At 71.5% G+C, this 53,320-nt stretch carries 58 protein-coding genes and 2 tRNA genes (1 of these 60 only partly in view); 37 read left to right on the top strand and 23 right to left on the bottom strand.

Annotated elements, in window-relative coordinates:
* Positions 1-79: 79 nt before the first annotated feature.
* The gene (locus DEIGR_RS00845; protein WP_058974454.1) at positions 80-493 is read right to left on the bottom strand and encodes a hypothetical protein; all 414 of its coding nucleotides are present in this window, start codon (positions 491-493) and stop codon (positions 80-82) included.
* Between the two features lie 137 nt (positions 494-630).
* Here DEIGR_RS00845 and DEIGR_RS00840 point away from each other — a divergent pair, with 137 nt between their 5' ends.
* A complete protein-coding gene (locus DEIGR_RS00840; protein WP_058974451.1) occupies positions 631-1,191 on the top strand; it encodes a hypothetical protein in 561 nt (186 codons plus the stop codon).
* Positions 1,192-1,211: 20 nt separating this feature from the next.
* Here the strand turns inward: DEIGR_RS00840 and DEIGR_RS00835 are convergent, their stop codons facing one another.
* From DEIGR_RS00835 to DEIGR_RS00820, 4 genes are all read right to left on the bottom strand, one after another.
* Positions 1,212-3,374: a putative bifunctional diguanylate cyclase/phosphodiesterase gene (locus DEIGR_RS00835; protein WP_058974449.1), complete on the bottom strand. Its 2,163-nt coding sequence runs from the start codon at positions 3,372-3,374 to the stop codon at positions 1,212-1,214.
* Positions 3,375-3,434: 60 nt separating this feature from the next.
* Positions 3,435-3,872 (bottom strand): DoxX family protein, encoded by a 438-nt coding sequence (locus tag DEIGR_RS00830; protein WP_058974447.1) that lies wholly within the window; start codon positions 3,870-3,872, stop codon positions 3,435-3,437.
* 288 nt (positions 3,873-4,160) lie between these two features.
* On the bottom strand, positions 4,161-4,517 hold the full coding sequence (locus DEIGR_RS00825; protein ID WP_046843667.1) for an HU family DNA-binding protein: 357 nt from the start codon (positions 4,515-4,517) through the stop codon (positions 4,161-4,163).
* A 210-nt stretch (positions 4,518-4,727) separates the two neighbouring features.
* Positions 4,728-5,474 (bottom strand): HesA/MoeB/ThiF family protein, encoded by a 747-nt coding sequence (locus DEIGR_RS00820; RefSeq protein WP_058974445.1) that lies wholly within the window; start codon positions 5,472-5,474, stop codon positions 4,728-4,730.
* A 47-nt stretch (positions 5,475-5,521) separates the two neighbouring features.
* On the opposite strand from DEIGR_RS00820, the gene DEIGR_RS00815 reads away from it, so the two are divergent.
* The 17 genes from DEIGR_RS00815 to queC all read left to right on the top strand — a co-directional run bounded on the left by DEIGR_RS00815 (position 5,522) and on the right by queC (position 19,578).
* Positions 5,522-6,121, top strand: a complete 600-nt coding sequence (locus tag DEIGR_RS00815; RefSeq protein ID WP_058974443.1) for a glycerol-3-phosphate acyltransferase — start codon at positions 5,522-5,524, stop codon at positions 6,119-6,121.
* A complete protein-coding gene (locus tag DEIGR_RS00810) occupies positions 6,118-8,220 on the top strand; it encodes a hypothetical protein (protein ID WP_058974441.1) in 2,103 nt (700 codons plus the stop codon). The genes DEIGR_RS00815 and DEIGR_RS00810 overlap by 4 nt, the downstream gene beginning before the upstream one ends.
* A gap of 174 nt (positions 8,221-8,394) precedes the next feature.
* The gene (locus tag DEIGR_RS00805) at positions 8,395-8,961 is read left to right on the top strand and encodes a UbiX family flavin prenyltransferase (protein WP_058974439.1); all 567 of its coding nucleotides are present in this window, start codon (positions 8,395-8,397) and stop codon (positions 8,959-8,961) included.
* Entirely contained in the window at positions 8,958-9,656 is a 699-nt protein-coding gene (ispD, locus tag DEIGR_RS00800) for a 2-C-methyl-D-erythritol 4-phosphate cytidylyltransferase (protein ID WP_058974438.1), read from the top strand. The genes DEIGR_RS00805 and ispD overlap by 4 nt, the downstream gene beginning before the upstream one ends.
* On the top strand, positions 9,653-10,498 hold the full coding sequence (locus DEIGR_RS00795) for a 4-(cytidine 5'-diphospho)-2-C-methyl-D-erythritol kinase (protein ID WP_058974436.1): 846 nt from the start codon (positions 9,653-9,655) through the stop codon (positions 10,496-10,498). The genes ispD and DEIGR_RS00795 overlap by 4 nt, the downstream gene beginning before the upstream one ends.
* A gap of 161 nt (positions 10,499-10,659) precedes the next feature.
* Entirely contained in the window at positions 10,660-11,037 is a 378-nt protein-coding gene (locus DEIGR_RS00790; protein WP_058974434.1) for a hypothetical protein, read from the top strand.
* A gap of 107 nt (positions 11,038-11,144) precedes the next feature.
* Entirely contained in the window at positions 11,145-13,571 is a 2,427-nt protein-coding gene (locus DEIGR_RS00785; protein WP_083523877.1) for a penicillin acylase family protein, read from the top strand.
* A gap of 12 nt (positions 13,572-13,583) precedes the next feature.
* Positions 13,584-14,183 (top strand): hypothetical protein, encoded by a 600-nt coding sequence (locus DEIGR_RS00780; RefSeq protein WP_058974432.1) that lies wholly within the window; start codon positions 13,584-13,586, stop codon positions 14,181-14,183.
* A 4-nt stretch (positions 14,184-14,187) separates the two neighbouring features.
* A complete protein-coding gene (locus tag DEIGR_RS00775; protein ID WP_058974429.1) occupies positions 14,188-14,949 on the top strand; it encodes a metallophosphoesterase in 762 nt (253 codons plus the stop codon).
* Between the two features lie 84 nt (positions 14,950-15,033).
* A tRNA-Asp gene (locus DEIGR_RS00770) sits at positions 15,034-15,109 on the top strand.
* A 5-nt stretch (positions 15,110-15,114) separates the two neighbouring features.
* Positions 15,115-15,190 (top strand) — tRNA-Phe (locus DEIGR_RS00765).
* Positions 15,191-15,364: 174 nt separating this feature from the next.
* Positions 15,365-16,447, top strand: coding sequence for a hypothetical protein (locus DEIGR_RS20150; RefSeq protein ID WP_153013575.1), 1,083 nt, complete (start codon positions 15,365-15,367; stop codon positions 16,445-16,447).
* Between the two features lie 135 nt (positions 16,448-16,582).
* On the top strand, positions 16,583-17,014 hold the full coding sequence (locus DEIGR_RS00760) for a DUF6508 domain-containing protein (RefSeq protein ID WP_058978461.1): 432 nt from the start codon (positions 16,583-16,585) through the stop codon (positions 17,012-17,014).
* A 183-nt stretch (positions 17,015-17,197) separates the two neighbouring features.
* Positions 17,198-17,665, top strand: coding sequence for a preQ(1) synthase (gene queF / locus DEIGR_RS00755; protein ID WP_058974427.1), 468 nt, complete (start codon positions 17,198-17,200; stop codon positions 17,663-17,665).
* Between the two features lie 4 nt (positions 17,666-17,669).
* Entirely contained in the window at positions 17,670-18,080 is a 411-nt protein-coding gene (locus tag DEIGR_RS00750; protein ID WP_058974426.1) for a 6-pyruvoyl trahydropterin synthase family protein, read from the top strand.
* 4 nt (positions 18,081-18,084) lie between these two features.
* Positions 18,085-18,777, top strand: a complete 693-nt coding sequence (locus DEIGR_RS00745; RefSeq protein WP_058974425.1) for a 7-carboxy-7-deazaguanine synthase QueE — start codon at positions 18,085-18,087, stop codon at positions 18,775-18,777.
* Between the two features lie 108 nt (positions 18,778-18,885).
* On the top strand, positions 18,886-19,578 hold the full coding sequence (gene queC / locus DEIGR_RS00740; protein WP_083523876.1) for a 7-cyano-7-deazaguanine synthase QueC: 693 nt from the start codon (positions 18,886-18,888) through the stop codon (positions 19,576-19,578).
* Positions 19,579-19,644: 66 nt separating this feature from the next.
* Here queC and tkt read toward each other — a convergent pair whose 3' ends face one another.
* Entirely contained in the window at positions 19,645-21,612 is a 1,968-nt protein-coding gene (gene tkt / locus DEIGR_RS00735) for a transketolase (RefSeq protein WP_058974421.1), read from the bottom strand.
* A 362-nt stretch (positions 21,613-21,974) separates the two neighbouring features.
* Between tkt and DEIGR_RS00730 the strand changes: the two genes are divergently transcribed.
* Positions 21,975-22,901 carry a GNAT family N-acetyltransferase gene (locus DEIGR_RS00730; RefSeq protein WP_058978460.1) on the top strand — a complete coding sequence of 309 codons (927 nt, stop codon included), beginning with the start codon at positions 21,975-21,977 and terminating at the stop codon, positions 22,899-22,901.
* Positions 22,902-22,923: 22 nt separating this feature from the next.
* Here DEIGR_RS00730 and DEIGR_RS00725 read toward each other — a convergent pair whose 3' ends face one another.
* Together DEIGR_RS00725 and DEIGR_RS00720 are read right to left on the bottom strand one after the other, a co-directional pair.
* The gene (locus DEIGR_RS00725; RefSeq protein ID WP_236704614.1) at positions 22,924-24,096 is read right to left on the bottom strand and encodes a YbfB/YjiJ family MFS transporter; all 1,173 of its coding nucleotides are present in this window, start codon (positions 24,094-24,096) and stop codon (positions 22,924-22,926) included.
* A gap of 146 nt (positions 24,097-24,242) precedes the next feature.
* The gene (locus tag DEIGR_RS00720) at positions 24,243-25,667 is read right to left on the bottom strand and encodes a tetratricopeptide repeat protein (RefSeq protein WP_058974419.1); all 1,425 of its coding nucleotides are present in this window, start codon (positions 25,665-25,667) and stop codon (positions 24,243-24,245) included.
* Between the two features lie 94 nt (positions 25,668-25,761).
* Here DEIGR_RS00720 and DEIGR_RS00715 point away from each other — a divergent pair, with 94 nt between their 5' ends.
* Positions 25,762-26,268 carry an ATP-dependent metallopeptidase FtsH/Yme1/Tma family protein gene (locus tag DEIGR_RS00715; RefSeq protein WP_153013574.1) on the top strand — a complete coding sequence of 169 codons (507 nt, stop codon included), beginning with the start codon at positions 25,762-25,764 and terminating at the stop codon, positions 26,266-26,268.
* A gap of 120 nt (positions 26,269-26,388) precedes the next feature.
* A complete protein-coding gene (gene ftsH, locus DEIGR_RS00710; protein ID WP_058974416.1) occupies positions 26,389-28,254 on the top strand; it encodes an ATP-dependent zinc metalloprotease FtsH in 1,866 nt (621 codons plus the stop codon).
* A 292-nt stretch (positions 28,255-28,546) separates the two neighbouring features.
* Here the strand turns inward: ftsH and DEIGR_RS00705 are convergent, their stop codons facing one another.
* From DEIGR_RS00705 to DEIGR_RS00695, 3 genes are read right to left on the bottom strand one after another with little or no spacing between them, the layout of a single operon-like run.
* Positions 28,547-29,236, bottom strand: coding sequence for an SHOCT-like domain-containing protein (locus DEIGR_RS00705; protein WP_058974414.1), 690 nt, complete (start codon positions 29,234-29,236; stop codon positions 28,547-28,549).
* On the bottom strand, positions 29,233-29,424 hold the full coding sequence (locus DEIGR_RS00700; RefSeq protein ID WP_058974411.1) for a hypothetical protein: 192 nt from the start codon (positions 29,422-29,424) through the stop codon (positions 29,233-29,235). Before DEIGR_RS00700 ends, DEIGR_RS00705 begins: the two co-directional genes overlap by 4 nt.
* Positions 29,421-30,296 (bottom strand): DUF4097 family beta strand repeat-containing protein, encoded by an 876-nt coding sequence (locus DEIGR_RS00695; protein ID WP_058974410.1) that lies wholly within the window; start codon positions 30,294-30,296, stop codon positions 29,421-29,423. The genes DEIGR_RS00700 and DEIGR_RS00695 overlap by 4 nt, the downstream gene beginning before the upstream one ends.
* Before the next feature lie 248 nt (positions 30,297-30,544).
* Between DEIGR_RS00695 and DEIGR_RS00690 the strand changes: the two genes are divergently transcribed.
* From DEIGR_RS00690 to DEIGR_RS00675, 4 genes are all read left to right on the top strand, one after another.
* Complete coding sequence (locus DEIGR_RS00690) at positions 30,545-31,933, top strand: RNB domain-containing ribonuclease (RefSeq protein WP_058974408.1); 1,389 nt, start codon at positions 30,545-30,547, stop codon at positions 31,931-31,933.
* A 164-nt stretch (positions 31,934-32,097) separates the two neighbouring features.
* A complete protein-coding gene (locus tag DEIGR_RS00685) occupies positions 32,098-32,367 on the top strand; it encodes a hypothetical protein (protein WP_058974407.1) in 270 nt (89 codons plus the stop codon).
* 248 nt (positions 32,368-32,615) lie between these two features.
* Positions 32,616-32,969, top strand: coding sequence for a hypothetical protein (locus DEIGR_RS00680; RefSeq protein WP_058974405.1), 354 nt, complete (start codon positions 32,616-32,618; stop codon positions 32,967-32,969).
* A 137-nt stretch (positions 32,970-33,106) separates the two neighbouring features.
* Positions 33,107-34,882: a WD40 repeat domain-containing protein gene (locus tag DEIGR_RS00675; RefSeq protein WP_058974403.1), complete on the top strand. Its 1,776-nt coding sequence runs from the start codon at positions 33,107-33,109 to the stop codon at positions 34,880-34,882.
* Between the two features lie 164 nt (positions 34,883-35,046).
* Here the strand turns inward: DEIGR_RS00675 and DEIGR_RS00670 are convergent, their stop codons facing one another.
* The 6 genes from DEIGR_RS00670 to DEIGR_RS00645 form a co-directional block, all read right to left on the bottom strand.
* Positions 35,047-35,559: a hypothetical protein gene (locus DEIGR_RS00670; RefSeq protein ID WP_083523875.1), complete on the bottom strand. Its 513-nt coding sequence runs from the start codon at positions 35,557-35,559 to the stop codon at positions 35,047-35,049.
* Positions 35,556-36,728 (bottom strand): DUF1501 domain-containing protein, encoded by a 1,173-nt coding sequence (locus tag DEIGR_RS00665; RefSeq protein WP_058974401.1) that lies wholly within the window; start codon positions 36,726-36,728, stop codon positions 35,556-35,558. The genes DEIGR_RS00670 and DEIGR_RS00665 overlap by 4 nt, the downstream gene beginning before the upstream one ends.
* Positions 36,729-36,758: 30 nt before the next feature.
* Entirely contained in the window at positions 36,759-38,024 is a 1,266-nt protein-coding gene (locus tag DEIGR_RS00660) for a DUF1800 domain-containing protein (RefSeq protein WP_058974399.1), read from the bottom strand.
* 43 nt (positions 38,025-38,067) lie between these two features.
* Entirely contained in the window at positions 38,068-38,835 is a 768-nt protein-coding gene (locus DEIGR_RS00655) for a sigma-E factor regulatory protein RseB domain-containing protein (protein ID WP_058974397.1), read from the bottom strand.
* Positions 38,836-38,966: 131 nt separating this feature from the next.
* The gene (locus DEIGR_RS00650) at positions 38,967-39,257 is read right to left on the bottom strand and encodes a hypothetical protein (protein ID WP_058974394.1); all 291 of its coding nucleotides are present in this window, start codon (positions 39,255-39,257) and stop codon (positions 38,967-38,969) included.
* Positions 39,254-39,802: an RNA polymerase sigma factor gene (locus DEIGR_RS00645; protein WP_058978457.1), complete on the bottom strand. Its 549-nt coding sequence runs from the start codon at positions 39,800-39,802 to the stop codon at positions 39,254-39,256. The genes DEIGR_RS00650 and DEIGR_RS00645 overlap by 4 nt, the downstream gene beginning before the upstream one ends.
* Positions 39,803-39,873: 71 nt before the next feature.
* Between DEIGR_RS00645 and DEIGR_RS00640 the strand changes: the two genes are divergently transcribed.
* From DEIGR_RS00640 to cobT, 4 genes are all read left to right on the top strand, one after another.
* A complete protein-coding gene (locus DEIGR_RS00640; RefSeq protein WP_058974392.1) occupies positions 39,874-40,536 on the top strand; it encodes a metal-dependent transcriptional regulator in 663 nt (220 codons plus the stop codon).
* Positions 40,537-40,636: 100 nt separating this feature from the next.
* Positions 40,637-41,353, top strand: a complete 717-nt coding sequence (locus DEIGR_RS00635) for an adenosylcobinamide-GDP ribazoletransferase (RefSeq protein WP_058978456.1) — start codon at positions 40,637-40,639, stop codon at positions 41,351-41,353.
* 29 nt (positions 41,354-41,382) lie between these two features.
* Positions 41,383-41,928, top strand: coding sequence for a histidine phosphatase family protein (locus tag DEIGR_RS00630; RefSeq protein WP_236704613.1), 546 nt, complete (start codon positions 41,383-41,385; stop codon positions 41,926-41,928).
* A 19-nt stretch (positions 41,929-41,947) separates the two neighbouring features.
* The gene (cobT, locus tag DEIGR_RS00625) at positions 41,948-43,015 is read left to right on the top strand and encodes a nicotinate-nucleotide--dimethylbenzimidazole phosphoribosyltransferase (RefSeq protein ID WP_058974388.1); all 1,068 of its coding nucleotides are present in this window, start codon (positions 41,948-41,950) and stop codon (positions 43,013-43,015) included.
* Between the two features lie 22 nt (positions 43,016-43,037).
* Here the strand turns inward: cobT and DEIGR_RS00620 are convergent, their stop codons facing one another.
* The 3 genes from DEIGR_RS00620 to DEIGR_RS00610 are packed head-to-tail and all read right to left on the bottom strand — an operon-like array spanning position 43,038 to position 44,903.
* The gene (locus tag DEIGR_RS00620) at positions 43,038-43,235 is read right to left on the bottom strand and encodes a hypothetical protein (protein WP_058974387.1); all 198 of its coding nucleotides are present in this window, start codon (positions 43,233-43,235) and stop codon (positions 43,038-43,040) included.
* A 25-nt stretch (positions 43,236-43,260) separates the two neighbouring features.
* A complete protein-coding gene (locus DEIGR_RS00615) occupies positions 43,261-43,638 on the bottom strand; it encodes a hypothetical protein (protein WP_058974385.1) in 378 nt (125 codons plus the stop codon).
* Positions 43,635-44,903, bottom strand: coding sequence for a phosphotransferase (locus DEIGR_RS00610; RefSeq protein ID WP_058974384.1), 1,269 nt, complete (start codon positions 44,901-44,903; stop codon positions 43,635-43,637). Before DEIGR_RS00610 ends, DEIGR_RS00615 begins: the two co-directional genes overlap by 4 nt.
* Before the next feature lie 84 nt (positions 44,904-44,987).
* On the opposite strand from DEIGR_RS00610, the gene DEIGR_RS00605 reads away from it, so the two are divergent.
* Genes DEIGR_RS00605 through DEIGR_RS00595 form a run of 3 tightly spaced genes read left to right on the top strand, consistent with a single transcriptional unit; the run spans position 44,988 to position 46,383 of the window.
* Positions 44,988-45,509 carry a hypothetical protein gene (locus DEIGR_RS00605; RefSeq protein WP_058974382.1) on the top strand — a complete coding sequence of 174 codons (522 nt, stop codon included), beginning with the start codon at positions 44,988-44,990 and terminating at the stop codon, positions 45,507-45,509.
* A gap of 5 nt (positions 45,510-45,514) precedes the next feature.
* Entirely contained in the window at positions 45,515-45,760 is a 246-nt protein-coding gene (locus DEIGR_RS00600; RefSeq protein ID WP_058974379.1) for a hypothetical protein, read from the top strand.
* Between the two features lie 2 nt (positions 45,761-45,762).
* Positions 45,763-46,383 (top strand): phosphoribosylanthranilate isomerase, encoded by a 621-nt coding sequence (locus DEIGR_RS00595; RefSeq protein WP_058978455.1) that lies wholly within the window; start codon positions 45,763-45,765, stop codon positions 46,381-46,383.
* Between the two features lie 262 nt (positions 46,384-46,645).
* On the opposite strand, the gene DEIGR_RS00590 is transcribed toward DEIGR_RS00595, so the two are convergent.
* The gene (locus tag DEIGR_RS00590; protein WP_058974377.1) at positions 46,646-47,530 is read right to left on the bottom strand and encodes a hypothetical protein; all 885 of its coding nucleotides are present in this window, start codon (positions 47,528-47,530) and stop codon (positions 46,646-46,648) included.
* A gap of 165 nt (positions 47,531-47,695) precedes the next feature.
* Here DEIGR_RS00590 and DEIGR_RS00585 point away from each other — a divergent pair, with 165 nt between their 5' ends.
* From DEIGR_RS00585 to DEIGR_RS21590, 3 genes are all read left to right on the top strand, one after another.
* A complete protein-coding gene (locus tag DEIGR_RS00585; RefSeq protein WP_058974375.1) occupies positions 47,696-48,571 on the top strand; it encodes a nucleotidyltransferase domain-containing protein in 876 nt (291 codons plus the stop codon).
* 88 nt (positions 48,572-48,659) lie between these two features.
* A complete protein-coding gene (locus tag DEIGR_RS21595; protein ID WP_407638299.1) occupies positions 48,660-49,076 on the top strand; it encodes a nucleotidyltransferase domain-containing protein in 417 nt (138 codons plus the stop codon).
* 42 nt (positions 49,077-49,118) lie between these two features.
* Positions 49,119-49,304, top strand: a complete 186-nt coding sequence (locus DEIGR_RS21590; protein ID WP_407638298.1) for a hypothetical protein — start codon at positions 49,119-49,121, stop codon at positions 49,302-49,304.
* Positions 49,305-49,440: 136 nt separating this feature from the next.
* On the opposite strand, the gene DEIGR_RS00575 is transcribed toward DEIGR_RS21590, so the two are convergent.
* A complete protein-coding gene (locus DEIGR_RS00575; protein WP_058974373.1) occupies positions 49,441-51,015 on the bottom strand; it encodes a glycoside hydrolase family 26 protein in 1,575 nt (524 codons plus the stop codon).
* 116 nt (positions 51,016-51,131) lie between these two features.
* Here DEIGR_RS00575 and DEIGR_RS00570 point away from each other — a divergent pair, with 116 nt between their 5' ends.
* Complete coding sequence (locus tag DEIGR_RS00570; protein WP_058974371.1) at positions 51,132-52,379, top strand: metallophosphoesterase; 1,248 nt, start codon at positions 51,132-51,134, stop codon at positions 52,377-52,379.
* Here the strand turns inward: DEIGR_RS00570 and DEIGR_RS00565 are convergent.
* A complete protein-coding gene (locus tag DEIGR_RS00565) occupies positions 52,309-53,244 on the bottom strand; it encodes a DMT family transporter (protein WP_083523872.1) in 936 nt (311 codons plus the stop codon). The genes DEIGR_RS00570 and DEIGR_RS00565 overlap by 71 nt on opposite strands.
* A 58-nt stretch (positions 53,245-53,302) precedes the next feature.
* On the opposite strand from DEIGR_RS00565, the gene priA reads away from it, so the two are divergent.
* Positions 53,303-53,320, top strand: the 5' portion of a protein-coding gene (gene priA / locus DEIGR_RS00560) for a replication restart helicase PriA (protein WP_407638297.1). The gene runs 2,496 nt beyond the window's last position; 18 of the gene's 2,514 nt are visible here — the first part of the coding sequence; the start codon lies at positions 53,303-53,305; its stop codon lies off the right edge, out of view.

The following is a 53,320-nucleotide window of genomic DNA, read 5'->3' as shown; positions in this document are numbered from 1 at the left end:
GGTTCCGGGCGTGGAGTGAGACAACCGGCGTTTTCCCGGTTGGCGAACGGAACAGACGGAATCCGTGACATAACGCGGCTTACGCCTGGATGCCTCCCAGCAGTTCGCGCCACTTCGCTTCCGTCTCGCGCACACGGGCGTCGCCCTTGGCGCGGGCGTACCCGCCGCGGAACTCCGCGAAGCGGGTGTCGGTCTCGGCGAACAGCAGGCCCAGCGCCTGACGCACGTCCGTCAGGTTCCGCTCGGTCAGGGTGGTGTCCTTCGCGTCGAGCACCTCGTCCAGCGTCGCCATCAGGCCCGACAGGGGCCGCAGCCACTGGAACTGCGGGTGGTTCATCACCAGCGAGTACAGCTCGAAGGGGCCCTTCACGGGGCCGTTCATGAACTCGTACTCGCCCTTGGCGACGTCCAGCAGCGCCGAGTGGAAGTGCCGCAGGGCCGGGACCAGCGCCGTGAGTTTCGCGCGGACATCCGCGTCAGAGGAAGCAGTCATACCCGAAAGCGTAGCAAGGCCCCCGCCCGGCCCGCGCGTCCCCTTCCCTTCATCCCGGCCCGGTCATGTTCGCGTGCACCCGCGCCCCCCACGTGCCACGCTGAGGGTCCCCCCAATCCAGCCCACCGGGAGACCCCATGACGGACGACCCGCCCCGCGACCCGCGCGATCCCCAGCCGCCACCCTTCCAGGTCCCGCCCACCCTGACGGTCGCGTTCCACCCGCCGCAGTACGCGCAGATCCTGCCCACCACCGCACTGGCGCGCCTGGACGCCCGGCTGGCGCACCTGCACGCCCGCACGCCCGACGACGCCCTGCACGCCACGCTGCGCGACGCGGCCCGCCTGCTGGGCGCGCACCTGACGTTCCGCGCCGCCGGGCGGAGTGCCCACGGGCACCCCTGGCAGGCCGACGCGGCCCTGATCGGCGTCGGCGTGCGCCGCGCCGCGCACCTGCTGCACCTGCGCGGCGCTGCCCGCCACGACCCGGCCGCGTTCCGCGCCGCCGTGAGCCGCTGGCCCGCCGGGACGCTGCTCGTCGCGCGGCGCGGCGTGATCTGCACGCAGCTGAACCTCGCGTGCGACCTCGACCGCCTGTCCCTGGACGAGGTGCCGTGCGGCGCGGCCCTGTACGCCCACCGCCTGCGGCCCGGCGGGCAGCTGGAAGCGTGGCGCACGCCCGGCTGGCCCGACCCCTGACCCCCGCCCACCGGAGCGGTTCAGTTCAGCAGGGGCTCGCCGTCCCCCGCCGCGCGTTCAGGCAGGTTCAGGGGCAGCGGCCCGTTCAGGTGCGGCGTCCACATGCTCGCCGGGCCCGGGCGGCCCGTCAGGTAGCCCTGCACCGCCCCGCAACCCAGGTCCCGCAGGACCCGCAGCTGCTCCGGGGTCTCCACGCCCTCGACGATCACCGTCAGGTTCAGGCTGCGGCCCAGGCTGATCAGGGCACTCACCACCCGCTGCTCGATAGGCGACTCGGCCACACCCGTGATCAGCGAGCGGTCCAGTTTCAGTTCGTTCAGCGGCAACTGCAGCAGCGTGCTGACCGACGACTGCCCCGTCCCGAAGTCATCCAGGGACAGCTGCACGCCCAGGCCATGCAGCTGCGCCAGCTGCCGCGCGGCCCGCTGGAGGTCCTGCACGCTCAGCCGCTCGGTGATCTCCAGTTTCAGCTGCCCGCCGTCCAGGCCGTGGCGGCGCAGCGTCGCGTGCACCCGCTGCGTGAAGTCCTCCTGCGCGACCTCCAGCGCGGACACGTTCACCGCGATCGGCACGCGCAGTCCCCACTCGGCCGCCTGACGGCACGCCTCGTCCAGCACCCACGCGCCCAGCGGCCCGATCAGCCCGGCCTCCTCCGCCAGCGGAATGAACCGCGCCGGGGACACCAGCCCCAGCTGCGTGTCCGTCCAGCGGACCAGCGCCTCGAAACCCAGCAGCGCGCCCGTCGTGGTGTCCACCTGCGGCTGGTAGTGCAGGTGCAGCCCCCCCGCGTCCAGCGCCGCGCGCAGCCGCGCCTCCAGGTGCAGCTGCCCGTGCACCGCCGCGTCCAGGGACTTCTGGAAGAACTGCACGCCGTTCTTGCCCTCGCGCTTGGCCTGCGTCATCGCCAGGTCCGCCTGCCGCAGCAGGTTCGCCGGGAGGCTGCTGTCCGGCGGGCTGACCGCCACGCCCATGCTGCCGCGCACGTTCACCGGCTGGCCGTCCACGTCGATCGGCTGCGCCAGCGCCGCCTGAAGCCGCCGCGCCACGCCGCCCGCCTCGGGCCGCCCACCCACGTCGGGAATCAGGACCACGAACTCGTCCCCGCCCAGGCGCGCCACGGTGTCCGACGGGCGCACGTCCTCCTGCAGGCGCCGCGCCACCTCGCGCAGCACCGCGTCCCCCACCGCGTGCCCCAGCGTGTCGTTCACGCGGCGGAACCCGTCGAGGTTCAGGTGGATGACCGCCAGCGCCCGCCCGTCCCGCGCCGCGCGGCGCAGTTCCACCTGCAGCCGGTCGAGCAGCAGCGTGCGGTTCGGCAGGCCCGTCAGCGCGTCATGCTGCGAGTCGTGCGCCAGTTGCGCCGCCAGCAGCCGCAGCTGCTCCTCGGTGCGCTTGCGGTCCCGGATGTCGCGGTCCTGCCCCAGGATCAGCTCGCGCCCACCCACCTTGACGACGCTGCTGGCACTCTCGATCGGGAAGACCGTCCCGTCGCGGTGCAGGTGCGAGCCCTCGCCGTGCACCTGCCCCTCCTCGCGGATCCAGGCGAACAGCTCGCCGCCCTCCTCGGCCATCATCGGGTACGGGTGCAGCAGATCGACGGACTGCCCGACCAGTTCGTCCCGGGCGTAACCGTTCATGCGGCAGAACGCCTCGTTGCAGTCCACGATCCGCCACGGCACCTCCGGATCGTGCGGGTCGAGCAGCACCACGCCGTCCGCGGACTGCTCGAACAGCGCCCGGAAGCGGTCCTCGGTCTCCTGCCGCGCGCGGCGTTCCTCCCGTTCCCGCGTGACGTCCACGCCGGTCGCCACCACCAGCGCCACCCGCCCCCGCGCGTCCAGCAGCGCCGTGTTCGACCACAGGATGTACCTCAGCTCACCGCTGCGGGTCTGCCAGTGGTTCTCGTGCCGGTTCGGGTAATCCCCGGCCGTCAGGGACTCGAAGGCCTGCACCACCCCCGCGACCTCATGCTCGGGCAGCACGAACGGCCACAGCACCTGCCCGCGCACCTCCTCGAAACTGAACCCGCTCAGCCGCTCGGCCGCCGGATTGAACCGCACCACGCGCCCCTGCGGGTCCAGCACGACCACCAGCGTGTCGGTGATGCTCAGCACGGCCTCGGCCAGGCCCGCCCCACCGGGCTGGGTGGCGGACGCAATCGCGGCAGTCAGGCGGGTCAACATGCCTCAGCGTACGAGCACGGACCTCACAGAACATTGAATGTTGACCAGCGTGAACGCCCCTTAATCCTCGCGGCGGTCCCCCACCCCGGTCCTCCGCAGCGCCCCCGTGCTCCACAGCGCCCAGGCCACCAGCACCGGCTGGAAGAACAGCCGCGTCAGCCGCTTCTGATCCGTGTCCAGCCCGAACGCACTCTGGCGCGACACGTACTGCGACACGTTCCCCGGGAAGATCAGCACGAAGAACGCCGCCAGCGCCAGCCCCACCGTCCGCCGCCGCCGACCCGACAGCATCGCCAGCCCGAACGCCACCTCCAGCACCCCCGAGCCCAGCACCACCGCGTCCCGGTCCACCGGCAGCCACGTCGGCACCTGCGCCTGGAACTCCTGCCGCTGGAACGTCAGGTGCCCCACGCCCGCCAGGGTCATGAACGCCCCCAGCAGCACGCGCGCGGCCGAACGCGGAAGGGACGTGGAACGCTCAGCAGGGCGGGTCGTCATGCCCCCACCCTACCCGGCGACCCTGGACGGCACGTGACACCCGCCACCGGAAAGCCTTGACCAAACGCGGCCTGACCGAACGCGGCGCGGCCCCCCCACCCGGTAGGCAGAGGGGCCGCGTGACGCACTGGCTTATACGGATTCCGTCTGTTTCGTTGACAACCCGGAACGACACCGGGTCGCCAACTCCACGCCCGGCACCCGTTTCTCTCCTGCTCGCTCTGCTGGGCAGCTCTGCGAGTCCGCTCGGGTTGAACGGCTTTGTAAGCCATTCAACCGGAGTCCGTATTAGAGGGTGCCTTTGAGGGTCGTGGCGACCTTGAAGCGCACCTTCTTCCCGGCGGGGATGGTGATGCGTTCGCTGGTGCCGGGTTTGACGCCGGTGCGCTCGGCGGTGTGGGTGACGCTCAGGGTGCCCAGGCCGGGCAGGCCGACGCTGCTGCCGCCGCGCAGGGCGTCGACGATGCAGTCGATGACGGTCGCGACGGCGTCCCCGGCCTGTTTCTTGTTCAGGGTGGTCTTGTCGGCGACCATGTCGATGATCTGCGTCTTGGCGATCTTCCCGGCCTCGGCTTTCGGGGCGGGTTTCGCCGCGCCTTTCTTGGGGGCGGGTTTCTTCGCGGCGGGTTTGGTGCTCTTGGCCATAGGTGCAACCTCCGGGAGTGGACTGCGAGCGGCACAGGGCGAACGCAATTGAATTGTGGGCTCAGGCGCACAGTAACACAGCTGCGGCGGGCGTCAAGGGGGGCTGGAGGTGCGCCCAGTGGGGGTGCAGCCCACCACGGGCGGCGGGTCGACGTGCCGGGCGGGGCTGCGGGGTCGGCGCGGCGGGCAGAACGCCGCTCTGGATGGCCTTTACAGCGTATCCGCCCGGGCGGGGGCGCGCAGGGTGAGGGTGCGGGCGCGGCCGGTCAGGGCGTCGAAGGTCCACAGGCGGCCACGCAGCGGCTGACCCACGCCGCCCAGGACCTTCAGGGCCTCGAGGGCCATGAGCTGCCCGGTCAGGGCGGGGACGGGGCCCAGCACGCCGGCCTCGTCGCAACTGAGGTCGTCGCCGGGGTCGGGGAACACGTCGCGCAGGCCCGCGTGGGGGCCGAACACGCTGACCATGCCCGTGGTGCCGCTGGCCGCGCCCCAGATCCACTCGCGGCCCTGCGCGGCGCAGGTGTCGGCGATCAAGTAGCGCGTCCCGAAGTTGTCGGTGGCGTCCACGACGAGCGTCACGCCGCGCAGCAGGCCCGGGAGGGTGTCCGGCGTGACGCGCGGCGCGGCGCGCACGTGCACGTGCGGGTTGATGGTCTGGGCGCGGGCGGCGGCCAGTTCCGCCTTGGGTCGGCCCACGTCGGGTGTGGCGTACAGCGTCTGGCGGTGCAGGTTGCTGAGGTCCACCCGGTCGTCGTCCGCGACGGTCAGCGTGCCGATGCCCGCCCCGGCCAGACTGGCGATCACGGGGCTGCCCAGCCCGCCCGCCCCGACCACCAGGACGTGCGCGGCCTTCACGCGTTCCTGCGCCCCGGCGTCCAGCCACTCGGGGACGAGCAGCGCCCGCGAGTAGCGGCGCAGTTCCGGGCGGGTCAGTCCGGGGGGGCGGGGGCCGGTCATGCGGGCAGTGTAGCGGGCACGGAGGCGCACTCTAGAATGCGCGGCGTATGCCCGACCTGTCTGCCCTGCCGCCCGCCCCGACGCTGCTCGTGACGGTCGCGGCCTTCCTGCTGGGGTCGCTGGTCAGCGGCGTGCTGTACTCCCGCGCGCGCGGCGCGGACATCCGTGACCGGGACCTGCCGGGCGGGAGCGGCACGTGGCGGCAGTTCGGGCGCGGCGCGGCGGCGCTGGTCACGGTGGGGGACATCGTCAAGGGAGTGCTGGCGGCGCTGCTGGCCCGCGCGCTCGTCCCGCAGGGCGGCGAGGCGCTGGCGGCGCTGGTGACGGGCGCGGTCGTGGCCGGGCACTGCTACCCCGTCTTCTTCGGCTTCCGGGGGGGCGGGGGGATCGCGCCGCTGCTGGGGGCGCTGCTGGTGTTCACGCCGGGCGTGCTGCTGGCGCTGCTCCTGACCGCCGCCGTGGTGATTCCCACGTACAAGGCCACGCTACAGTCCCGCCTGAAGCTGAACGCGGTGCCGTTCGCGACGGCGGTCGCGGTGCCCGTGGGCCTGCTGGTGGGCGCCCTGACTGGCGGTTTCTGGCCGCTGCTGGCGGGCGGCGCGGTGATGGCCGTGCGGGCCGCGCACCTGCTGCGGGGCGGGGCATGAGGCGCGTCCGGGCGCTGCTGGCGGGCCTGACCCTGACGGCGCTGCTGGGCACCGCCGGGGCGACCACCACCCTGGAGGGCCGCACCCTGCGGCACGAGGGCGCGGGCGGCACGTGGCAGCGGACCCTCCCGGACGCGCTGGGCCCCCTGAGCGGCCCGCTGGAGGTCGGGAACCTGGTGCTGCTGGGCGCCGGGCCCGCCGTGTACGCGCTGGGTGCGGGGGGCGTCGTGACGGGCCGCGCGGACCTGCCGGGCATCGTCAGCAGCCTGGACGCCGGGGGGGACGTCGTGACGGCCAGCACGCTGCTGGGCGGCGTGACCGAACGCTTCACGCTGAACGTGAACCTGAACGCGCAGGGCGGCGGCCTGAGCGTGCAGGAGCGGGTGGCGCTGCCGCCCGACCCGGTCGTGACCGGCTGGCTGGCCAGCGTGGCCGATCAGGTGCCGCCCGCCACCCTGGCGGACGCGGCGCGGCTGGACCCCCTGAATCCGTTCCTGACGCTGCGGCTGGCGCAGGCGCAGGCCGACCCGTACGAGGCGCTCAGCCTGGTGCGCCGCACGCTGGGGGGCACGTTGCCGTTCCCGGCGTGGGTGCAGCTGGCCGCGCGACTGGACGGCGCGGGCTTCCCGTCGGCGGCGGACCTGGCGCTGACGCAGGCGCAGGCGGACGCCTCGGCGCGCGGCGTGGACCCGGAGATCGCCGTGAGCCGCGCGGCGCTGGGCGCGTTCGGGAACCCCAGCGGGTACGTGGGCGCGCTGCTCGCGCAGGGCCGCGTGGACCGCGCCGGGGTGTGGATGACGTACCTGCGGCAGCTGCACCCGCGCTTCGAGGGTGGCGGCGCGCTGTACGAACGCTACGCGCGGACGCTGGACGCGCAGGGCCGCGAGGGTGAGGCCGCCGAGTGGCGGCAGTTCGCGCGGTCCCTGCGGCCCGGCACGCTGTACAACCTGGGCCTGGAGGGCCTGGGCGCCGTGCGGGACGCGGCGCGGCTGGCGAGCCTGGCGCTGGGCCTGAGTCTGCTCGCGGCGCTGCTGACCCTGGCGGTGCGGGCCTTCCCGGCGCAGGCGGACGACACCCGCGACCTGGGGGGCCGCTACCGCTCGTGGCTGCGCCGGCCGCTGGCGCGGGCGCGGCGGGTGTTCGTGGCGTACGCGTCCCCCAGCGAGCGCCTGACGGTGACGCTGCTGGCGCTGGCGCTGCTGGGCACGCTGGGCGGCGTGCAGTGGGCGAACCTGTCCGGCGCGGCGCTGCGCTCGCCGGTCCTGTCGAGCGGCACATACGGCGGCGGGTGGTGGAACGCGCAGCTCGAAACCCTGACGCTGCGGCCCGGCCCGGACGCCGCGCTCCTGACGGCGCTGGGCGCGCAGCTGGACGGCGACGACACCCGCGCCCGCGACCTGTACACCGGCGCGGACGCCTGCATGCGCAACAACCTGGGCGTGATCGCCCGCGCGCGCGGGGACGAACCGCAGGCGCGGGACCTGTTCCGCTCGGCGCTGGCGACGCAGCCGGACCTGATGGCGGCGGCGTTCAACCTGGGCCTGAAGCCCGCGTCGCCCGAGGCGGCGTTCCAGCAGCGGCTGCGGCCGGGGCAGCCGCGGCTGTGCTACCCGGACCAGCGGCGCCTGACGCGCGCCGTGACCGGCGACCTGAGCGTCACGCTGGGCGCGGGGCTGCGCGCGCCGCTGGCGCTGCTGGACCCGTCGGCGGGCGGGTCGGCGCGGCTGGGGCTGGCGCTGCTGGGCGTGTCGGGCCTGGGGGCGCTGCTGCTGCTGTCGCTGCTGCTGCCGCGCACGCCGCTCCCGGCGGCGCGGTCGCGCCCGGCGGGCTTCCGGGTGCTGGGGCTGCTGCTGCCCGGCGCGTCGCTGCTGGATTCCCCGTGGGGCGGGGTGCTGCTGGGCGCGTGGGGGGCGGTGGTGGCGGCGCTGCTGCCGCTGTCGGGACTGGTGGTGTTCGCGAACCTGCCGCTGACGGGCGCACAGGCGGCGCTGCTGGGCGCGCTGGGCGGCACGTACGCGCTGAACACCCTGGCGTTCGTGCTGGCCGAGATCCGGCACGCACGTAGCGCGGGACGCGAGCGGCAGGCCGGGTCGAACTGATACGGACTCGGAGAGCTGCGCAGCAGAGCGAGCAGGAGAGAAACGGGTTCCGGGCGTGGAGTTGGCAACCCGGTGTCCTTCCGGGTTGTGAACGAAACAGACGGAATCCGTATGACGGGCTGAACTGGGTGGCGCGTACCGTCGGGCGTGGGCGGGCCTGTTAGCCTGCCGGGCATGAGGCTGGTGGTGGGGGTGTCGGGCGGCAGCGGCATGCCGTATGCGGAGTCGATCCTGCGGGCGCTGCGGGATCTGGGTGTGGAGTCGCATCTGGTGGTCAGCAGCGGCGCCAAGCGCGTGATGACGGCCGAGGGGTCCGGGCCGCAGCTGGCGGACCTGACGGCGCTGGCGTCTGTCGTGCATGACGACCGGGATCTGGCGGCGGGCGTGGCGAGCGGGTCGTTCCGGACGGACGGGATGCTGGTGGTGCCGTGCAGCGCGGGGACGCTGGCGAAGGTCGCGCAGGGGTTCGCGGACAATCTGGTGGCGCGCGCGGCGCACGTGACGCTGAAGGAGCGGCGGCGGCTGGTGCTGGTGCTGCGTGAGGATCCGCTGCCGCGCCCGATGCTGCTGAACATGCTGGCCGCGCATGACGCGGGGGCGACCGTGATGACGGCCAGCGCGGGGTTCTATCACGCGCCGGGCAGCGTGGACGAGCTGCTGCATTTCGTGACGGCGCGGGTGCTGGATCAGTTCGGGCTGGACGTGCCGGGCTTCCGCCGCTGGCGTGAAGGAGAGGCGTGAGGCCCGGGGGCGTGCGGGTCGCGGCGCTGATCCCGGCAGCGGGGTCCGGCACGCGGCTGGGCCTGGGCCCGAAGGCGTTCGTGGAGGTCGCGGGCCGCAGCCTGCTGGGCCGCAGCGCGGCGGCGCTGGCCCCGCACGTGGACGAGGTGCTGGTGGCGCTCCCGGCGGGGCTGGACCTGCCGGGGGACGTTCCGGCCCGCGCCGTGACGGGCGGCGACACCCGGCAGGCGAGCGTGCTGGCGCTGCTGCGCGCCACGGACGCCGAGGTGGTGCTCGTGCACGACGCGGCGCGGCCCTTCCTGCCGGGCGCGGTGGTGCAGGCGGTGACCACAGCGGCGCGTGAGGTGGGCGCGGCGACGGCGGCGCTGCCGGTGGCGGACACCCTGGTGCGGGCCGGGCCGGGCGGCGACTGCGGCACCCTCTGGGGCACCCTCACGCCGCGCGAGGGGCTGTGGGCGGTGCAGACCCCGCAGGGGTTCCGGCGTGACCTGCTGCTCGCCGCGCACGAGGCGGCGCTGGCCGACGGCTTCGCCGCGACGGACGACGCGGGCCTGATCGCCCGGGCGGGCGGCGCGGTGCGGCTGGTGCCGGGGGACGCGCGGCTGTTCAAGGTGACCACGCCCGGCGACCTGGCCCTGGCGCAGGCGCTGGCCCCGACCTGGGACGGGCAGGTGTGGGATGCTGGGGGGGCATGAGCGACCCTGCTGCCGTCACGTACTTCGCGCCCGCCAAGGTGAACCTGGGTCTCAGCGTCCGGGACCTGCGTTCGGACGGGTACCACGAACTGCACTCGCTGATGGTGCCCCTGAGCGTCGGCGACGACCTGGAGATCGCCCCCGCTGACACGCTGACCCTGCGCGTCGAGGGTGCGGACCTGCCCACCGACGAGGGCAATCTGGTGTTCCGCGCGGCGCGGGCGTACCTGGACGCAGCGGGCGTGCCGGGCGGCGCGGCGATCACGCTGCACAAGCGCCTGCCGCTCGCGTCGGGCCTGGGGGGCGGCAGCAGCGACGCGGCGACCACGCTGATGGCGCTGGCGCGGCTGTACCCGGCGGGCGTGGACCTGCCGGGACTGGCGCTGCGGCTGGGCGCGGACGTGCCGTTCTTCCTGCTGGGCCGCGCGGCGGTCGCCTCGGGCGTGGGCGAGGTCCTGTCCCCCACCCCGGTCCCGCGCGCCGCGCTGGTGCTGCTGAACCCGGGCGTGGAGGTCAGTGCCCGCGACGCCTACGCGTGGCTGGACGCCGAGGAGGCCTTCACGCCCGCCCTGGACCTCGAGGGCATCCTGGCCGCACTGTCCAACGGTCGCCCGGTCCCGTACCTGAACGCCCTGCAGGGGCCGGTGGCGGCGCGGCACGCCCCGATCCGCGAGGCGCTGGCCGCCCTGACGGACGCCGGGCTGCACTCGCCGCTGATGAGCGGGTCCGGGAGCACCTGCTTCGCGCTGGCCCGCGACGACGCGCACGCGCACGACGCCGCGCAGATCCTCGCGGGGCGGCACCCCGGCTGGTGGGCGCAGGCCGCGCAGGTGCTCGGCTGACCCCACCGGCCCGCCCAGGCCAGGGCCGGTGGGTGGCCCTTCAGGTTCCGGGCGGTAAGGGGGCGGTAAGGTGCGGCGGCCTACGCTGCGGCATCCCTGCACGTGACTCCTGCGCTGGCACCTGCCGGTGCGGCCCACGGCCCGGGGAACGGAGCCTGCGCGTGACCCGACATGAATCCCCGACCCTGATCACGAATCCCGCCCTGTTCGTTCCCACCCCGCCGTTCGAGCGGGTCAGTGCGCTGCCGCAGCGGCACACGCTGCCCGGCGCGGAACTGATGGTGTTCCGGTTCTCGAACGGGTACGGCGCCGCCGTGACCCGCCAGCTGTCCCGCCCCGATGAGAGTGCCTTCGAATTCTGCGTGCTGGACTGCATGCAGCCCACGCCGCAGCCGTGCTTCTCGACGACGGTGGCGACGTCGTTCCTGTCGGGCCTGTCGCACGAGGGCACCGAGGGCCTGCTGATGCTCACCGAGCGGCTGGGCCTGCACCCGCGCCGCGTGAAGGCGAACAGCAGCCTGCTCGACGAGGAATTCTGACCGGCACGACCTGAAGAGCTTGAACGGACCGCGCGGTGGGGGCACCCCTACCCCCGCCGCGCGGTTTGGCCCACCCCGGCGGCGTGGGGCTATGCTGCGCGGGTCACATGAACACGAAAACGGTGGGGCCGCTGCGGCGGAAGGGATCGTGGGGTCGCCGCGTGGCGACCGGCGCGCTGGGGACGCTGCTGCTGCTGGGCGCGGCCGGGGGCGGGGTCTATGCGTGGCTGCGCGCAACCAGCGAGCCGCAGCGCGCGGGCAACGCGGATCTGGCCGGGCTGGGCGGGACGGTGCAGGTCACGCGCGACGCGTGGGGCGTGCCGCACATCCGCGCGCAGACGGACGAGGACGCGGTGTTCGCGCTGGGCTTCGTGCACTGGCAGGACCGCGCGTGGCAGATGGACTTCCAGCGCCGCGTGGCTCAGGGCCGGCTCTCGGAGGTGCTGGGCGAGGCCGCGCTGCCGCAGGACAGGTTCCTGCGCACCTGGGGCTTCCAGCGGGCCGCGCAGAGTGCCCTCCCCGCCCTGGACGCGCGGTCACGCCGCCTGATCGCGGCGTACACGGCGGGCGTGAACGCCGCGCAGGGGCGCGGGAAGACGGCGCTGGAATTCCGGATCCTGGGGTACACGCCGGACCCCTGGCAGGACGTGGACACGGTGTCCTGGAGCAAGCTGATGGCCTTCGACCTGGGCGGCAACTACGACGACGAGGTGCTGAACGCGCACGTCACGCGGCGACTGGGCGCGGGCGGCCTAGATCAGGTCACCGCGCCGTACCCGGCGGGCGGCCCGACGATCCTCAGCGCGGACGAGGTGGGCGCCGAGAACGCCGCGCCGCAGACGGGCGCCACCTCCGCTGCGCCCAGCCTGCCGGAGACACCCGGTCTGCCGGAGGCGACGGTCGCGGCGCTGCGGGCGCACCTGCGGGCCGCCGAGGCGCTGGGCATGCAACAACTTCCCGGCAAGGGCAGCAACGACTGGGTGATCGCCGGGTCGCGCACCACGACCGGCAAGCCCATCCTGGCGGACGACCCGCACCTCGCGCTCACGGCGCCGATGCTGTGGTACCTCGCGGACGTGCAGGGTAAGGACCTCAAGGCGATCGGGGCGAGCATCCCGGGCCTCCCGGCCATCGTGATCGGGCGCAACGAGCGGGTCGCGTGGGGCGTGACGAACATGAACCCCGACGTGCAGGACCTGTACGTGGAACCCGAGAGCGCCAAGCTCACCAGCCGCCAGGAGGTGATCAAGGTCAAGGGCCAGGAGAACGTGACGATCACCGTCCGCGAGAGCGCGCACGGCCCGGTCATCAGCGACAACGGGGGCGGCGGCCTGAACTTCGCGGACGCCGGGCCGCGCGTGGCGCTGAAGTGGACGGCGCTGCAACCGGGCGACACCACCATGGACGCCTTCCTGGGCCTGAACTACGCGCAGAACTGGGCGGACTTCACGCGGGCCCTGTCACGCTACGTGGGGCCCAGCCAGAACTTCGTGTACGCCGATGTGGACGGCAACACCGGGTACTACGCGCCGGGCCGCGTGCCCATCCGCGAGGGCTGGGACGGCAGCCTCCCGGTACCCGGCGACGGCAGCCGCGAGTGGCGCGGGTACGTTCCGTTCGAGGCGCTGCCGCACACCTTCAACCCGGCCGACGGGCTGGTCGTCACCGCGAACAACCGGGTCGTGCCCGACGGGTACCCGTACCTGCTGGGCAACACGCGCAACTGGGCCGAACCGTACCGCGCCCAGCGCATCACGGACCTGCTGACCGCCACCCCGAAACTGAGCGTGGCGGACGTGCAGCGCACCCAGCTGGACACCCGCAGCCTCGTGTGGGAGGACTTCCGGCCCATCCTGCTGGCCACGAAGCCCGGCAGTGACCGCGCCCGGCAGGCGCTGGGCACCCTGCAGGGCTGGGACGGCAGCATGACGACCGGCAGCGTGGGCGCCCTGCTGTTCGAGGCGTGGCTGATGCAGCTGCAGGAGATGGCCCGCGACGAACTGAACGACGCGACCGTCATGAACAGCCTGTCCGTCCTGAACCAGCTGCGCGCTGGCGGTGAACTGTGCGCGCGGGGCGGCCAGGGGGACTGCGCGGCCCTGCTGACCCGCACGCTGGACGCCGCCTTGGGTGACCTCCAGGCCCGCCTGGGGGACGACATGACCGGCTGGACGTACGGCAAGCTGCATCAGGTCGCCAGCACCCACCGCGCGTTCGGCAAGGTGGGCGCCCTGGCGTGGCTGTTCAACCACCACGCGCCCACCCCCGGCGGGACGAACACCGTGAACGTCGCCCGGCCCGAACACGGCACCTTCGCGCAGACGCACGGCCCCAGCTACCGCCAGATCGTGGACCTCAGCGACCCCAACCGCAGCGTGTACATCGGCAGCCTGGGGCAGGCGGGCAGTCCCCTGGCGCCCCACGCCACCGACCAGATGACCCGCTGGATCGGCGGGCAGTACCTCCCCATGAGCACGAAACCCGCCGACTGGGGAAACACGCAGACCCTCACCCTTCACCCGGCGGGCAAGTAGGTAGACTGCCGTATGGCCGAACCTCACCGCGTGCGCGACGCCCTGCGCGCCAGCATGACCGCCTGGGCCACCCTGACCGTCCGGGACGACCAGGCCCGCGTGACCCTCGCCCCCGACCTCGACGTGCTCGCCCCGCAACTCGACGCGATCGACCCCGGCTGGAGCCTCACCTGGGCGTGCGACCACCCGGCGCCGCCCATCGTCCGCGCCCGCCTGAGCGTCATGGGCGCCACCCGCGAGGGCCTCGCCACCGCGCACACCCTTCAGGACGCCAAACTGGCCGCGCTGGCCGACCTCGCCCGCGCGTACGGCGTCACGCCCACCAGCGACGCCGTCTGGGTCGAGTACGACCCGGACGACGGCGCGAACACCAGCGAGCTGGAAACCGACACGCCCACCCCACCCCCCGCCGCCGAACGCCCCCTGCCCCCGCAACCGCCCCGCGACCCGCAGATGGAAAAAGCCCGGCGGCACATCGAGGACCTGCTGGAGCAGCTGAAAGTCGCCGGGCGCGGCGGGGAAGCCGCCCGCATCCTCATGCGCGGCTACGGCGAGACGCTGGAAGAAAGCCGCGCCATCTACAAGGACCTCCACGCCCTCCTGAAAGGCTGACCCCATGCGTAAATTCCTCGCTTTCGGAGACGTCCACGCCGACTTCGACCTCCTGTGGACCGCGCTGCGCGCCGCCAGCTGCGCCACCCTGGACGGCCTGCCCACCCCGCCCGTGCAGGCCGGACTGTTCCAGGTCGTCCTGATCGGCGACCTCGTCCACCCCAAGAACGACCGCGACTACGCCCGCCTGACCGGCCTGCCCCGCTTCGACCACAAGAACCCGGACCACCTGTTCCTCGCCGCGCGCGAACAGATCCGCCACCTGGAACGACTCAAGGCGTACCAGGACGCCGCGCCGCACGCCGTGCACATCATCCTCGGGAACCACGACGACGCCGTCCTGAACACCAGCTACGTCCTGGGCACCAGCGGCGGCATGGTCCACGTGGAATTCGACCCGGACCACGGCGGCCTGATCCTCCCCGACCACCTCGCCGCGTGGATGCGCAGCTTCCCCCGCGAGATCCGCGTCGGCACCGTCCAGTTCGCGCACGTCTCCCCGCTGCCCGCCCACGCGCACTACGACGACCTGTTCTACGCCGACCACGCCCCCAAACGCTGGTTCCGCGAATCCCCCGAATACGTCCGCATGGCCGGACTCGACTACGGCGTGTACGGCCACACCCAGATCGACGGCGGCATCCACCTCGACGAGGACCACAACCTCGCCATGATCGACGCGCTGCACGCCCGCGAGTACCTCGAACTGCTGCTCGACCCCGGCCAGGAACACCCCGTGAAGAACGTCCGCGCCGTCCCCTTCTGACCCCACCCGCCCCCGCACGCATTGACAACCGTGAAACGCGCCGCTATCCTTAACCCCGCTGCTTTTGCAGCCCCTTCAAGGCACGGTCCGGTAGTGTAGCGGTTAGCATATCTGCCTGTCACGCAGAAGGTCGCGGGTTCAAATCCCGTCCGGACCGCCAAGGAAGGCTAGGTAGCTCAGCTGGTAGAGCAAACGACTGAAAATCGTTGGGTCGCCGGTTCAAGTCCGGCCCTGGCCACCACCAAAGGAAAAGCCCCGTCTAGTACGGGGCTTTTTCCATTTCCTAAAGCGGATATAGCGTCTGATTAGCCCCCGGCCATGCCGGATAACCCCCAGAGACTTGATACGATCAGTGGTTCGAACCGCAGTCACTATCGCTTGCCCGGTGCAATGGCCAGGGTATCATTAGACCGATATGAGCAATCCAGATTCAGAAGAAAATGGTTTGGAGTTAAAAGCGAGCAACGTCAACGGAAGCTCTGGTTTTGTAACCCTTCCTGTCAAAGCCGCTGATTTCAAGCAATTTATCAATAGTCTTTTAGGGACTCCGCAAGCCATCGTAAAGTATTATCCCGGCGGATTTATATGCAATTCTCAGTTATTGAACGATATATATCATCTTTTTGATCAGAGGATATCCATGCAGCAGCATGGGTCTTATCTTGCAAAGTTTTACGGAGTTCTAGGGTTTGACGATGATAGCAGCATAGAGTTCAACAATATAGATCAAATTACTACTTTCAATCATCTAGGCAATGAGATATGCACAAATTTAAATATAGTGATGCAATACATCATTTTAAATAGAGAGGGTAAGCCAGAGAAGCAGACCATATCTGTCACATTTAGTGCCCCCATAAAAATCAAAAAAGACGCCGATAACGCAAATGATGCCAGCAGCCCTTATTTTGTTGGCATTGAGCTGAGAATAGAATTCACCGATAGAACATGGGCATATGATATCGTTCACTTGTTTACAAGCTTCATCGAACCAAGGCTTAAGAAAATTCCACCAGTAGCAGCATTTAGCAATTCTGTTTTTCCGGAATTTGTCAGATCATTTTGGCTATTTGCTTTCTTAATCCCCCTATTCAAGCTAGCGGCGTCAACACGAAGTTTTTCCCCGAAAAATATAGACCCCGCCATCTTAGCAGATAATAGCCTGCTCGGCATAGCCAATAAGATGAATTACAGCCTACAGAGGAATTATCAGGCGGAGCTAGGCTTTCCCAACGTAAATAACTTTATGGCGTATATGATGTCAATCATGGTTTTGGCAATTGTCTCAATTGCGTTTCGCAAACGAATAGTAGAATTTGCTACCTACAAAAACTTTGGATATATCCTCCTTTCAAAATCTAGCGAAAATAATATGCTTCGACAGGAAGCAAGGAATTCTAAAGGTAAATTTTGGGTATTGAATTTTTTACTCTTGTCGCTAAGCCTAGGGGTATTAGGCAATCTAGCCACCGATCTATTGAAGCAATTCTTCAAATAGATTTCAAGGCTACGTCGCCATGACCAACTATCATCTGCGACTCCCAATACTGAAATCTGGGGATGCGCTGGAAATCTTTTGCCCTCACCGGTGGGGGTTTTCGTGCCCTCATGCGCGCGGGCCATGCTGGGCGTCATGCACCCACAGTTCACGCCTGAAGCCCTGCGTGCCGTCGCGGCGTTCCTGCCGATCATGGCGGACCCGGCGTTCCGCTTCACGGACGGCCAGCCGCCTGCCGTGGTCCTGCCGGGAGGCGGCGTGCAGATGCGCGGGTACGCGTACGACCCGCAGGTGGCGCGGCTGCTGCGCACGCTGGACGAGTTCGGGTGGGTGCATGGGGACGAGCGGTTCCAGTGGCCGCAGTGGGCGCAGACGCCCGAGGCGCGGGCCCTGCGGGACGACCCGGCGGTGCTGGCCCGCGCGACCCCGGTGCAATTGGCGCGGCTGTTGACGGTCTTCGCGCGGCAGGAGCGGTTCAGTGACGGCTCGCGCCTGGGCTTCTGGGAGTCCGGGCTGCTGCTGGGCATCCTGCGCCGCGCGGCGGCACTGGCGGAGGCGGCGGGCTGAACCTCTCCCCTGCCGGGGGCCTGCGCGCGTTTGTTCCGCGCCCCCTGGCGGTCATGCATGGACTTGTGGATAATGCGCGGTTGAGGTCGCGCCTGCGGGTGCGGACTCCCACAACCGGGTGACCTGTGCTGTCACCCCAGGCCCGCGCCGTTCAGGGTGCGGCCCTGCCGGGAGGAAAGACATATGACGAACGTGACTGCCGGGGCCGACTGCGGACCCCAGAACCCTGGTTTTGACCGCCGCTACGACGTGCAGGGCCTCGACGCCATCGATGTGGCCGTGCTGGGCACCTTCCCGCACGTGCGCGAGGACGACCCGGTGCGCTACCCGGGCGAGCCGATGCAGATCGAGATCGTGACGGACGAGTTCAGCCCGGTGTGCCCCTGGAGTGGCCTGCCGGACTTCGGCCGCCTGGAGATCCGGTACCTGCCGCGCGAGGCGTGCGTGGAACTCAAGAGCCTGAAGTACTACCTGACGAGCTACCGTTTCGTGGGCATCTACCACGAGCACGCGACGCGGCGGGTGCTGGCGGATCTGGTGAACCTGCTCAAGCCCCTGAGCATGGAGATCCGCTGCGATTACGGCATGCGTGGGGGTCTGAACACGATCTGCACCGTGAAGTACGTCGCGCCCGACCACCAGGGGGCGTAAGCGGATGCCGTGGAAACTGACGTCGGAGTTCACGTTCGATTCGGCGCACGTGATCACCGGCTACGACGGCCCCTGCGGGCGCCTGCACGGGCACACGTACCGCGTGCGCATGGAACTCACCAGTGACCGCCTGCGTCCCAGTGCGCACGTGAAGCGCGCCATCATGGTCGCGGACTTCAAGACCCTCAAATGGGCCAAGAAGGACGTCGACGCCGGCGGTCTGGATCACGCCTACCTGAACGACTTCCCGGAACTCGGGGACGACACGACCGCCGAGGTCGTCGCCGCGTACATCCACCGCAGGACCATGCAGCGGGTGCGCGCCGACCTGCCCGAGGGCGACGACGGCGCGGACCTGCGCCTGCACGTGACCCTGTGGGAAACCCCGGACAGCAGTTGCGAGTACTGGGAGTGAGGGCATGAAGTACCCGGTGTACGAGCGCTTCTACACCTGGCAGGGCGAGGGGGTTCACCTGGGCCGCGCGGCGTACTTCATCCGGCTGTACGGCTGCCCGCAGGCCTGCCCCTGGTGCGACAGCGCCGGAACCTGGCACCGCGACTACCGCCCCGACGGCGTGACCCTCATGGGGGCCGATGAACTGGCCGAGGTCGTGCGCGCCGAGAGTCCGGACGGCGCCGTCGTGGTGGTCACGGGGGGCGAACCGATCCTGTTCGACCTGAACCCCCTGACGGACGCCCTGCACGCCCTGGGCCGCCGGGTGCACATCGAGACGAGCGGCATCGCGCCCCTGCGCGGAGAACTGGACTGGGTGACGCTGTCCCCCAAACCCTTCGGGCAGCCCCCACTACCGGAGGTTGTGGCCCTCGCGGACGAGGTGAAGATCATCGTCCACGACCCGGGCGACATTCAGGCCGGGCTGGACACCCTGACCGGCCTGAGGGAGGACGCGGTGATCTGGCTGCACCCCGAGTGGAGCAAGGCCCGCGAACGGGACCTGAGCGTCCTGAACGCGATCACGCAGGCAGTCAAGGAGAACCCGCGCCTGCGGGCCGGGTACCAGATGCACAAGCTGTACCGCGCCGACGACCTCGATGCGCACAGCGACAAACGCCTGATTCCGCTGGGCGGGAACGCGGCACTCGGGTACTGACGGGGGTTGTGGGATGTAGGAACTGCAATCCATACCCGGCAGCGGGGTTCTGAAGCCCTCTCCCGTGGGGAGAGGGTGGGGTGAGGGGTTCTTTTTCGGAGGTGGAGTATGACGGAAGACATGAAGCGCGCGGTGGTGCTGCTGTCGGGCGGGCTGGATTCGAGCACGGTGCTGGGCATGGCGACCCGTGACGGGTATGCGTGCACGGCGCTGTCGTTCCGGTATGGGCAGCGGCACACGGTGGAACTGGAGCGGGCGGCGACGGTCGCGGCGCATTTCGGGGCCGCGCACCGGGTGATCGACATCAACATCGGGTCGTTCGGGGGGAGTGCCCTGACGGACGAGTCGATGGTGGTACCGACGGACGGGACGGAAGATGGGGTGATTCCGCCGACGTACGTGCCGGGACGGAACACGGTGTTCATCGCGGTGGGTCTGAGTCTGGCCGAGGCGATCGACGCGGAGCGGGTGTTCCTGGGGATCAACGCGGTGGATTACAGCGGGTATCCGGACTGCCGCCCGGAGTACCTCGCGGCGTACCAGACGCTGGCGGACCTGGCGACGAAGGCGGGCCTGGAGGGTCGCGGGGCGGTGCTGACGGCGCCGCTGGCGGAGATGACGAAGGCGGACATCGTGCGCGAGGCGCTGGCGGTGGGCGTGCCGATCGACGTGACCTGGAGCTGTTACCAGGGCGGTGAGGAGCCCTGCGGCGTGTGTGATTCGTGCCGCATCCGGGACAAGGCGCTGATCGAGGCGGGCCGCCCCGACCTCGCCACCACCTACGCCCAGGCCCAGCTGTAATCACAGCAGAAGGGGCGGGACGCCGGGGTTACCCCCACGCGTCCTGCCTCTCTCTTGCGAAATCCCTTAGAGGACGCTCTTGACGACCTTGCTGACGTTCTGGACGCTGAAGCCGAACTTCTCGAACAGGACGCTGGCGGGGGCGCTAGCCCCGAAGGTGTCCATGCCGATGACGGCGCCGTCGGTGCCGACCCACTCGTACCAGGGGCCCTTGGCGGCGGCCTCGATGGCGACGCGCTTGACGCCGGGGGTGAGGACGCTGTCGCGGTAGCTGCGGTCCTGGGTGCGGAAGACTTCCATGCAGGGCATGCTGACCACGCGCGCGGGGATGCCCTCGGCGGCCAGGGCCTCGGCGGAGTCCAGGGCGAGGCTGACCTCGCTGCCGGAGGCGATCAGGATGATCTGAGCGCCCTCGGCGTCGCGGACGACGTAGGCGCCCTTCTTCACGCCCGCGTGGTTGCGGGGCAGGATCGGGAGGTCCTGACGGGTCAGGGCCAGGGCGGTGGGGCCCTTGTCGTACTCGAGGGCCATCTGCCACGCGGCGGCCGTCTCGTTGGCATCGGCGGGGCGGATGACGTGGGCGCCGGGGACGGCGCGGAGCATGGCGATTTGCTCGATGGGCTGGTGGGTGGGGCCGTCCTCGCCCAGGCCGATGCTGTCGTGCGTGAGGACGTACGTGACGGGCTGCATCTGGATGGCGCTGAGGCGGAAGGCGGGCTTGAGGTAGTCCGCGAACACCAGGAACGTGCCGACCATGGGGTGCAGGCCGCCGTACAGGCTCAGGCCGTTCGCGGCGGCGGCCATCCCGAACTCGCGCACGCCGAACAGGACGTTGCGGCTGGCCATGCTGCCGCTCTGCATCTCGCCGCCGTCCTTGATGGTGGTCTTCGTGCTGCCCGAGAGGTCGGCGCTGCCGCCCATCAGGCCGGGGAGGACCTTGGCCAGGGCGTTGATGACCTCACCGCTGGCGTTGCGGGTGGCGACGCCCTTGCCGCCGACCTCGTAGCTGGGCAGCGCGTCGGCGAGGTTCGCGGGCAGTTCGCGCTTCAGCATCGCGTCGACTTCGGCGGCCAGTTCGGGGTGCGCGGCGCGGTAGCCGTCCATCAGGGCGTTCCAGTCGGCCTCGAATTTCGCGCCGCGTTCACGGGCGTCCATGTGGGCCTTGACTTCCTCGGGGACGGTGAAGGGCGGGTAGTCCCAGCCCAGCGCGGCCTTGGTCTCCGCCACACCCTCGGCGCCCAGGGGTTCGCCGTGGGCCTTGCTGGTGCCGGCGCGGGGGCTGGCGAAGCCGATCACGGTGCGCACCTGGATCAGGGTGGGGCGGTCGCTGGTCTGCGCTTCCTTCACGGCGGCGCGGATGGCGTCCAGGTCGTTGCCGTCGGCGACCTTCTGGACGTTCCAGCCATACGCGACGTAGCGGGCGGCGATGTCGTCGCTCTCGGCCTTGCTGGTGGGCGTGTCGAGCTGCACCTGGTTGTCGTCGTGCAGCCAGATCAGCTTGTTCAGGCGCAGGTGGCCGGCCAGTGCGGCGGCCTCGTGGTTCACGCCTTCCTGCAGGTCACCGTCGCCCAGGATGGCGTAGGTGTGGTTGTCGAAGATGGGGAACTCGGGGCGGTTGTAGCGCGCGGCGAGGTGCGCCTCGGCCATGGCCAGGCCGACGGTCATCGCGGCGCCCTGGCCGAGGGGGCCGGTGGTGGCGTCGAGGCCGGGGGTGTGGAAGAACTCGGGGTGGCCGGGGGTCTTGCTGCCCCACTGGCGGAAGTTCTTCAGTTCGTCCAGCGAGAGGTCGTACCCGGTGAGGTGCAGCAGGCTGTAGATCAGCATGCTGGCGTGCCCGGCGGACAGCACGAAGCGGTCACGGCCGGGCCATTCCGGGTGAACGGGGTTGAAGCGCAGGTAGTCCTGCCAGACGACGTACGCCATGGGCGCGGCGCCCAGGGGCGCGCCGGGGTGGCCGCTGTTGGCGGCCTGCACGCCGTCGATGCTCAGGGTGCGGATGGTGTTGACGCTCAGCTGTGGGATGTCGCTGGACATGCCGTTCATCCTACCCCGAGAAGAGTATGTGTACCGTGTACACTTTTTGGCGCTTTCTAGACGCTCGGGTGAAGCGCTCCCACGACCGGCGCGGGTCCGCAGGCCAGAAGAAGCGCTCCCGACGACGCGGGAGCGGGGATCGTGCTGATTCAGAGCCGTCCGTCCTGGCGAGCAGGCGCACCAACGGCGCCTCCATTCCGGTACAGACAGAATACGCCAGAGACAGAATAGATGCAAGCCCTTCCGTGAATATCCACTGAGTCAACATGCACCGGGCCTTGAGTCCGCCTTCATCCCAGGTAAGCCAGATGGCGTACCTGCCCGATTCGCGCCGCGCCCACACGGCAGCGCACAGTGAACGCATGACCCACGCGCCCCACCGCACCGACCACCTGCCCACCCTCCGCCCGTTCCGCGCCGCCGATGCCTCAGCGGTCGCCCGCCTCGTGACGGAGGGCGTGCGCGGCCACTGGACCTACGCGCCAGAACACTTCCGGGAGGCGCAGCCCGGCACCCGCCCCACCCGCCTCGTCGCCGAGCAGGGCGGCGTGGTGGTCGCCACCGCGCGCCTCGCACCGTTCGGCGAGGGCGTGCCGGACGCGCTGCGACTGGACGTCGCCGGGGACGCCGCCACCTTCACACCGTTGCTCCTGGCGCAGCTGGCCGAGGCGCCGGGCGGGTTCCGGCGCGTGCTGGGCGTCACCCGCGAGGACTTCACCGAGGTGATGACCTTCTTCCACGCGGCGGGCTTCCGGAACGCGTGGCAGTCCTGGGGCGCACACCTCGACCTGACCACCTTCGACCCCACCCCCTTCGAGCCGGTGCAGGAGCGGCTGTTCCTGGCCGGGTACGAACCCGAACGCCTCGACCCCGACGCGCCGGACGCCGACTGGGACACCCTCTATGCCCTGCACCGGACCGGCGTACGCGACCAGCCGCGCAATCCCACCACCACGCCCGATCCCCTCACACGGGACGGCCTGCGCGACGTCATCCGGCGGGAGGAGGCCGCGTTCGTCACGCGCTGGCGCGGGCAGATCGTCGCCCTGACCCGCCTCACCCCACGCGGCAAGGAAGTGGACAGCGAGGGCAGCGTCACGCACCCCGACCACCGCCGCCGGGGCGTCATGACCGCCCTGAAAGCCCACGCGCTCACCTGGGCGCAGGGGGCGGGGCACACGCACGCCGGGACGGGCGGCACCGTCCTGAACCTCCCCATGCTGCGCGTGAACACCCGCCTGGGCTACCGCGTGGAACGCATGTGGATCACCTGGGAGAAGGAGTTGTAAGGACGGGTTCCGGGCGGGCTGTTCAGGTCGTCCGTCCTCTCCCCTGCCCCCACGCGAGGGCCGCGCCGAGCAGCAGCACGACCGCGCTGACGCCCAGGCCCAGGCGCAGGCCGCCCGCGCGGTCGGCGAGCAGGCCGGTCAGGAGCGGCCCGGCGACCTGCCCGGCGGCGAACAGGACCGTGAACGCCGCGATGCCGCGCGCCCAGGCGTGCTCGGGCAGGGTGCGACGGGTGATCAGGGTCGTGAACGCCACGACCGCCAGGAAACTGCCGCCGAACAGCGCGCCGGACAGCAGCAGCGCGGGGGGAGTGATGCCCAGCAGGGGCAGGGCGGCCCCGGCGGCCAGGGTGAGCATCTGCGCGGTCATGGCGCGCGCGCCGCGCAGGCGGGCGGTGACGGGCGCCCACACGAAGGGGTGCAGGACGACGCTGAGGCCCAGCAGCGCCCAGAACGGCGTGATCCATGCCTGCGCGCCCGCGCCTTTCAGGAACGCCACGATGAACGTCATGTACGCGATGTACCCGATGCCGAAGCAGGTGTACGCGGCGAGCGTCCAGGCCAGCGGCCGCAGCGACACGGCAGGCGTGCGGGCGGGGGCACTGGCCGCCTGGGTGGGCAGGCGTCGCAGCGCGGGGGCGCTCAGCGGGATGCACGCCAGCGCCGCCAGACCCAGCGCCAGCCATGCGCCGCGCCACCCGTGCGCCAGCAGCGGCGGCAGCAGCGCGGCCGACAGCAGCATCCCGATCCCGGCCCCGCCGTAGAACACGCCCAGCAGCAGCGGGCTGCGCTCCGGGTGCGCGCGCGTGGCGAGCGCCGCCAGCCCGCCACCACTGACGAACACCAGCGCGCCCCCCACCCCGGACAGGAAGCGCAGGGTCAGCAGCGGTACGCTCAGGCCGGTCACGGCGCAGGCCAGCAGCGTCAGCGCCGTCAGGAGCATCGCGCCCGCGAACACACGCCCCAGCCCGGCGCGGCGGATCAGGGGCGCGGCGATCAGCGCGCCCAGCAGGTACCCCAGGGCGTTCGCGGCGTTCATCGCGCCGGACAGCGTGAAACTCCAGCCCAGGTCATCGCGCATGGTCGGCAGCAGCAGCGCGTACGCGAACCGCGCGAAGCCCAGCGCGACCGCGCCCCCCAGCGACAGCCGCAGCATGTCCAGGAGCGCCCCCCGCAGACCGGGCTCGGCGCGGGTCACGGGGCGCACGGCGTCCGGTTCCCTGGGCGTCCGGCACCGCACCGGCCCCCCAGTCCATCTCCCGCCGCGCGCCTCTGCTGCATCTCGCTCTGTTTCACAGCTTAATAAGTCCGCTCGGGTGGCCTCGGGCCAGGCCACCGCAGTACTTAGTTCAGCATGCGGCCGCCGGTGCCGCCCTGCTGGGACAGGAGCGCCTCGGCCTTGCGCAGGTGCTCCTGCAGGGTCACGTGCCAGTCGTCGCTGTCGGGCGTGTGCGCCAGCGCCTGCTGAGCGTGCGCGTACGCGGCGGCCGGATCGGGAAAGCCCTGCTGGGCCATGACGTCGGCGGCCATCTGGTGCGCGGTGACCCAGTCGCGGCTCTCGGGCGCGGCCTCGCGCAGGACGCGGTCGTAGTGTTCGAGCGCCTCGTCCAGCTGGAAGTAGTCCAGCGCGACGCTGCCCAGCACGAGACTGGCGGGGATCACGGCCCCCTGCGCGAGGGCCTGCTCGGCCTCCAGCTGCGCTTCCTGCAGGCGGCCCAGGCGGTAGTCGCACTCGGCGATGTCGGCCAGGACCTCCGGCTGGTAGGGGTACTCGGGGTCGGCCAGCACGGCCTCCAGTTTCTCGCGGGCGTCCACGGGGCGGTCCAGATCAAGCAGTGCGACGCCCAGTTCGTGGTTCGCGTAGGGCCGGTCGGCGTCCGTGGCGAGCTTCAGGGCGTCCTCGAAGGCGTTCAGGGCGTCCTGCTGGCGGCCCAGGTGGGTCAGGACCTGCCCGCGCACCAGGGCCACGCCGTAGCTGGGGTCGCCGTGCTGCGCTTCCAGGCGGGCGGCCTCGCGGATCATGTCGTGCGCGGCGTCCGGCTGGCCCAGGTTCAGCAGCGCCTGCGCGCGCAGGTAGTGCCACGTGGCGAGGTTCAACCCGGCGTCCTCCGCGTCGTGCGGGCCGGGGCGCGTGGGGTACAGCAGGCGCGCCTGATCCAGGGTGTGTTTCGCGGCCTCGGGCTGCCCCAGTTGCAGTTGCAGCGCCGCCTGCTCCTGGAGCATCACGGCGCGGTTCAGGCCCTGCGCGAGGTGCGCGGCCTCGCCGTACAGGTTCGCGGCGTCGGCGGTCTGCCCCAGGCCCTCGTTCGCCTCGGCCTCCCAGGAGCGCAGGCGCCAGCGCAGGTGCACGGGCAGGTCGGACGCCGGGAGGTGGATGTCCAGCGCCGCCTGACCCTCGTCCATCAGAACCAGGGCGCACAGCGCGTGGAAGCGGGCCAGCGGATCGGCGGCCTCGCGGACGGCCGCGCTGGGCGGGGCGGCGTCGGGGCCGCGGGTGCGGGCGTCGAGTTCCGCCATGAGCGCCTGGTACAGCGGGTCCTCGCGCAGGCTGGGGTCGATGGTGCGGGCCTCGCGCAGCGCGGCGCCCAGGTCGGTGGTGGCGGCGTCGCCGTACAGGGCGTGCAGGCTGCCGAGCAGGAGGGTCAGGCGGGCGCGTTCGGGGCGGTGGGCTTCGCGCATGGCGGCGTCCAGCACGCCGAAGGCCTGCTCGTAGTCGCCGCCGGCGAGCGCCTCGCACACTTGCTGCCAGGTGGTGGCCACGTCAATCATTCCCCGTCAGGATACGGCACGCGCGCCCACGGGGGCGGACTGCCTGCACCTTTTGTCGCTTGCATGCCGCGCGGGCATGGGGTGTCATGGAGGGATGACAGGGCGTGGTGGGCGGAGGGTGGGGGCGCTGGGCGTCCCGGCACTGGGAGTTCTGGGACTGGTGCTGCTGGCGGCGTTGGGCGTGTGGGGCCTGACGTGGTGGTCGGGCGCGCGGGTGCAGGTGGTACCGTTGGCGGAGTTCCGGTCGCTGCTGGAGGCCGGGCAGGTGGCGCGGGTGGTGGTGCGGGGCGAGACGGCGACCGTGACGTTGAAACAGGGCATGCCCGTGCAGGTCCTGACGCCGGGCGGCCCGTCCACGCGGGACGTGCGGGAGGTGCGGGTGCGCGTGACGCGTGAGCTGGCCACGCCCGATGCCAGCCTGATTTCCCTCATTCAGCAGCAGCGCGTGGACCTGCGCGTCGAGCAGCCCAGCCAGTGGCCGGGCATCCTGCTGAACGTCCTGCCGGTGCTGCTGCTGGTGGGCTGGACGGGCGCGGTGGCGGCGCTGTTGGTGTGGCTGGGGTGGTGGGCGGCGCGGCGCGTGAAGGTTGCCAATCCCTAAAGCACAGGTGTGAGGTGGGACAATTTCATACACCTTGAGTCTGGTAGACTCAACTTCAGCGGGGGCTCGCCCTCCACCTCGCCCCATTCACCCTCTTCTCTCCCTCCGGAGGACCTGTTCTTGAAACGGCTCAATCCCTGGCTGATCGTCCTGTTCGTCCTGGCCCTGTTCCTGATGTTCTCGCAGGCTCCCCTGAGCGGGCGTTCCAGCGTGAACTACACCCAATTCAAGTCCCTGCTGGAAGGCGGGCAGGTCGAGCGCGTCATCGTCCGCGAGAACAACGCGAACGTGACCCTCAAGCAGCCCACCTCCGTCGAGGTGAACACCGCCAGCGGCCCGCAGAAGCGTGACATCAAGGACTTCAGCGTGCGCCTGCCCAGCAGCCAGGCGACGCCCGACACCAGCCTGATCACCCAGATGCAGCAGCAGGGCGTGGACCTGCGCTTCGAGCAGCCCAGCCAGTGGCTGGGGATCCTGCTGAACTTCCTGCCGATCATCCTGCTGTTCGGCATGATGTACTTCTTCTTCATGCGCGCCCAGGGCGGCCAGAGCGGCGTCATGCAGTTCGGGCAGAGCAAGGCCAAGAAGTACGGCAAGGAAAACCGCGTGCCCACCAAGTTCACCGACGTCGCCGGGCACGAGGAAGCCAAGCGGGAACTCGTGGAGGTCGTGGACTTCCTGAAGAACCCCGGCAAGTACCACCAGATCGGCGCGGAAATCCCCAAGGGCGTGCTGCTCGTCGGCCCTCCCGGAACGGGGAAGACCCTGCTGGCCCGCGCGATCGCCGGTGAAGCCGACGTGCCCTTCTTCAGCGTCAGCGCCTCCGAGTTCATGGAGATGTTCGTCGGGGTCGGCGCCAGCCGCGTCCGCACGCTGTTCGAGGACGCCCGCAAGAGCGCGCCCGCCATCATGTTCATCGACGAGATCGACTCCATCGGCCGCAAGCGTGGCGCGGGCATCGGCGGCGGTCACGATGAGCGCGAGCAGACCCTCAACCAGATCCTGTCGGAAATGGACGGCTTCGACAAGAGCAGCAGCGTCATCGTGCTGGGCGCCACCAACCGCCCCGACGTGCTCGACCCGGCCCTGCTGCGCCCCGGCCGCTTCGACCGTCAGGTCACCATCGACCTGCCGAACCTCAAGGAACGCGAGGCCATCCTGAAGGTGCACCTGCGCAACAAGCCCATGGCCACCGGCGTGGACGTCCCCGAGATCGCCAAGAGCACGCCGTACTTCAGCGGCGCCGACCTGAAGAACGTCACCAACGAGGCCGCGCTGGAAGCCGCCCGCGTCGGCAAGACCCAGATCGACATGAGCGACTTCTACCGCGCGCTCGACAAGATCACCCTGGGCCTGGAGAACGGCAGCCTGACGATCAGCGACCAGGAGAAGAAGGCCATCGCCTACCACGAGGCCGGACATGCCGTCACCGCCGCCGTCATCCCCGGCAGCGACAAGCTCCAGAAGGTCAGCATCATCCCGCGCGGCCGCGCACTGGGCGCCGCGTTCTACCTGCCCGAAGAGCAGGTCCTGATGAGCAAGGAACGCCTGGAGAACCAGCTGATCGTCGCGCTGGGCGGCCGCGCCGCCGAGGAAGTCTTCATGGGCAGCGTCACCAGCGGCGCCGCGGACGACTTCCGCAAGGCCACGAACATCGCCCGCAAGATGGTCCTCGAATGGGGCATGGGCGACAACTTCAAGAACATGGCCCTCACCACCGATTCGGGCCCGGTGTTCCTGGGTGAGGACATGGCGAAACCCAAGGCGTTCAGCGAGCACACCAGCCAGCTGGTCGACGAGGACGTCAAGCGCATCCTGACCCGCGCGTTCGAACGCGCCCGTGAACTCGTCACCGAGTACCAGCAGGCCATGCACGAGGTCGCCGACGCCCTGCTGACGCAGGAACTCATCACCGGGGACGTCGTGCGCGAAGCGGTCGCCCGCGTGGGCGGACAGACCCAGCCCATGCCGCAGACGACCGCCTGAACCCACAGCCTCACGCCACGAACCGCCCCCAGACCATCGGGGGCGGTTTTTCATGGCCTGGACAGAGCTTGCGGCAGCGGTCGCCCGACGACCTGAATCTGTGGAGGTGCAGTGCGCGGGACGCTCACGCCCTCTCCCGATGCGACAGAGTGAGCGGGAAGGCGAGGGGGACACCGGGGAATCTGCACGCTCGCGCCGGCACCTGAACTCCGTCGGGCCTCTCCCCCACCCTGTCCCGGCAGCAGGACGCCGCCCCCGCATGTTGACGGGGGCGGCGTGGGTTCGGCTGCGGTCACTGGAGGCTGATGTGCACTTCGTTGCCGTGCTGGTCCTGCGCGTCGATCAGCGGACCGGGGTAGGGACTGGCCTCGATCAGGAGGCGCAGGGCGTCCAGGGTGAATCCGGCGCTTTCCAGGGCCGAGCGGCCGTGGGGAGGGATCAGGCGGTCGAGGTGCGGGGCGAGGCTGACGGGGATGTTCGCGTTGTACTCGTCGCCGTGCTGGGTTTCCACCTTGATGCGCAGGATGCGGGGGCCGGGGGGCATGTGGGGCGGCATGCCCGGGTGGTGCATGTCGGGGTGATGGCCGTGCAGTTCGCGTTGCAGTTCGCGTTCGACCTGACCGGTGATGTTCTCGACCACGCTGTCAATTCCTCCGGTGATGTGGCTGATGAGGCCGTCGAGGCCGCGGGTGCGCTGGCCGCCGATGACGACCTGGGGTCGGCGGGGTGGCTGTGGGGGCTGGGGCGGCTGGGGTGGGGCGAAGCCGAATCCGGCGTCCCGGACGCCGCGCAGCAGCATGATGTGCTCGGCGACCTGCCCCGCGTCGAGTTCGGAGCGGCCCAGCAGCGCGGAGATGAATTCGCGGTCGCTTTCGGTCAGGGCGAGTTTGGGGCTCAGGGCGGCCAGGAGCGGTCCGGCGTCGTCCAGGGTGAGTTTCCCGGCGCGGATCAGGTCGAGGATGCGGCGGATCTTCTCTTTCATGGCCGTTCTCCGAGCAGGGCGCGCTGCATGCGGGCGCGGTGCGCCTCGGCGTCCAGGGTGCGGCGCAGCTGCGTGCAGGCGTGGGCCTGGGCGGCGTCGGGGGTCAGGAGGCGCGTCAGGTGGGTGCGCAGGCTGACGCGGAGTTCACGCAGGGTGGGCAGGTAGGGGGTGGGGTGCAGGGTGGTCATGCGGTCACGACCTTCAGGTTTCCGGCGGTGATCTGGCAGTGCAGGCGGGCGTCGCCGCCGCCGAGCTGGCCGGTGTGGTGGGTGTTCAGGAAGCCGCCGCTCTTGCCGGTGGGGAAGTCGGCCCTGAAGGAGCCGAGGGTGACGCGGGCGTCAATGTGGACGCTGCTGCCGGGCAGGAGGTGCAGTTTGACGTTCCCGGCGTTCACCTCGACGCGGTGGTCACCGCCGCTGAGCGTGCCGGTCCAGGTGAGGTTACCGCCGTTGACGCTGGCGTTCAGGGTGGCGGCGCCGGTCAGGGTGAGGTTCCCGCCGTTGACGGTGACGGTGCTGGGGCCGCTCATCTCGGCGGCCGTCAGGTTTCCGCCGTTCACGTCGGCGTGGAGGCTGTGGGCGCGGCCCGCGCGGACGTTCCCGCCGTTGACTTCGGCGCGCAGTTCTCCGGCGAGGTCGGGCAGCGTGAGGTTGCCGCCGCTGATCTCGGCGTGGGTGTGGCCGGGCGTGAAGGGCAGGGTCAGGATGGCCTTGAGGTTCGGGACGTGCCCCTGCTGGCCGGGGGTGCGGGCGACGCGCCAGCCCTGCGGGGTGTGGTCGAGGCTCAGGTGCCCGTCGAGGTTCGCCGCGAGGTGCGGGGCGCTCAGGGCGGCGTCGGTCAGGACGGTGAGGGTGTAGCCCCGGACGAGCAGGTGCAGGTCGCGGGTGGCGTCGCCGGGGTGGTCGCCCGGCGCCAGGGTGCTGGTCGGCTGGGTCTGGCTGGCGGGGGTGTCCTGGGTGTCGTCCAGGAGTCCCTGGGCTTCCTCGGGGGTGAGTTTGCCTTCGGCCACCAGACGCTGGACATGGGCGTGGAATTCGCTTGCGGGGTGCTGGTCATTCATGCTGCCCTCCTGAGCACCATAGAAACATCGATCTTCTAATCTGTCAAGTTAAGTTTTACAGATGATGAAGTTGGGCTTTCCGGCATCAGTCCGGGAACCAGAAAAACACCGGCCACCACAGCAACCTGCTACGCGCGGCTTCCCGAACACGCCGCCGCTACCCCGACAACCTTGATAGTCGGATCAACGAATAGCAAGTCCGGCTTTCCATCCCCACCCCAGGCCGCCTCCGCCCTATCCTCTGAGGCATGACCCTGCCCGACCTCACGCCCGCGCAGCGCACCGAGCTGGAACTGCTCGCCCGCGGCAAACAGGACAAGAGCCGCACCATGCGCGACCTGAAGCAACCCGAGACGCCCGAGGCCGCGCACGCCCTGCTGCTGCGCGCCGGCCTGTGGACCGACGCCCGCACGCCCTACGCCGACCGGCTGGGCGCCGCCCTGAATCCCGTGACGCTGGACGTGCCGCCCTTCGTGCCCGAACAGCGGCTGGACCTGACTCACCTGGACGTGTACGCCATCGACGACGAGGGCAACCGCGACCCGGACGACGCCGTGGGCATCGAGGCGCTGCCCGGCGGCCTGACCCGACTGTGGGTGCACGTGGCGGACGTGGCCGCGCTGGTCCCCGCCGACAGCCCGCTGGACCTGGAGGCCCGCGCGCGCGGCGCGACCCTGTACCTCCCCGACCGCACCATCGGCATGCTGCCCGACGCGCTGGTCGAGCAGGCGGGCCTGGGCCTGCACGACACCAGCCCCGCGCTGAGCATCAGCCTGGACCTGGACGAGGACGGCAACGCCGACGCCGTGGACGTGCAGCTGACCACCGTGCGCGTGCAGCGCCTGACGTACACGCAGGCGCAGGAGCGGCTGAACGCGGGCGCGGAGCCGTTCGTGACGCTGGCCCGACTGGCCGCCGCGAGCCGCGAACTGCGCGTACAGGAGGGCGCCCTGAGCATCGACCTGCCCGAGGTCCGCGTGAAGGCCGACGAGACGGGCGCGACCGTCACGCCCCTGCCCAAACCCGAGATGCGGGTGGTGGTGCAGGAATGCATGACGCTGGCCGGGTGGGGCGCCGCGATCTACGCGGACGACCACGCCATTGCCCTGCCGTTCGCCACGCAGGACCCGCCCCACCGCGAGGTGTGCGGCGACACGCTGGCCGCCCAGTGGGCGCGGCGGCGCACGCTGGCCCGCACCCGCTTCCAGCCCGCGCCGGGACCGCACGCGGGCATGGGCCTGGACCTGTACACGCAGGCGACCAGCCCCATGCGCCGCTACCTGGACCTGGTGGTGCACCAGCAGCTGCGCGCCCATCTGGCCGGGCAGGACGGTCTGAGCGGCAAGGAGGTCGCGGCGCGCGTGGCGCAGGCGCAGATGAACGCGGACGCCACCCGGCAGGCCGAACGCCTGAGCCGACGCCACCACACCCTGCGCTTCATCGCCGCGCAGCCCGAGCGGGAATGGGAGGCGGTCGTGGTGGACCGCCGGGGGCCGCAGGCGACGCTGCTCATCCCGGACCTGGCCTTCGACCTGCCCGTCAGCACGCCCGCCGCGCCGGGCACGACGCTGCGCGTGGCGCTGGGGGACGTGAACCTGCCGAACCTGACGCTGCGCGCGCGGGTGCTGACCACCTGAACGGCGGGGGACGCAGGGCACCTGCGCGTCCCCCGCGCATGCATAAAATCCCAGCCGCAAAATTAGCAAATAACGAAAAACAGCGTGACAGACGCACAATCTGCTTCCCGAAACCTGATTCATCTTTCATTCATCCACTGCCCGGCGTGACTACACTGCCAGTCATGTCCGCCGCGAGCACCCTCCCCTGCGACATCGTGTCCCTCCGCATGAGCCACTGCCGGGCCGAACACGCCGCGCGTGAAGCGCAGTACCACCTCGCCGTGCTGCACTACCGCACCTGCCTGGAAGCCGCCGAACGCCGCGAGGACTGCCGCGCCGTGGAATTCTTCGCGCTGAAACTCGCCGGGTGCTACGACCAGATGGGCCTGAAGGCCAAGGCCGCCAGCTTCCGCGCCCTGGCGGGCAGCGGCGACGCCCCCCTGCTCGGCTGATACAGACTCCGGTTGAAAGGTGTGCAACATCTTTCAACCCGAGCGGACGCGACTCGCAGAGCTGCGCAGCAGAGTAGGAGTAAAACGGGTTCCGGGCGTGGAGTTGGCAGGTCGGTGGTGTTGCGATCTGTCAACGAAACAGACGGAATCCGTTTGAGCCCCATGAACCGACCGCCGCGCCCCGGACCTCAAGGTCCACGGGGCGCGGCGGTCAGTTCCCCCTCAGCTTCACGCGGCACACTCGGCACATGACCACCCTGCCTCTGACCCTGCTGCGCCGCGCCCTGCTGCCCCTGGCCCTGCTCGGGGGCGCCCACGCCGCCACCCTCGACCTGAAAGTCGGCCAGACCGGCAGACTGGGGGACGCGACCGTCACGCTGCTGCGCACGCAGGACAGCCGCTGCCCCATGAACGCCCGCTGCATCCAGGCCGGGGATCTGATCACCAGCGTCCTGGTCCGCCAGGGCAGCCGCGTGCGCCTGCTGCGCCTGAAACTCTCGGACACGACCGCCCAGTCGGCCGGGCTGCACATCAGCGGCGCGACCGCCAGCATGGCCGGGCAGCGCCTGCCCCTGACCGTGACCTTCAGCGACAGCCATTGATCCGAGGGTGGCGCTGATCAGAGGGGAGGCGCGGAGTGACGGGGGCATGGACCAGCCCGCGTGAGCCATCCGGCCGGGTGGGCGCCTCCGCCTAAATGTGGATACCCTCACGGTCACTTTTCCATACAGTGGGTCACATGAGAACCCTGCTGCTGAGCGTCGCCCTGACCCTGGGAAGCGCGTCCGCCCTGACCCTCTCCAGACCCGCCGTGTACACCGTGCCGGGCGCGGACTCGCACCTCGCGGCGTTCCTGCCGGGCGGACAGGTGGCCGTGGACGCCGACAACGCCGTGATGATCCTCGACCAGAACCTGAAGACCGTCCGCGCGTGGTACGGCCTGCAGGGCGCCGTGCAGGCCCTGAGCGCCAGCCCGGACGGCACCCGCGTCGCCGCGCTGGGCCGGGACCGCTGGGTCGTGTGGGACGCCCGCACCGGCCAGGAGGTCCGCAGCGGCACCCCCGAGTACGACACCACCCTGGCCTTCGCCGCCGACGGCAGCCTGCTGATGCTGAACGACGGCACCCTGACCCGCATGGACCTGCAGAGCGGCCAGACGACCGACCTGCTCGGTGACGGCGAGGCGTACGACGTGCGCGTCAGCGCGGACGGCACCCTGGCCGCCGTCATCTACGAGGACCGCGTGGACCTCGTGGCGCTCGCCGACGCGCAGGCCGTCGCCAGCAGCGCGATCAGCGACGAGTGGGACGGCCTGGAGGCCACCTTCAGCCCGGACGCTCAGGCCGCCGTGATCCGAACCGGGTCCGAGACGCTGATCCTGCGCGGCGGCGCCGAACCCACCGAGGTCGAGGGCGGTGAGGACCTCAGCCTGGAGGGCAGCGTGGTGTTCCTGAACGACGCGCAGTTCCTGTACGCCGAGTACGGCGAGGGGCAACTGTTCGACGCCCAGACCGGCGAGGCCGTCGGCGACGCGCTGGAACTCGACACCTTCGACACGCTGATCGGCGGCCCAGGCGGGCAGGTGCTCAGCCTGGGCGGCAGCGTGGGCCGCCTGACCCTGGACGCGCTGGACGCCCCGGCCCGCCCGCAGGTGAAACTGCCCAGCGGCAACACCTGGACCGGCGCGTTCATCGGCGGCGTGCCCCACGCGGGCCTGGGCGAGTTCATCAACCTGAAGACCGGCAAGGGCCTGAACGTCGGCAACCGCGACCGCCTGTACGCCGCCGAGACGCAGGGCGGACAGGTGTGGACCCTGAACGGCAGCGGCGCCGTGAACGTGTACCGCGCCGGGAAGATCGTGAAACTCCCCGCGCTGAGCAGCAAGGTGGACTTCGAGACGCTGCACACCTCCCCCGACGGACGCTACGCCGCCCTGAGCGGCTACGAGGGCCTGGCGCTGCTGGACGGGCAGACCGGCAAGATCGTCGCGCAGTTCACGGCGGCGCAACTGAAAGTCGAGGACATCCACGACGCGCTCCCCACCACCGACGGCAAGGCCGTGCTCGTCATCCCGCACGAGGGCAACCCCCTGCGCCTGGACGTGAAGACCGGCAAGACCCAGGCCGCCGTGAAACTGCCCGCCGACGCGTCCAGCGACGAACTCCAGCAGAGTCGCGGCGGGACGCTCGCCGTGGCGTACTCGGTGGACGACGCGCCGTTCGTGGCCCTCGTCAAACCCGGCGCGACCACCGCCTTCAAGACCCTGAAATTCACCGCGGACGTGCGCGCCCTGCGCTTCAGCCCCGACGGGAAACTCCTGGCCGTCCTGACGAACGACGCGAAGAACGCCCTGCACGTCTTCGACACCGCCAGCGGCACCCTGCTGGCCCGCGCCGGGCAGTTCAGCCTCCGCACGAACCTCCTGACGTGGTCCGACACCGGCACGCAACTGATGGTCGGCGCCGGACAGGTCGGCCAGCCCGGCAGCGTCAGCGTGTACGACGTCAAACGCTGACCCCCCCCCAGCAGAGGTCAGAGGCGCCCCCAGTCCAGCGGGGGCGCCTCTGCACATCACCAACGCGTCATGCCTGAGAATCCACGACCACCCGGCGCATAGGCTTGACCGCCCCTGCATACCACGCTATAGTTTTGGACATCACCGCCCGAGAGGCGGATTTTTTATTTTCCTGCCTTCTTCTTCGGCGGGGCGTACTGCTCGGCGCCTCCGGCTGCCGCGAACGCCGCGCGCAGCTCATCCAGCGGGGTGGCGGGGTGGCTGGCCGGGTCGCCGGGCAGGGTCTTCGCGTAGACCTCCAGCGCATCCGGGTAGCCGTCGCCGTCCGCGTCGGTATCGGCCTGCAGGAGGGTGTAGAGCGCCTGCGGGAAGGTCAGGTGCCGCCCCTCTTTCGCCTCGCGCGCGAAGGTGGCCTGGATGGCCTGCCCGAACGGGTTCCAGGACGCGCCGCCGTCTGCGTTCACGTGGCAGTACGTGCAGGGCATGACGCGGCGGTCCAGCTCCCACAGCTCGTTCCCTTCGGTCAGGTGCAGTTGCGGCGCGGCCTGGATGCGGTAGCGGGGCAGCGCCCCGGCGGGGCTGAGCAGCGGCGAGAGCAGCACGAGTGCCCCCAGCGTCAGCCCGACCACCCTCACACTGGCCCTGTGCACGTGGGCGCCGCGTGCGCGGGCGTTCACGCGATCCAGCGCGGTCCGGTGAAGGTGCCGCCCAGGATGCCGCGCGCGTCCAGGTTCAGCCAGCGGGTCAGCGCCTCGGCGTACACGCCCCGGAAGTCCTGCCTGTACTTGATGTCCCCTTCGGAGAGGTCTTCGAGGTCGGGGCTGCTGCCGTGCACGCCGCCCTTCACGCCCTGCCCGAACGCGAACATGACGCTGCCCTTGCCGTGGTCGGTGCCGGCGCTGCCGTTCTCCGCGACGCGCCGCCCGAACTCGGAGAAACCCATCACGATGACGTCCCTGGCGAGGCCCTGGCGTTCCAGGTCGGCCTGGAAGGCACTCAGGCCCCCCGCGAGGGTGCCCAGCAGGCCGTCCTGCTCGGCGCGCTGCCCGGCGTGCGTGTCGAAGCCGCCCAGCGACACGTAGATGACGCGCTGCCCCACCCCGGCGGCGATCAGGCGCGCGGCGTCGCGCAGCTGCGCGGCGAACTTCGTGTCGGGGTACGTGGCGCCCGCCTTGTACTTCCTGACGTTCTCCTGCACGCGGGCCGTGTTCTTCAGCATCTGGCGGGTGGCGCGGGTCAGGTACGCGGCCTCGCCGCTGCGCGGGGAGTTCAGCAGGGACTCGAACGGCGTGTTCATTCCTGCCGGGAGCTTCAGCTGGAAGTTGTCCACCGAGTCGATGCTGGGCAGGCTGAACTCGCTGGCCTGCAGCGCCTGCGGCGTGGCGGCCCCCAGGTTGCTGGCGCAGAACGGGTCGCCGATCTTCTCCGCGATCCGCCCGATCCAGCCGTCCCCCTGCGCCTGACTGGGGTCGGCGGTGTGCCAGATGGCCATGCTGGCGAAGTGACTGCGGTTCGGGTTGGGGTACCCGACGTTCTCCATCCAGGCGAGGTGCCCCTCGTCCCAGAGTTTCATCAGAGGTCGCAGCGCGGGGTGCATGCCCAGGTCGGGCGTGACGGTCAGCACGTCCTTTTTCGGGATGGCGATGGTGGGCCGCGCGGCGTAGTACGCGCCGTTGCTGTAGGGAATCAGGGTGTTCAGGCCGTCGTTCCCGCCGGTCAGCTGCACGACCACCAGGGTCTTCGTGCCGCCGGCCTGGGTGGCGGCGCGGGCCAGGAAGCCGGGCATGCCGCTCGTGGCGGCGACCGCCAGGGCGGACAGTTTCAGGAAATCACGTCGGTTGGTCACGGGGCAGTCCTCCGGGGGGGGCAGGGCGGGTCAGGCGAGCTGGAATTCTGGGCTGATCAGGCTCAGGTACGTGCGCTGGCGGCCCTTCAGGCTGCTCAGGAGCACCGCGCCCGCCGGGCGTTCCTGACCGGTCAGGGCCAGCAGGCTGGGCGGGGTGTCGAGGTTGGGGGCCTTGGAGCCCATGGTCAGCGCGGCGGCGACCTGCATGCGCAGCAGCAGGGTGGTGTCGTTGATCCATTCGCGGCCGCCGTCCCAGCCCTTGACGGTGTCGGGTTCCAGCAGCACCTGCCCCATGCGCCCGGCGGTCCCGGCGAGGTTCAGCAGGGAGCGCGCGTCGATCTTCGGCTGGCCCAGCGTGCGGATACCGCCCACCAGGAACTCGACGGGCGAGCGGATGATGCGCGAGCGGCTGGCGTAGAAGGCCTCGCTGGCGAGCAGTTCGGTCAGGACGGCCATCACGTCGCCCCTGCTGCGGGTCCAGGTCTCGGCGCTGCCCCGGACGGCCGCGTCGTCGGGGGTGTCGGCCAGGAACGCGCGGTGCAGTTTGCGGCTCACGAAGGTGGCCGTGGCGGGCTGCGAGGTGGCGATCCGGACGATGTCCTCGCCCTTCAGGGCGCCGCTCTGCCCCAGGTACGTCTTCCTGCCGGTGTCGTGCTGCTGCGTCTGGTTCACGAAACGCGGCTGCTCGAGGTACTGCTTGTTGCCGCGCCCCCCCTGGAAGGTCCAGCCGGTCAGGGCGCGCGCCCCCTCGCGCACGTCGTTTTCCGTGTACGCACCGATGCCGGTCGTGAACAGTTCCAGCAACTCGCGGCTGAAGTTCTCATTCGGTTTGCCCTTGCGGTTCTGGTCGTTGTCGAGGTACCGGAGCATGGCGGGGGACTGCGCGACCTCCAACGTGAAGCGCTCGAAGGACCGTGTGGCGGCGTGGCGGCGCAGCAGGTTCAGGTAGTCCGCCACGGCAGGCACGTTGCGGACCTTGTCGGTGGCGATCACGAAGTGGTTGCTCCAGGTCAGGGCCAGTTTCTCGCGCAGCGGGTGCGGACCGTACGCGAGTTCGTACAGCCACGCGCCGCGCCCGAGCTGAATGGCCGCGCCGGGCGTCGCGCCCTGCATGGGATCAAACGGGTTGCCGGGCGCGATGCTCTGATCGAAGGCCAGGGCCGCGCGGGCCACGTCCTGGGCTTTCTGGCCGACCAGGGCGCGGATCTGCTCGTCGGTCGCGCCGAAGGCGGTGCGGCGCAGGAAGTGCGCGGCGTCCTCGGCGGTCAGGGGGCGGGTCAGGGGGGTCAGGGGCATGCGGAACTCCTTGCGGCGGCGGTCAGGGACCGGGTGGGGGGCGTTATGGATTGGAGTCGGCGGGGGCCGAAAAAGTTCCCAGCGGGTCCGGCGTCGCGCTGCGGACGCCCGCCAGCGCGGCCTGCAGCGTGGGCTGCGGCAGGTTCCCGACCAGCCACACGAACCGCTGCCCGACGCGGCGCGAGGCCACGCCGGGCGCGGCCTTCACGTCCTGCGGGGCGACGACCAGCGTCAGGCCGTTCAGGCCGTCGGTCAGGGCCACCTCCAGCCCCTGCCCGCGCGGCTGCACGCCCACGGGCGTGAACCCGGGCGGGAGCCTCAGGCCCGGCAGGGCGCGGGTCAGCGCGGCGCGCAGGCCAGCGGGCGCGGCGGGCGGGGCCGGGCGGGTCACGCGGGCCGGACCTGGCTGCACGCGGGTCAGGGCGGCGCGGCGGGTCAGCGTGCCGTCCGCGCCGCGTTCCTCGAAGGCCAGCGGGAGGTTCCATGTCAGGTCCACCCACAGCGTCCAGCGCGCGGCGTCCCCGACCTTGGGGGTCAGGGTGAAGCGCGCCGCGTCGCGCCCGGCGACCCGCTCGGTGCCGGTGCGGGTCACGCTGAAGTTCTTCGCCAGCAGCGCGGGCCGCACCGTCAGGGCGGGCAGCTGCGCGGCGGCGCGGGTGGGGGTGGCGCGCGGCGGGAACAGCACGGTCACCTCGGCCTGCCCGCGTGCCACCTGCGTGCGGGCCTGCTTCAGCGCAGCCTGCACGTCCTCCAGGTCGCCCGCGTGCGCGGTGCCCAGCGTCAGCAGGAGCAGGGTCAGGGGGCGTTTCATACGGATTCCGTCTGTTTCGTTCACAGATCGGAACACCACCGATCTGTCAACTCCACGCCCGGAACCCGCTTTTCTCCTGCTCGCTTCGCTCGGGTTGAACGTTTTTGCAAATCTTTCAACCAGAGTCCGTATCACCAGTCGGCTCCCCAGGCGCTCTGGTAGGCGTCGTACGCGGCGCTGCTGGGCAGCGGGCCGGGCAGCTGCGCGGCGGGGCGCAGCACGATCAGGCCCGCCACCAGGGCCGCCGAGGCGAGTGCGCCGGTCAGCCATCCCGCGCGGCTGCGGGTGCGGGCGGCGCGGCGGCGGGTCAGGAAACGGTCGGCGGCGCCCAGATCGGCGGGGGTGAACTGGCGGGCCTGCGCCAGCAGGATGTCGAGGTCGTCATGTTCATCGGTGTAGTCACTGGGATCGTGGTGGGTCATGGGGTCACTCCGGCGCGGGTGAGCAGGGCGCGCAGGGCCGCGCGGCCCCGGTTGATGCGGCTCTTCACGGTGCCGAGTTCCGCGCCGGTCAGCGCGGCGATCTCGGCGTAGTCCAGGCCCGACAGTTCGCGCAGGGCGACCGCCTCGCGCTGATCGGGCGGCAGCTGCGCCAGCGCGCGGGCCAGCCGCTCGCGGACCTGAGCCTGCTCGCCCGCGCGGGCCGGGTCGTGCGGCGCGTGGGGTTCCGGGGTGTCCTCCAGCGACACCGCCTGCCGCGCGCCCAGCGCCTTGTGGCAGGCGTTCAGGGTGATGCGGTGCAGCCAGGTGCTCAGGCTCGCCTCGCCCCGGAACCCCTTCAGGGCCCTGTGCGCGGCGATGAACACCTCCTGCACGATGTCGTCCGCCGCACCCGGCCCCACGAGGCTGGCGGCGAGGCGGTGAACCATCGGCGCGTGCGTTCTCACGAGCGTCTCGAAGGCCCGCTCGTCCCGCGCGGCCAGGCGCGCGAGGTGCAGGTCGGACAGGGTGTCGTGCGGGTCATTCAAGGGCACCTCATACCTTAGAGGAGCCCCGCCGCGAAAAAGTTCCCATCTGCGGTGCCGCTACACTGGGCGGCATGACCGGCCGTTCCCTGTCCCGCTCGGCGGAGGATTACCTGAAGCACCTGTACACGCTGGGGCAGGCGGGCAAGGTGAACACCCAGGCGCTCGCGGCGGCGCTGGAGGTCGCCCCGGCCAGCGTGACCGGGATGCTGCGCAAGCTGACCGAGCAGGGCCTCGTGTCGCACGCGCCGTACCAGGGCGCGCAGCTGACCGCCGAGGGTGAGCGGGTCGCGCTGGAGGTCCTGCGGCACCACCGGCTGCTGGAACTGTTCCTGCACCGCGCGCTGGGCGTCCCGCTGGACGAGGTGCACGAGGAGGCCGAACGCCTGGAACACGCCCTGAGCGAACGGCTGGAGGCCCGCATCGCGGCGTGGCTGGGCGACCCCACGCACGACCCGCACGGCGACCCGATCCCCACCCTGGACGGCGAACTGCCGCACCAGCCTCAGCGGCGCCTGTCGCAGCTGGCGCCCGGGGACACCGCGACCGTGGCGCGCGTCCCGGACGGCGACGCCGACCAGCTGCGGGCCATGATGGCCGCCGGGCTCACGCCGGGCGCGCCACTGCGGCTGGACGCCGTGGACGCCGCGCTGGGCACCCTGACCGTCTGGGCGACCGACCACACCCTGACCCTCTCGCTGGGCGTCGCCGCGCAGATCCACGTGCAGACGACCTGATGCGGAGGCCGCCTGTCCTCCTCCTCTGCGGGGCAGCTCTGCGAGTCGCCTCCGCTCGGATGAAACGGTCTGGACACACCGCTCCATCGGAGTGGGCCTGATGCGCGATCAGCTGCGCGCGGCGCATCTGGCGCTGACGTTCCTGACAACCCTGCCCCTGCCGCATATCAGGGAGGTGCGCGACGGGGACTTCGCGCAGGCCAGTGCGTACTACCCGCTGGCCGGGTACGCCGTGGGCGGCGCGGTGGCGGGGCTGCTGTGGCTGCCCGTCCCGCTGCCCGGCGGGGTGATCGCCGCGCTGAGCGTGGGCGCGTGGCTGCTCCTGACCGGCATGCTGCACTTCGACGGGCTGGTGGACAGCGCCGACGCCCTGTTCGCCATGAAGACGCCCGCCGAGCGGCTGGTGATCCTGCGCGACGTGCACGTGGGCGCGTTCGGACTGGCGACCGGGGGCCTGTCCCTGCTGCTGCTCTGGAGTCTTCTGTCCGCGCCGATTCCGCCGCTGGCGCCGCTGGTGGCGGCGGTGGCGGCGCGGACGCTGCTGCTGATTCCCATGAACACCTACCCGGCGGCGCGCGCCGAGAGCCTGGGCGCCCGCTCGCGCGAGGGTCGCCTCTGGGCCGCCCTGCTGCTGGCCGCGCCGACCCTACTGGTGCCCGGCGCGTGGGCGGCGTGGCTGGCAGCGCTGGTGGGCGCGCTGCTGGTCGCGGCGTTCGCGGCGCGGCGGCTGGGCGGCGGCCTGAACGGCGACACGTACGGATTGATCGTGGTGACGGCGGAATTGCTCGCGCTGGGCGCGTTCGCCTGGGGCCGCTGAGCATGCCTGGGGGCCTGACGCTGCACCTGGTGCGACACGCTCCCACCCTCCCGAACGCGCAGCGCCGCTACCCGCACCCGCACGAGGACGCGCCCCTCACGCCCGCCGGGGAGGCGCTGGCCCGCACGCTCGACCTGCCCCGGGGCGCGCTGGCGTTCACGTCCCCGCTGGGCCGCGCCCGGCAGACTGCGCGGCTGGCCGGATTCCCGCACGCCCTGCCCCACCCGGCGCTGGCCGAGGCGAGTTTCGGCGTGATGGCCGGGCACACCTGGGCCGAACTGGAAGCCGAGCACGGCGACGCGCCCCGCGCCTGGATCGAGGCGCTGAGCGACCCCACCAGTCCCCACGGCCCCCCCGGCGGCGACACCGGGCGGGGCTTCCACGCCCGCGTGCAGGCGTGGCTGGACACCCTCCCGGCGGGCGAGGTGGTGGCCTTCACGCACGCCGGGCCGCTGCTGGCCGCACTGCGCCTGACCGTGAACCTGTCCGCCGTGACCGCCCCGCCCGGCACGGTCGCCACCCTGCGCCGCGAAGCCGGACACTGGTGGCTGACCGCGCTGCGACCGCCCGCCTGACGCGGCACAATGCCCCCTGATGCTTCCTGACCTGACGGCCCTCCTGACCGCCATCCAGCCTGCCGATGCCGACGCGATGGGGCGGGCGCGGGCGCGGCAGGCGCAGCTGACGAAACCGGCGGGGGCGCTGGGTGACCTGGAGGACCTGTCGGTGCGGCTGGCGGGCGTGCTGGGCAGCGAGCGGCCCGACCCGCGCGGCGTGGCGGTGATCGTCGCGGCCGGGGATCACGGGGTGGCGCGCGCGGGCGTGAGTGCGTACCCGCCCGAGGTGACCCCGGCGATGGTCGCGAACTTCCTGGCGGACACCCCCGCCGGGCCGGGCGGCGCGGCCGTGAACGCGCTGGCGCGGGCGGTGGGCGCGCGGGTGTACGTGATGGACGCCGGGGTGAACGCCGACCTGCCCGACCACCCGGCGCTGGTCCGCGCGGCCCTGCGGCGCGGCACGCATGACCTGAGCGTACAGGCGGCCATGAGCGTGGAGGAGGCGCGGGCGCTGATCCTGGCGGGCGCGGCGCTGGCCCGCCGGGCCATTGAGGACGGCGCGGACGTCCTGATTCCCGGTGAGATGGGCATCGGGAACACCACCCCGGCAGCGGTCATCACGGCGCGCCTGCTGGGCCTGGACGCGGCGCGGGTGACAGGGCGCGGCACCGGAGTGGACGACGCGCGGCTGGCGCACAAGGTCGCCGTGATCCGCGCGGCGCTGGAGCGCACGCCGACCATCGACCCGCTGGAGGTGCTGGCCGAGTTCGGCGGCTTCGAGATCGCCGCGATGCTGGGCGTCATGCTCCAGGCCGCCGCCAGCCGCCGCGCCGTGATCCTCGACGGCTTCGTGGAGGGCAGCGCCGCCCTGATCGGCGTGACCCTCACCCCGCACCTGCGTGACTATCTGTTCCCCGCCGGGGAGTGCGCCGAGATCGGGCACGCGGCGCAACTGGCGCACCTGGGCCTGAAGCCCATGTTCCACCTGAACCTGCGCCTGGGCGAGGGCACGGGCGGCGTGCTGGCCGCGCCCATCCTGCTCGGGGCGGCGGCCACCCTGCGCGAGATGCGCACCTTCGCCGAGGCGGGCGTACCGGGTGCCTGAAAACTGGGCCAGGGGTGCAGCGTCAGGGCAGCAGGCAGCGCAGGTGCCACAGGTGCCACAGGTGCGCGCCCGTCCACTCGCGCAGGTACGCGTCGCGTGCGGCGTCCAGCACGGCGGTGTCCGGATCGGTACCGTCCGGGGACAGGTAGGCGGGGTTCGCGTTGAGGAACGGGTGGGTGAGGCTGGCGTCGGACCAAGACGAACGCCGCGCCTGCACCATGGGAGGGCGCGGCGTTCATTACCTTTCAGCGGGTCGTGAGACTGAACAGGCCCAACACGTAGCCCAGTTGGATGAGCGCGAGACCAAGGGCGGGCAGCCAGACGCCCATCAGCCGCAGCGGCAGGGGCGGCAGCGCACGCACGGGCTGGCCTTTCGGGAACTGGTGGTCGTACAGGCGCGGGAAGCCGAGGACCATGAAGGCCAGGAGGCTCAGCCATACGTAGAAGCCCCAGTCAGGTGCGGTTCCGTACAGTCGGCGCGCGACTGGACCCACGAGCAGGTAGCTCGCCAGTTGAAGGATTAAGTAGAGCCGATGAAGGCCGATCCAGGGCAGGCCGACGCCGGGCAACAGGAGGTTCACGAGGAACGTGCCCCAGAAGTGCGGGGGGCGCCGGTCAGTCACGGGCAGGGAGGTGGCGGTAACCGGTTCATCAGAGCATGGCGCAGGCGGCGCAGGTGCCACAGGTGCGCGCCCGCCCACTCGCGCCGGTCCTCGACCGCGCCCTGAATCCCGTCGAAGTAGCCCAGGGCGCGGTATACCTCTCCGGCCAGCATCGCATCGGCGTGCAGGGCCCGCAGGTCGTCGGGCGGGGCGAGGTCCGTCCATTCGCGCAGGTACGCGTCGCGTGCGGCGTCCAGCGTGACGGGGTCGGTGCCGTCCGGGCACAGGTAGGCGGGGTTCGCGTCGAGGAACGGGTGGGTGAGGCTGGCGTCGGACCAGTCGAGTAGCGTCACCTGCTTCCCGCGCGTGGTGACGTTCCCGCTGTGCAGGTCCCCGTGTCCCAGCGTGAGGGGGATCGGGCTGGCGCGCAGCCGCTCCAGGGCGGCCTCCAGTTCGGGGCGGCGGGCGCGCAGCGTGGCGGCCTCCTCGGGGGTCAGGGCGTCCGGGTGCGGGCCGTGCTCGTCGGCGTGCAGGCTCGCGTCACTGAACAGGGCGTCCAGCCGGGCCAGCAGGTACGCCGGGCCGCGGTCCCGCAGGTTCAGCTCCGGCAGCAGGGGCAGGGTGGCGCGCTGCACCCGCGCCAGCTGCCGCAGGACCGCGGCGGGGTCACCTCCGGCCTCGCCGCAGCCGTCCAGCAGCAGCAGGCCGCGCCGGGTGTCGGCGGCCAGGACGGGTGGGGCCGCGCCGGGCACGCCGGACAGCGCGCAGGTGACGGTCACCTCCCGCGCGAAGAAGTCCGGCACGGCCTTGAAGTACACGTCCCCGCCCTGCGTGGGCACGCGCCACAGCAGGCTGATCTGCCAGTGTTTCAGCACGACCGGGGTCCCCAGGCGCGGGCGGTCCTGCGCGGCGAGTTCGTCATCCAGCCAGCTCAGGGCGTCCGCGTGCCAGTGCGGCCCGAACCAGGGCGTGCGGGTGGAAGCCCGCGCGGCGTCCGCGAGTTCACGCAGCTCGTCCGGGCCGGGCGCCGCACCGGTCAGGTCGGGGGTGAACAGCTGCCACGCACAGGTGGCGCGGGTCACGCCATCCTCCCCTGTTCCGTGCCCGGTGAAGGCCAGCCGCCGCCCCAGCCAGCCCTCCACGCCCACTGCCCGCGCGGCCTCCAGCACGTGCTCGCCGTAATACACGGGGTGATCGACGGTCAGGGTCCGGCAGGCGACCTCCGCCCCGCCGGGCCGCGTCAGGAGGAGGTGCAGGGTCGTCTCGCGCCGCACGGCATCGGTCATGGACGCAGCCTCGCATGCGCCGCCCCGGGCGGGCATCCGTCAGATGACGCAGCCGGCCGACACGGACCCGGGTACGCTGGGCGCATGACCCGCCGCGCGACCCTGCGCGCGGTCCTCTCGCCGCGCGTGGTGCTGGGGACCGCGCTGGACGCGCTGCTGATCGGGACGCTGTGCCTGCTGTGGCTCACGCAGCTGTGCTGTCCCTACATGCGCGTGACCGACGAGTGGATGAAGTTCATGTCCTTCGTGCCCATCGCGGCTTCCGTGGGCAGCGCGACGTGGCTGTGCAGCCTGGGGCTGGCGGCGTGGCACCGCCCGCTCGACAGGGCGAGGTGGCGAGTGGCCGCACAGGCGGTCATCACGGGCGGGCTGGTGGCATTCGTGGCGGGCGCGCTGTTCACGCTGGCGGACCTGTCGAGCACGCCGCTGATCTCCCTGATGCTGCTGCCGATGGCGGCTGGCATGGCGGTCATCTTCGCGGCCGTGTCGGGCCTGCTACCGGTGGTGGGCTTCCTGACGAACCGCAGCGCGGCGTGGGTGCGGCGCTGCTCGGGGGCGACTGGCGGTGACGATCATGGTCGGGAGCGTGCCGTTCAGGGAGAATGACGCGCATGAGTGACCGGGAACTGAATTTCGCGCGGGAGATCATGGGGGGCCGTTCCTACCGGGACGTGCCGGACGCCGAGGTGCTCGCGGAGGCCGAGCGGCTGCTGGACGGCTGGATGAGCGGCGAGCTGCGAATGGAACGCCCGAAGATCTACGACCATTACGCGCTGCTGCTGCTGGCCCTGACCCGGCAGGTGCGGACGCTGGAGGCGCGCGTGAGTGAACTGGAAGCCGCGCGGGGGCCGCAGTGACCGTGCAGGTGAAGGTGTGCGGCACGACCAGCGTGCGCGACGCTGTCCTGAGTGCCGGGGCGGGTGCGGACGCGCTGGGCTTCATCTTCGCGCCGGTCAGCAGGCGGCTGGTGACGCCGCAGGTGGCGCGCGAGGCGGGTCTGAGCGTCGGGCCGAGCGTGGCGCGGGTGGGCGTGTTCCTGGACCAGGGGCTGGACGAGGTGCTGCGCACGGCGGAGGCCGCGCGGGTGAGTGCCGTGCAGCTGCATGGCCGCCTGTCAGGTCTTTACGTGACCGCGGTCGCCGCGTATTATCCCGTTCTGCGTGTCGTGCGCCCCGCCGATCTGGCGGCGGAAGCAGACATGTGGCACGGGCACAACGGCGTCACGCTGATGCTGGACGCGCCCGAACCCGGCGGCGGCATTCCGCTCGACTGGAATGCGCTGCGCCCTCTCTTCCCCCACGGGGCGTGGCTGGCCGGAGGTCTGGGTGCGGGGAACGTGGCGGCCGCCATGCAAGCCCTGAACCCGGCTGGGGTGGACGCCGTGAGCCGCCTGGAATCAGGGCCCGGCGTGAAGGACCCGGCTGCCGTGCGGGCTTTCGTTCAGGAAGCGCGCCGCGCGGCCCAGAGTTATCCACAGTGAAACGGGAACCTGTGGATAACTTCGCGGAGCGTGGAACTCTTCCACGGAACCTCTGAAAAACGTGTTTCACACGAACAATTGACCGGTTCCTCCACGGTGGGGAGTCGCCCTTATCCACAGGCTGTCCACAGCGCCTGTGGATAAACCTGTGGATAACCCAGTCGGGTCCCCCGGAAGCTCGGCCCTGCACGTGGTCCCTGCCGACCCCCTCTCACGTTGAACGGTTGCAGGGGGCACTCTAGCAGCGCCGCCCCCCACCCGGTCAAGCGTCCGGCAGAGGGGCAGGCAGCCCGAACCACCCGGCCAGGACCCGCCCGGCCTCCACCACGTTCCGCGGCTGCCCCAGGTCCACCCCGGCCCCCGCGAACGGCACGCGCGCGGGCGTGTGGCCCTTCGTGCGCAGGTCCTCGAGGTTCCCGTGATCACTGCTGACCACCACCCGCGCCCCCGCACCCAGCAGACCCGAGAGCAGCGCGTCCACCCGCCGCAGGTACGACCGCCCGGCGGCCAGGGCGTCGCCCGGCACGTCCGGCGCGCCCGCGTGACCCAGCAGGTCACTGAACCACAGGTCCAGCGCCAGCAGATCCACGTCCCGCGCCGCGCGGGCCAGCGTCCCCCCGTGCCGGGCCAGGGCGTCCAGCGCCGCCCCCTCCTCCCCCACCGCAGCCCAGGGCCGCGCGTACGGCAGGCCCAGCGTCGCGCCCAGCAGCGGCACGCCCGGCGGGTTCAGCGGCAGGCCCGCCGCGCGGAACGCGAACGGAAAGCAGCCCATGCGGTTGCGGCGACCCGCCCCCGATTCCAGCGCCTGAAAGTACGCGGGCACGTACTCGTTCCCCAGCGCCACGCGCGCACCGGCCTGCGCCAGCCGCACCGGCAGCGCCTCTGATCGCAGCAGGCGCTGAAGCGTCGGCCCGGGATGCGGCCCGAAATGCTCCCCCATCAGCGCCACCGCGTCCGATCCGGTCAGCCAGCACGCCTGCCCCGTCCCGGACTGCGGCAGGCCCGGGACGCCCAGCGTCGCGTCCAGGCAGCGGCCCGCGTCCACCAGCGGCCGCAGCGTGCCCAGCGGCTGATCCCAGACACTCCCGCCCAGCGCGTCCTGTGGGTGCCCCACGCCGTCCAGCGCCAGCCACACGATCCCGCTCAAGGCGTCCTCACGGGCCCAGGATACGCCCGCATACCCTTGACCGATCCTGCATACCGCGCTATAGTTTTTGACATCACCGCCCACGAGGCGGATTTTTTATTGCTTGCCGCTCCTGCGCCGGATGGCGGATGCCCCGGCCCCCATTGACCCGGTAGCGTGCGGGGCATGACCCGTGACCTGCTCCCCGGAACGCGCGTGGCTCTGCATGTACCCCTGCCCGGGGTGGCGCAGGGCACGTGGGGTGTCGTGACGGGCGGGGCGGGGAGCATGTACGACGTGGATTTTACCGGGGTGGTGCGGTCCGTGAACCGCGTGCATCTGAAGGTGGCTCGCGCGGATGCCGAGGCGATCCCGGCTGCTCATGAGGACCTGCGCCCCTTCGTGCAGTACGGGTGCGTGATGGGCAGTCGCGCCTTCGGGCTGGGCACGGACGCGTCCGACACGGACGTGCGGGGCTTCTACCTGCCGCCCGCCCGGCTGCACTGGAGCCTCGCGGGGGTGCCCGAGCAGCTGGAGTTCGAGTCGCCGGGCCGCGAGGAGGTGTACTGGGAGGCGGGGAAATTCGTGCGGCTGGCGCTGCGGGCGAACCCGAACGTGCTGGAGGTCCTGGCCTCACCGCTGCCGCTGACGGTCACGCTGGTCGCGGCGGCGCTGCTGGACATCCGGGACGCGTTCCTGAGTCGCCTGATCGTCACGACGTACGGGGAGTACGTGCGGGCGCAGATGCGCCGCCTGGAGAACGAGCGGCGCACGCACGGCGAGGTGCGCCTGAAGCACCTCGTGCACCTGCTGCGCCTCCTGATCAGTGGCGCGCACGCCCTGCGGACCGGGGAGATCCTCGTGGACGTCACCCCGCACCGAGACGCGCTGCTGGCCATCAAGCGCGGCGAGACGACCTGGGCCGAGGCGGACGCGTGGCGGCAGGCCCTGCAGGCCGAGTTCGAGCACGCCGCCGCCCACACCCGCCTGCCCGAACGCCCCGACGCAGCGCGGGTCGAGGCGTGGCTGCTGGACGCCCGGCGCGCCGCGCTCGACTGGTAGTCCGCAGCCCGGTGCCTCCGCCATCCGGCCCAGCGGGGCGTGCGCGGGTGGCCGATGCGCGGGGTGGCGACAGGAGTGATACTGAAGCATGTCGGAATTCACCTTCCCCCCTCAGCTGACCCAGGCTGTTCAGGAGCACGCCTTCCCACTGGTGTTCGCGACGGTCAGCGGGGCGCACCTGTACGGCTTTCCGAGTGCGGACAGCGACTGGGATCTGCGCGGCGCGCACGTGCTGCCCCTGACCGAGGTGCTGGGCCTGCGCGAGGGGCCGGGCACGTGGTCGCTGGAGCGGGATGACGGGGTGGTGGAGCTGGATCTGGTGACGCATGACGCGCGGAAGTTCGCGGGGCTGCTGCTGAAACGCAACGGGTACGTGCTGGAGCAGTTGCTGTCGCCGCTGGTGGTGCACTCGTCGGCGGCGCACGCGGCGCTGGTGGCCCTCGCGCCGGGGGTGTTGACCCGGCATCACGCGGGGCATTACCTGGGGTTCACGGTGAACCAGTAGCGGCTGCTGGAGAAGGAGGCCGCCACGCCACAGGGCCCTCGGGTGAAGCCGCTGCTGTACGCGTTCCGCACGGTGCTGACCGGGCTGCACCTGCTGCGCACCGGTCAGGTGGAGGCGAACCTGGGCGCGCTGAACGCCGGGGCGCGCCTGCCGTTCCTGGAGGACCTGATGACCCTCAAGCGCTCGGGGCGGGAGGCGGAGCTCCTGCCGGAGCCGCTGGACGTGTAACGCGCGGCGCACCGGCAGCTGCTCGCGGCGCTGGAGGACGCTCCTCTCTCGACCCGGCTGCCGGACGCCGTGCCGGACGCGGCGCAGCGGGCGGTGAGCGACTGGGTCGTGCAGGTGCGGCTGGGTGCCCTCCCGCTCACTGCGCGCTGAAGGGGGTGGTGCGGGTCAGGATCACCTCGCCCTGCCGGTTGTGCACCGTGAGGGTCAGGGCGTGCGGCCCGGGCGTGAGGTCGGCGGGCAGCGTGAAGGCGTACGGCAGGGTCTGCCCGACCGGAACCGGCTGCCCGTCGAGGGTGAGGATCACGCGGGCGGGCGTATCCACCGCCTTGATCCAGAGGTTCCCGCTGTGGGCCGCGCCGCTGCTGACCGTGGTGGGGAGCGCGCGTGGGGTGAGGGTGGCGCCCGCGCCGGGCCGCGTGAGGAACGCCGGGTGCGTGAGGAGTTCGCGGAACGCGGCGAGTTTCTCCGGGCTGCCGAGCAGGCGGTAGTCGTTGCGGCGCGTGACGGGGCGGGGCTGCACGTAGGGGCTGGTGAGCATGTTCAGATCCAGCCAGTTGATGTTCTTCACGCGCGGGTACTTCAGCGCGGCGCCCCAGTAGGCTTCGCGGAGTTTCGCGGCGGCGAACGCGGCGTACCCGGTCTCAGGCTGCGCGCCGCTGCGGCTGGAGGCCGCGAACTCGCTGATCTGGATGGGGTGCGCGCAGGCGTAGCGGCGGTAGATGACGTCCAGCGCGTCCAGCGGGCTGTCGGTCAGGGCGCTGTCGCGGACGTTGCCGTTGCGGAAGGGTGCAGCGTAGACGCTCAGGCCCACCCAGTCCACGGCGTCCGCGCCGGGGTAGTAGCGGTCGATGACGTCCAGGCGGGTGCCCATCGGCATCCAGACGAGCGCGACGTTCGGCGCCAGCCGCGCCATGACGTCATGCACGAGGCGGAACTTGGCGCGGTACAGCGCGGGGTCGCGGCTCCACTCGTTGGCGGGGTCGTTGAACTCCCCGGCGAAGCGCAGGTAGACCGGCGCCCCGGAGGCGCGGGCGGCCTTCGCGAAGGGCGTCAGGGTCTGCTCGGTGATCTGCCGCAGCGGCATTCCGGGTTCCAGCGCGATGTGCACGGCCATGCCCGCCTGCCGCGCGGCGCGCACCCAGCGGGTCGGGAAGGTCTCGCCGCGGCCGGGGGTGCGCAGCGTGAAGTACCGGAAGCTCACGGCCAGCGGGCCGCCCAGTCCGGGTTCGGCGCGCAGAGTGCCGGTGGGGGTCAGGGCCTGCTCGTCGGCGTAGCGGCCCAGCAGGATGCCGGCGGTGGGTTCCAGTCGGGCGGGCCGGGGGGCGCAGCCGGGCGTGGGGTCGGGGCTGAAGGGGGCGGGGGCCAGCAGGTAGGCCTGCCCTTCCTGCCGGTAGCGGGCGGCGATCAGGTCGGTGGCGCGGGCGGTGTTCAGGTCGCCGCGCGTGCGGGCGAGGTTCGCGGCCTGCGTGTAGGCCTGCACGGCGCCGTCGTAGTCGCGCAGCTGCACGCGGGTGTCGGCCAGGGCGCGCCAGTTCGCGGCGGTGGGGTTCAGGGTGGTCGCCTGAAGGTACGCGCTCTCGGCGGCGGTCCACTGTCCGGCGCGGGCCTGCGCGCGGGCGTGGGTGTACCACTGGTCGGCGCTGCGGGGCGAGGTGGTGGCCGTGCTCAGCGAGCCGATCAGGAGGGGCAGCAGGAGGGCGGCGCGGCGCATCGCGCGCATGGTACGGGCCGGGGGCCGCGTGAAGCTGCGGTGAAGCTCGCACGATCAGCTGCCGGTCAGTTTGCAGGCTGGGGTCGCCTCGTCTGCTCTGGGGTAGCTGTGCGAGGATGCAGGGCGTGACCCTGACCGCCGCCCCCGACGTGATCGAGCTGCCTGCGCTGGCGCTGGTGCTCCTCGTGGGCGTGCCCGGATCGGGCCGGGGGGCGTTCGCGGCGCGGCACTTCGCGCCGGACGAGGTGTTCGACGCCCGGACCTTCCCGGACGCGGACGCCCTGCGCGCGGCGGTCGTGGCGCGGCTGGCGGCGGGGGAACTGGCGGTCGTGATCGCCCCGGCGGTCCGGCCCCTGGAGCGCGCGCCCTGGTCGGCCCTGGCCCGCGAGCACGACGTGAAGGCAGTGGCTGTGCTGCTGGACGAGGACCGCGCCGTGCTGGAGGCCCGCGCCGGGGGCACCCTGAGCCGCGAGGAGCTGATCGCGCAGGTCTCGGAGTTGCGGCGCACGGCAGGTGGCCTGCGGGCCGAGGGCTTCCGGCAGGCGTGGCACCTGCGCGGCGAGCAGATCGGGCGGGTGGGCGTGCGGCGCGTGCCGCTGCGGGTGGACCGCCGGGACCTGAGCGGGCCGTTCGACCTGATCGGGGACGTGCACGGCTGCCTGGAGGAACTGCGCGACCTGCTCACCCGCCTCGGGTACGTCCCTGACGGGGAGTCGGTGACGCCCCCGGCGGGCCGCACGGCGGTGTTCCTGGGAGACCTGACCGACCGGGGGCCGGACAGTGCGGGCGTGCTGCGGCTGGTGATGGGCATGGTGGCGTCGGGCGCGGCGCTGTGCGTGACCGGCAACCACGACGAGAAGCTCCTGCGGGCGCTGAGCGGCAAGGCGGTGAAGCCTCTGCACGGGCTGGACGTGACCCTCGCGGAGTTGCAGGCCGCCGGGCCCGCGTTCCAGGCGCAGGTGCGCACCTTTCTGGAGGGGCTCCCGGCGCATCTCGTGCTGGACGGGGGGCGGCTGATCGCGGCGCACGGGGGCCTCCCGGCGCACCTGCACGGGCGCGGAAGTGGCCGCGCACGGAGTTTCGCGCTGTACGGCGACACGACCGGCGAACGCGACGAGCTGGGCCTCCCGGTCCGGCGCGACTGGGCGGCCGGGTACGCGGGCGCGCCGCTGGTCGCGTACGGGCACACGCCGCACGCCTCGCCCCGCTGGGTGGGGAACACCGTGAACCTCGACACCGGCTGCGCGTTCGGCGGGGCGCTGACCGCGCTGCGCTACCCCGAACGGGAGACGCTCAGCGTTCCGGCCCGCGCGGTGTACGCCCCGCCGCCGCGTCCCCTCCCGCCGGGGCAACCGCAGGCGTAGCTTTCGCGGGCCACTGGGCCAGCAGCGCCCCCGCGAGGATCAGCACGCCGCCCAGCGCCGCGCCGGGACCCGGTTGCTCGCGCAGGATAACGGCGGCCAGCGCGACCGTGACCAGGGGTTCTAGGGTGCCCAGCAGGCTGGCGCGCGTGGCCCCCAGGTGCCGGATCGCGCCGTACAGGGCGGGCACCGCGACGATGGTGGGCAGCAGCGCCAGCGCCAGGATCGGCCCCCACTGCGCCGCGCCGACCGGGACGCGCAGCGTGCCCTGCGCGGCGGCCAGCGCGGCGAACACCACCCCGCTGACGAGCGCCATGTGCGCGGTGGCGGCCAGGGCACTCACGCCACTCAGCAGCCGCTCGCTGGCGACCAAGTACCCGGCGTACAGCGCGCCCGCCCCCGCCGCGAAGGTCAGGCCCACGGCGTCCCGGTCCGCGGCGGACGGCAGCCCGACCACCAGCGCCAGCCCCACGCCCGCCAGCGCCACCGCGCCCAACTGCGTGCGGCGCGGCGCGCGACCCAGCCCCCAGGACAGCAGGATCACGAACGCCGGGGCGAGGTACAGCAGCAGCGACGTCGCGCCCGCCGAGACCCGCTCCAGCGCCCCGAAGTAACAGGTGGTCGCCAGGGTGTACAGCAGGCCCACGCCCAGCATCCGCGCCCGCTGCGCCCCCGTGACGCCGCGAGAGCTGATCGGCAGCAGCAGCGCCGCCACGATCAGGAACCGCCAACCCAGCGTCGTGAAGGACGACAGGCCCCCCTGCCCCGCCAGTTTCCCCCAGATGCCCAGCGTCCCGAACGCCGCCGCGGACGTCACGCCCAGCAGCACGCCCCTGCGTACATCCACGCCCCCCGCCGCCCCGGTCATCCGCCCGAGGGTACTGCCTCACCGTTGCCGGGGCACGGGTCGCGCTAGCCTGAAGCACGTGACGCCCGCCGCCCCC

The organism is Deinococcus grandis (assembly GCF_001485435.1).
Classification (GTDB): domain Bacteria; phylum Deinococcota; class Deinococci; order Deinococcales; family Deinococcaceae; genus Deinococcus; species Deinococcus grandis.
Note: the sequence above shows the minus strand (reverse complement) of the source record. Positions and strands in the feature narration are given on the sequence as shown.

What these genes read in the sequence shown, in the direction of transcription:
- DEIGR_RS00845 (WP_058974454.1), bottom strand. Translation starts at nt 493, where the DNA reads ATGACTGCTTCCTCTGACGCGGATGTCCGCGCGAAACTCACGGCGCTG.
- DEIGR_RS00840 (WP_058974451.1), top strand. Translation starts at nt 631, where the DNA reads ATGACGGACGACCCGCCCCGCGACCCGCGCGATCCCCAGCCGCCACCC.
- DEIGR_RS00835 (WP_058974449.1), bottom strand. Translation starts at nt 3,374, where the DNA reads ATGTTGACCCGCCTGACTGCCGCGATTGCGTCCGCCACCCAGCCCGGT.
- DEIGR_RS00830 (WP_058974447.1), bottom strand. Translation starts at nt 3,872, where the DNA reads ATGACGACCCGCCCTGCTGAGCGTTCCACGTCCCTTCCGCGTTCGGCC.
- DEIGR_RS00825 (WP_046843667.1), bottom strand. Translation starts at nt 4,517, where the DNA reads ATGGCCAAGAGCACCAAACCCGCCGCGAAGAAACCCGCCCCCAAGAAA.
- DEIGR_RS00820 (WP_058974445.1), bottom strand. Translation starts at nt 5,474, where the DNA reads ATGACCGGCCCCCGCCCCCCCGGACTGACCCGCCCGGAACTGCGCCGC.
- DEIGR_RS00815 (WP_058974443.1), top strand. Translation starts at nt 5,522, where the DNA reads ATGCCCGACCTGTCTGCCCTGCCGCCCGCCCCGACGCTGCTCGTGACG.
- DEIGR_RS00810 (WP_058974441.1), top strand. Translation starts at nt 6,118, where the DNA reads ATGAGGCGCGTCCGGGCGCTGCTGGCGGGCCTGACCCTGACGGCGCTG.
- DEIGR_RS00805 (WP_058974439.1), top strand. Translation starts at nt 8,395, where the DNA reads ATGAGGCTGGTGGTGGGGGTGTCGGGCGGCAGCGGCATGCCGTATGCG.
- DEIGR_RS00795 (WP_058974436.1), top strand. Translation starts at nt 9,653, where the DNA reads ATGAGCGACCCTGCTGCCGTCACGTACTTCGCGCCCGCCAAGGTGAAC.
- DEIGR_RS00785 (WP_083523877.1), top strand. Translation starts at nt 11,145, where the DNA reads ATGAACACGAAAACGGTGGGGCCGCTGCGGCGGAAGGGATCGTGGGGT.
- DEIGR_RS00780 (WP_058974432.1), top strand. Translation starts at nt 13,584, where the DNA reads ATGGCCGAACCTCACCGCGTGCGCGACGCCCTGCGCGCCAGCATGACC.
- DEIGR_RS00775 (WP_058974429.1), top strand. Translation starts at nt 14,188, where the DNA reads ATGCGTAAATTCCTCGCTTTCGGAGACGTCCACGCCGACTTCGACCTC.
- DEIGR_RS20150 (WP_153013575.1), top strand. Translation starts at nt 15,365, where the DNA reads ATGAGCAATCCAGATTCAGAAGAAAATGGTTTGGAGTTAAAAGCGAGC.
- DEIGR_RS00760 (WP_058978461.1), top strand. Translation starts at nt 16,583, where the DNA reads ATGCACCCACAGTTCACGCCTGAAGCCCTGCGTGCCGTCGCGGCGTTC.
- queF (WP_058974427.1), top strand. Translation starts at nt 17,198, where the DNA reads ATGACGAACGTGACTGCCGGGGCCGACTGCGGACCCCAGAACCCTGGT.
- DEIGR_RS00750 (WP_058974426.1), top strand. Translation starts at nt 17,670, where the DNA reads ATGCCGTGGAAACTGACGTCGGAGTTCACGTTCGATTCGGCGCACGTG.
- DEIGR_RS00745 (WP_058974425.1), top strand. Translation starts at nt 18,085, where the DNA reads ATGAAGTACCCGGTGTACGAGCGCTTCTACACCTGGCAGGGCGAGGGG.
- queC (WP_083523876.1), top strand. Translation starts at nt 18,886, where the DNA reads ATGACGGAAGACATGAAGCGCGCGGTGGTGCTGCTGTCGGGCGGGCTG.
- tkt (WP_058974421.1), bottom strand. Translation starts at nt 21,612, where the DNA reads ATGTCCAGCGACATCCCACAGCTGAGCGTCAACACCATCCGCACCCTG.
- DEIGR_RS00730 (WP_058978460.1), top strand. Translation starts at nt 21,975, where the DNA reads ATGACCCACGCGCCCCACCGCACCGACCACCTGCCCACCCTCCGCCCG.
- DEIGR_RS00720 (WP_058974419.1), bottom strand. Translation starts at nt 25,667, where the DNA reads ATGATTGACGTGGCCACCACCTGGCAGCAAGTGTGCGAGGCGCTCGCC.
- DEIGR_RS00715 (WP_153013574.1), top strand. Translation starts at nt 25,762, where the DNA reads ATGACAGGGCGTGGTGGGCGGAGGGTGGGGGCGCTGGGCGTCCCGGCA.
- DEIGR_RS00705 (WP_058974414.1), bottom strand. Translation starts at nt 29,236, where the DNA reads ATGAAAGAGAAGATCCGCCGCATCCTCGACCTGATCCGCGCCGGGAAA.
- DEIGR_RS00700 (WP_058974411.1), bottom strand. Translation starts at nt 29,424, where the DNA reads ATGACCACCCTGCACCCCACCCCCTACCTGCCCACCCTGCGTGAACTC.
- DEIGR_RS00695 (WP_058974410.1), bottom strand. Translation starts at nt 30,296, where the DNA reads ATGAATGACCAGCACCCCGCAAGCGAATTCCACGCCCATGTCCAGCGT.
- DEIGR_RS00690 (WP_058974408.1), top strand. Translation starts at nt 30,545, where the DNA reads ATGACCCTGCCCGACCTCACGCCCGCGCAGCGCACCGAGCTGGAACTG.
- DEIGR_RS00685 (WP_058974407.1), top strand. Translation starts at nt 32,098, where the DNA reads ATGTCCGCCGCGAGCACCCTCCCCTGCGACATCGTGTCCCTCCGCATG.
- DEIGR_RS00680 (WP_058974405.1), top strand. Translation starts at nt 32,616, where the DNA reads ATGACCACCCTGCCTCTGACCCTGCTGCGCCGCGCCCTGCTGCCCCTG.
- DEIGR_RS00675 (WP_058974403.1), top strand. Translation starts at nt 33,107, where the DNA reads ATGAGAACCCTGCTGCTGAGCGTCGCCCTGACCCTGGGAAGCGCGTCC.
- DEIGR_RS00660 (WP_058974399.1), bottom strand. Translation starts at nt 38,024, where the DNA reads ATGCCCCTGACCCCCCTGACCCGCCCCCTGACCGCCGAGGACGCCGCG.
- DEIGR_RS00655 (WP_058974397.1), bottom strand. Translation starts at nt 38,835, where the DNA reads ATGAAACGCCCCCTGACCCTGCTCCTGCTGACGCTGGGCACCGCGCAC.
- DEIGR_RS00650 (WP_058974394.1), bottom strand. Translation starts at nt 39,257, where the DNA reads ATGACCCACCACGATCCCAGTGACTACACCGATGAACATGACGACCTC.
- DEIGR_RS00640 (WP_058974392.1), top strand. Translation starts at nt 39,874, where the DNA reads ATGACCGGCCGTTCCCTGTCCCGCTCGGCGGAGGATTACCTGAAGCAC.
- DEIGR_RS00635 (WP_058978456.1), top strand. Translation starts at nt 40,637, where the DNA reads ATGCGCGATCAGCTGCGCGCGGCGCATCTGGCGCTGACGTTCCTGACA.
- cobT (WP_058974388.1), top strand. Translation starts at nt 41,948, where the DNA reads ATGCTTCCTGACCTGACGGCCCTCCTGACCGCCATCCAGCCTGCCGAT.
- DEIGR_RS00620 (WP_058974387.1), bottom strand. Translation starts at nt 43,235, where the DNA reads ATGGTGCAGGCGCGGCGTTCGTCTTGGTCCGACGCCAGCCTCACCCAC.
- DEIGR_RS00610 (WP_058974384.1), bottom strand. Translation starts at nt 44,903, where the DNA reads ATGACCGATGCCGTGCGGCGCGAGACGACCCTGCACCTCCTCCTGACG.
- DEIGR_RS00605 (WP_058974382.1), top strand. Translation starts at nt 44,988, where the DNA reads ATGACCCGCCGCGCGACCCTGCGCGCGGTCCTCTCGCCGCGCGTGGTG.
- DEIGR_RS00600 (WP_058974379.1), top strand. Translation starts at nt 45,515, where the DNA reads ATGAGTGACCGGGAACTGAATTTCGCGCGGGAGATCATGGGGGGCCGT.
- DEIGR_RS00585 (WP_058974375.1), top strand. Translation starts at nt 47,696, where the DNA reads ATGACCCGTGACCTGCTCCCCGGAACGCGCGTGGCTCTGCATGTACCC.
- DEIGR_RS21595 (WP_407638299.1), top strand. Translation starts at nt 48,660, where the DNA reads ATGTCGGAATTCACCTTCCCCCCTCAGCTGACCCAGGCTGTTCAGGAG.
- DEIGR_RS00575 (WP_058974373.1), bottom strand. Translation starts at nt 51,015, where the DNA reads ATGCGCCGCGCCGCCCTCCTGCTGCCCCTCCTGATCGGCTCGCTGAGC.
- DEIGR_RS00570 (WP_058974371.1), top strand. Translation starts at nt 51,132, where the DNA reads ATGCAGGGCGTGACCCTGACCGCCGCCCCCGACGTGATCGAGCTGCCT.
- DEIGR_RS00565 (WP_083523872.1), bottom strand. Translation starts at nt 53,244, where the DNA reads ATGACCGGGGCGGCGGGGGGCGTGGATGTACGCAGGGGCGTGCTGCTG.